The organism is Sphingopyxis terrae subsp. terrae NBRC 15098, assembly GCF_001610975.1.
Classification (GTDB): domain Bacteria; phylum Pseudomonadota; class Alphaproteobacteria; order Sphingomonadales; family Sphingomonadaceae; genus Sphingopyxis; species Sphingopyxis terrae_A.
Map to the genome: position 1 here is coordinate 1,802,672 of NZ_CP013342.1, position 57,671 is coordinate 1,860,342.

48 protein-coding genes and 1 pseudogene (2 of these 49 running past the window's edge) are annotated in these 57,671 nt (G+C 65.1%); 27 read left to right on the top strand and 22 right to left on the bottom strand.

Going from position 1 to position 57,671, the window contains the following annotated elements:
- On the top strand, positions 1–4,203 hold the 3' portion of the coding sequence (locus tag AOA14_RS08720; protein WP_202988448.1) for an autotransporter outer membrane beta-barrel domain-containing protein. It extends 3,045 nt beyond the left edge of the window; the window shows 4,203 of its 7,248 coding nt (coding positions 3,046–7,248); its start codon lies beyond the left edge, outside the window; its stop codon occupies positions 4,201–4,203.
- A 94-nt stretch (positions 4,204–4,297) separates the two neighbouring features.
- On the opposite strand, the gene AOA14_RS19730 is transcribed toward AOA14_RS08720, so the two are convergent.
- On the bottom strand, positions 4,298–4,438 hold the full coding sequence (locus tag AOA14_RS19730) for a hypothetical protein (RefSeq protein ID WP_202988449.1): 141 nt from the start codon (positions 4,436–4,438) through the stop codon (positions 4,298–4,300).
- Between the two features lie 97 nt (positions 4,439–4,535).
- Here AOA14_RS19730 and AOA14_RS08725 point away from each other — a divergent pair, with 97 nt between their 5' ends.
- Positions 4,536–5,807, top strand: a complete 1,272-nt coding sequence (locus AOA14_RS08725) for a serine hydrolase domain-containing protein (protein ID WP_202988450.1) — start codon at positions 4,536–4,538, stop codon at positions 5,805–5,807.
- A 134-nt stretch (positions 5,808–5,941) separates the two neighbouring features.
- Here AOA14_RS08725 and AOA14_RS08730 read toward each other — a convergent pair whose 3' ends face one another.
- Complete coding sequence (locus tag AOA14_RS08730; RefSeq protein ID WP_202988451.1) at positions 5,942–9,130, bottom strand: TonB-dependent receptor plug domain-containing protein; 3,189 nt, start codon at positions 9,128–9,130, stop codon at positions 5,942–5,944.
- Positions 9,131–9,455: 325 nt separating this feature from the next.
- Between AOA14_RS08730 and AOA14_RS20365 the strand changes: the two are divergent.
- The 6 genes and pseudogenes from AOA14_RS20365 to AOA14_RS08755 form a co-directional block, all read left to right on the top strand.
- Positions 9,456–9,575 (top strand): annotated as a pseudogene (locus tag AOA14_RS20365) (transcriptional regulator domain-containing protein); the annotation flags it as partial.
- Positions 9,576–9,648: 73 nt separating this feature from the next.
- Positions 9,649–10,230 (top strand): DUF2285 domain-containing protein, encoded by a 582-nt coding sequence (locus tag AOA14_RS20120; RefSeq protein ID WP_062901504.1) that lies wholly within the window; start codon positions 9,649–9,651, stop codon positions 10,228–10,230.
- 102 nt (positions 10,231–10,332) lie between these two features.
- Positions 10,333–10,575 carry a helix-turn-helix transcriptional regulator gene (locus AOA14_RS08740; RefSeq protein ID WP_062901505.1) on the top strand — a complete coding sequence of 81 codons (243 nt, stop codon included), beginning with the start codon at positions 10,333–10,335 and terminating at the stop codon, positions 10,573–10,575.
- A 65-nt stretch (positions 10,576–10,640) separates the two neighbouring features.
- Positions 10,641–11,300 (top strand): S26 family signal peptidase, encoded by a 660-nt coding sequence (locus AOA14_RS08745; RefSeq protein WP_202988452.1) that lies wholly within the window; start codon positions 10,641–10,643, stop codon positions 11,298–11,300.
- Positions 11,297–12,031, top strand: coding sequence for a lytic transglycosylase domain-containing protein (locus AOA14_RS08750; protein WP_062901506.1), 735 nt, complete (start codon positions 11,297–11,299; stop codon positions 12,029–12,031). The genes AOA14_RS08745 and AOA14_RS08750 overlap by 4 nt, the downstream gene beginning before the upstream one ends.
- A 178-nt stretch (positions 12,032–12,209) precedes the next feature.
- Positions 12,210–14,087: a type IV secretion system DNA-binding domain-containing protein gene (locus AOA14_RS08755; RefSeq protein ID WP_062901507.1), complete on the top strand. Its 1,878-nt coding sequence runs from the start codon at positions 12,210–12,212 to the stop codon at positions 14,085–14,087.
- A gap of 229 nt (positions 14,088–14,316) precedes the next feature.
- Here the strand turns inward: AOA14_RS08755 and AOA14_RS19245 are convergent, their stop codons facing one another.
- The 4 genes from AOA14_RS19245 to AOA14_RS08775 form a co-directional block, all read right to left on the bottom strand.
- On the bottom strand, positions 14,317–15,306 hold the full coding sequence (locus AOA14_RS19245) for a JAB domain-containing protein (RefSeq protein ID WP_186401565.1): 990 nt from the start codon (positions 15,304–15,306) through the stop codon (positions 14,317–14,319).
- Positions 15,255–15,701, bottom strand: coding sequence for a hypothetical protein (locus tag AOA14_RS19735; RefSeq protein WP_062901508.1), 447 nt, complete (start codon positions 15,699–15,701; stop codon positions 15,255–15,257). The genes AOA14_RS19245 and AOA14_RS19735 overlap by 52 nt, the downstream gene beginning before the upstream one ends.
- A 68-nt stretch (positions 15,702–15,769) precedes the next feature.
- On the bottom strand, positions 15,770–16,102 hold the full coding sequence (locus AOA14_RS08770) for a hypothetical protein (protein ID WP_062901509.1): 333 nt from the start codon (positions 16,100–16,102) through the stop codon (positions 15,770–15,772).
- A 57-nt stretch (positions 16,103–16,159) separates the two neighbouring features.
- Positions 16,160–16,675 (bottom strand): LuxR C-terminal-related transcriptional regulator, encoded by a 516-nt coding sequence (locus AOA14_RS08775; RefSeq protein WP_062901510.1) that lies wholly within the window; start codon positions 16,673–16,675, stop codon positions 16,160–16,162.
- A 267-nt stretch (positions 16,676–16,942) separates the two neighbouring features.
- On the opposite strand from AOA14_RS08775, the gene trbB reads away from it, so the two are divergent.
- From trbB to AOA14_RS08830, 11 genes are all read left to right on the top strand, one after another.
- Positions 16,943–17,878, top strand: a complete 936-nt coding sequence (gene trbB / locus AOA14_RS08780; RefSeq protein WP_082820046.1) for a P-type conjugative transfer ATPase TrbB — start codon at positions 16,943–16,945, stop codon at positions 17,876–17,878.
- Entirely contained in the window at positions 17,875–18,207 is a 333-nt protein-coding gene (locus AOA14_RS08785) for a TrbC/VirB2 family type IV secretion system protein (RefSeq protein WP_062901512.1), read from the top strand. The genes trbB and AOA14_RS08785 overlap by 4 nt, the downstream gene beginning before the upstream one ends.
- Positions 18,207–18,476, top strand: coding sequence for a VirB3 family type IV secretion system protein (locus tag AOA14_RS08790; protein ID WP_062901513.1), 270 nt, complete (start codon positions 18,207–18,209; stop codon positions 18,474–18,476). Before AOA14_RS08785 ends, AOA14_RS08790 begins: the two co-directional genes overlap by 1 nt.
- Positions 18,473–20,908 (top strand): conjugal transfer protein TrbE, encoded by a 2,436-nt coding sequence (gene trbE, locus AOA14_RS08795; protein WP_062901514.1) that lies wholly within the window; start codon positions 18,473–18,475, stop codon positions 20,906–20,908. Before AOA14_RS08790 ends, trbE begins: the two co-directional genes overlap by 4 nt.
- A 12-nt stretch (positions 20,909–20,920) precedes the next feature.
- On the top strand, positions 20,921–21,640 hold the full coding sequence (gene trbJ / locus AOA14_RS08800) for a P-type conjugative transfer protein TrbJ (protein ID WP_062901515.1): 720 nt from the start codon (positions 20,921–20,923) through the stop codon (positions 21,638–21,640).
- A gap of 46 nt (positions 21,641–21,686) precedes the next feature.
- Positions 21,687–21,896 (top strand): putative entry exclusion protein TrbK-alt, encoded by a 210-nt coding sequence (gene trbK-alt, locus AOA14_RS08805; RefSeq protein WP_238929776.1) that lies wholly within the window; start codon positions 21,687–21,689, stop codon positions 21,894–21,896.
- The gene (gene trbL / locus AOA14_RS08810; protein WP_062901517.1) at positions 21,893–23,125 is read left to right on the top strand and encodes a P-type conjugative transfer protein TrbL; all 1,233 of its coding nucleotides are present in this window, start codon (positions 21,893–21,895) and stop codon (positions 23,123–23,125) included. Before trbK-alt ends, trbL begins: the two co-directional genes overlap by 4 nt.
- A 6-nt stretch (positions 23,126–23,131) precedes the next feature.
- Positions 23,132–23,815: a conjugal transfer protein TrbF gene (gene trbF, locus AOA14_RS08815; RefSeq protein WP_062901518.1), complete on the top strand. Its 684-nt coding sequence runs from the start codon at positions 23,132–23,134 to the stop codon at positions 23,813–23,815.
- Positions 23,812–24,642, top strand: a complete 831-nt coding sequence (trbG, locus tag AOA14_RS08820; protein ID WP_082819877.1) for a P-type conjugative transfer protein TrbG — start codon at positions 23,812–23,814, stop codon at positions 24,640–24,642. Before trbF ends, trbG begins: the two co-directional genes overlap by 4 nt.
- Entirely contained in the window at positions 24,639–25,814 is a 1,176-nt protein-coding gene (locus AOA14_RS08825; protein ID WP_062901519.1) for a TraB/TrbI/VirB10 family type IV secretion system protein, read from the top strand. The genes trbG and AOA14_RS08825 overlap by 4 nt, the downstream gene beginning before the upstream one ends.
- A gap of 144 nt (positions 25,815–25,958) precedes the next feature.
- Positions 25,959–26,576, top strand: coding sequence for a response regulator (locus AOA14_RS08830; RefSeq protein WP_062901520.1), 618 nt, complete (start codon positions 25,959–25,961; stop codon positions 26,574–26,576).
- Here the strand turns inward: AOA14_RS08830 and AOA14_RS08835 are convergent.
- The 4 genes from AOA14_RS08835 to AOA14_RS08855 all read right to left on the bottom strand — a co-directional run bounded on the left by AOA14_RS08835 (position 26,562) and on the right by AOA14_RS08855 (position 29,887).
- Positions 26,562–28,652 carry a sensor histidine kinase gene (locus AOA14_RS08835; protein ID WP_082819879.1) on the bottom strand — a complete coding sequence of 697 codons (2,091 nt, stop codon included), beginning with the start codon at positions 28,650–28,652 and terminating at the stop codon, positions 26,562–26,564. The genes AOA14_RS08830 and AOA14_RS08835 overlap by 15 nt on opposite strands.
- Positions 28,567–29,333, bottom strand: a protein-coding gene (locus AOA14_RS19250; RefSeq protein WP_202988304.1) for an IS5 family transposase whose coding sequence is annotated in 2 segments (ribosomal slippage) — positions 28,567–29,021 and positions 29,021–29,333 — 768 coding nt in all. Because the reading frame shifts where the segments join, the coding sequence is not laid out codon by codon here. The genes AOA14_RS08835 and AOA14_RS19250 overlap by 86 nt, the downstream gene beginning before the upstream one ends.
- A gap of 45 nt (positions 29,334–29,378) precedes the next feature.
- Positions 29,379–29,582 carry a hypothetical protein gene (locus AOA14_RS08850; protein ID WP_062900746.1) on the bottom strand — a complete coding sequence of 68 codons (204 nt, stop codon included), beginning with the start codon at positions 29,580–29,582 and terminating at the stop codon, positions 29,379–29,381.
- A gap of 47 nt (positions 29,583–29,629) precedes the next feature.
- Positions 29,630–29,887 carry a hypothetical protein gene (locus AOA14_RS08855; protein WP_062901522.1) on the bottom strand — a complete coding sequence of 86 codons (258 nt, stop codon included), beginning with the start codon at positions 29,885–29,887 and terminating at the stop codon, positions 29,630–29,632.
- 299 nt (positions 29,888–30,186) lie between these two features.
- Here AOA14_RS08855 and AOA14_RS08860 point away from each other — a divergent pair, with 299 nt between their 5' ends.
- The gene (locus AOA14_RS08860) at positions 30,187–35,847 is read left to right on the top strand and encodes an autotransporter outer membrane beta-barrel domain-containing protein (protein WP_062901523.1); all 5,661 of its coding nucleotides are present in this window, start codon (positions 30,187–30,189) and stop codon (positions 35,845–35,847) included.
- Positions 35,848–36,927: 1,080 nt separating this feature from the next.
- Here AOA14_RS08860 and AOA14_RS08870 read toward each other — a convergent pair.
- The 6 genes from AOA14_RS08870 to AOA14_RS08895 form a co-directional block, all read right to left on the bottom strand.
- Complete coding sequence (locus AOA14_RS08870) at positions 36,928–37,341, bottom strand: hypothetical protein (protein ID WP_062901525.1); 414 nt, start codon at positions 37,339–37,341, stop codon at positions 36,928–36,930.
- A gap of 138 nt (positions 37,342–37,479) precedes the next feature.
- Positions 37,480–38,388 (bottom strand): hypothetical protein, encoded by a 909-nt coding sequence (locus tag AOA14_RS20125; protein WP_062901526.1) that lies wholly within the window; start codon positions 38,386–38,388, stop codon positions 37,480–37,482.
- A gap of 9 nt (positions 38,389–38,397) precedes the next feature.
- Positions 38,398–40,971 carry a fimbria/pilus outer membrane usher protein gene (locus AOA14_RS08880; RefSeq protein WP_238929761.1) on the bottom strand — a complete coding sequence of 858 codons (2,574 nt, stop codon included), beginning with the start codon at positions 40,969–40,971 and terminating at the stop codon, positions 38,398–38,400.
- A 77-nt stretch (positions 40,972–41,048) separates the two neighbouring features.
- Positions 41,049–41,852, bottom strand: a complete 804-nt coding sequence (locus AOA14_RS08885; RefSeq protein ID WP_062901528.1) for a fimbrial biogenesis chaperone — start codon at positions 41,850–41,852, stop codon at positions 41,049–41,051.
- Between the two features lie 100 nt (positions 41,853–41,952).
- Positions 41,953–42,708 carry a hypothetical protein gene (locus AOA14_RS08890; RefSeq protein ID WP_062901529.1) on the bottom strand — a complete coding sequence of 252 codons (756 nt, stop codon included), beginning with the start codon at positions 42,706–42,708 and terminating at the stop codon, positions 41,953–41,955.
- Between the two features lie 145 nt (positions 42,709–42,853).
- Complete coding sequence (locus tag AOA14_RS08895; RefSeq protein ID WP_062901530.1) at positions 42,854–43,381, bottom strand: hypothetical protein; 528 nt, start codon at positions 43,379–43,381, stop codon at positions 42,854–42,856.
- Between the two features lie 646 nt (positions 43,382–44,027).
- On the opposite strand from AOA14_RS08895, the gene AOA14_RS08900 reads away from it, so the two are divergent.
- On the top strand, positions 44,028–44,732 hold the full coding sequence (locus tag AOA14_RS08900; protein WP_186401580.1) for a helix-turn-helix domain-containing protein: 705 nt from the start codon (positions 44,028–44,030) through the stop codon (positions 44,730–44,732).
- Positions 44,733–44,754: 22 nt separating this feature from the next.
- Here AOA14_RS08900 and AOA14_RS19740 read toward each other — a convergent pair whose 3' ends face one another.
- Together AOA14_RS19740 and AOA14_RS08905 are read right to left on the bottom strand one after the other, a co-directional pair.
- Positions 44,755–44,931, bottom strand: a complete 177-nt coding sequence (locus AOA14_RS19740) for a hypothetical protein (RefSeq protein WP_186401581.1) — start codon at positions 44,929–44,931, stop codon at positions 44,755–44,757.
- A gap of 79 nt (positions 44,932–45,010) precedes the next feature.
- The gene (locus AOA14_RS08905; protein WP_062901532.1) at positions 45,011–45,625 is read right to left on the bottom strand and encodes a TetR/AcrR family transcriptional regulator; all 615 of its coding nucleotides are present in this window, start codon (positions 45,623–45,625) and stop codon (positions 45,011–45,013) included.
- An 89-nt stretch (positions 45,626–45,714) separates the two neighbouring features.
- On the opposite strand from AOA14_RS08905, the gene AOA14_RS08910 reads away from it, so the two are divergent.
- From AOA14_RS08910 to AOA14_RS08935, 6 genes are all read left to right on the top strand, one after another.
- The gene (locus AOA14_RS08910; RefSeq protein ID WP_062901533.1) at positions 45,715–47,145 is read left to right on the top strand and encodes an efflux transporter outer membrane subunit; all 1,431 of its coding nucleotides are present in this window, start codon (positions 45,715–45,717) and stop codon (positions 47,143–47,145) included.
- A complete protein-coding gene (locus tag AOA14_RS08915; RefSeq protein WP_062901534.1) occupies positions 47,142–48,284 on the top strand; it encodes an HlyD family secretion protein in 1,143 nt (380 codons plus the stop codon). The genes AOA14_RS08910 and AOA14_RS08915 overlap by 4 nt, the downstream gene beginning before the upstream one ends.
- Positions 48,285–48,292: 8 nt before the next feature.
- Positions 48,293–49,843, top strand: coding sequence for a DHA2 family efflux MFS transporter permease subunit (locus tag AOA14_RS08920; protein ID WP_062901535.1), 1,551 nt, complete (start codon positions 48,293–48,295; stop codon positions 49,841–49,843).
- Between the two features lie 48 nt (positions 49,844–49,891).
- Positions 49,892–51,775 (top strand): ABC-F family ATP-binding cassette domain-containing protein, encoded by a 1,884-nt coding sequence (locus tag AOA14_RS08925; RefSeq protein ID WP_062901536.1) that lies wholly within the window; start codon positions 49,892–49,894, stop codon positions 51,773–51,775.
- 122 nt (positions 51,776–51,897) lie between these two features.
- Positions 51,898–52,986: a 4-hydroxyphenylpyruvate dioxygenase gene (hppD, locus tag AOA14_RS08930; protein WP_062901537.1), complete on the top strand. Its 1,089-nt coding sequence runs from the start codon at positions 51,898–51,900 to the stop codon at positions 52,984–52,986.
- Positions 52,983–53,528: a VOC family protein gene (locus tag AOA14_RS08935; protein ID WP_062901538.1), complete on the top strand. Its 546-nt coding sequence runs from the start codon at positions 52,983–52,985 to the stop codon at positions 53,526–53,528. The genes hppD and AOA14_RS08935 overlap by 4 nt, the downstream gene beginning before the upstream one ends.
- A 58-nt stretch (positions 53,529–53,586) precedes the next feature.
- On the opposite strand, the gene AOA14_RS08940 is transcribed toward AOA14_RS08935, so the two are convergent.
- The 4 genes from AOA14_RS08940 to AOA14_RS08955 form a co-directional block, all read right to left on the bottom strand.
- Positions 53,587–54,237: a YqaA family protein gene (locus AOA14_RS08940; protein WP_062903086.1), complete on the bottom strand. Its 651-nt coding sequence runs from the start codon at positions 54,235–54,237 to the stop codon at positions 53,587–53,589.
- Positions 54,238–54,400: 163 nt separating this feature from the next.
- Complete coding sequence (purH, locus tag AOA14_RS08945; protein ID WP_062901539.1) at positions 54,401–55,993, bottom strand: bifunctional phosphoribosylaminoimidazolecarboxamide formyltransferase/IMP cyclohydrolase; 1,593 nt, start codon at positions 55,991–55,993, stop codon at positions 54,401–54,403.
- A gap of 154 nt (positions 55,994–56,147) precedes the next feature.
- Positions 56,148–57,182 (bottom strand): phytase, encoded by a 1,035-nt coding sequence (locus AOA14_RS08950; protein ID WP_062901540.1) that lies wholly within the window; start codon positions 57,180–57,182, stop codon positions 56,148–56,150.
- A protein-coding gene (locus tag AOA14_RS08955; RefSeq protein ID WP_238929762.1) for a purple acid phosphatase family protein crosses the window boundary here: on the bottom strand, positions 57,179–57,671 show its final stretch. It continues 980 nt past the right edge of the window; the window shows 493 of its 1,473 coding nt (coding positions 981–1,473); its start codon lies off the right edge, out of view — the gene reads right to left on this strand; the stop codon is at positions 57,179–57,181. Before AOA14_RS08955 ends, AOA14_RS08950 begins: the two co-directional genes overlap by 4 nt.

Sequence of the window (57,671 nt, forward strand, 5' to 3'; positions counted from 1 at the left end):
GGGGCGGGTGACGACGTCGTCACCAATTCGGGCCGGATCGAGGGGAATGTGAACCTCGGCGACGGCGACGATCGCTATATCGCATCGGGCGGCGGGATCGTGACCGGCGACATCGACGGCGGCGCCGGCAACAACACCTTCGTCTTCCGCTTGGAAGGAAGCGAGGGAGAAATTCCGGGATCGGTCCTGAACTTCAGCTCGTTCGGCGCCTATGGTCCGGGCACGCTGACGGTCAACCTCGACAAGGGACAGAGCTATACCAATCTCGAACTGCTCGAAGGGGCGGATCTGGTCCTCACGGGTTCGAACGGCTCGGTCGAAAATGTCATCGGCGATGACAGCGCCCAGAATGTGACGATCGACGGCGCGTTGACCGGCGGCGTTTCACTAGGCGGCGGCGACGATGTTCTGACGCTGAACCTGGGCGGTGAGCTGTCGGGCGCGCTCGATGGCGGGGCCGGCACCGACACGCTCAATCTCAAGCTGACTGCGGCCTCGACGGTCAACGACCTGTTCAATTTCGAAGTGGTCAATGTCGCCGGCAGCGCGTCGTTGACGCTCGCGGGCACGCTGGGTGCGGGCCAGTCGATCAATTTCGACGAGGCGGACAATCTTTTCATCGTCGATACGGAGGCGACCTTCAACGGACGCGCTGATGGCGGTGCCGGCACCGATACGATCGAAATCAACACCGGCGCCGAGAGCAACCGCACGATCATCGCGGGGCAGCTGGTCTCGTTCGAGCGTCTGATCACCGGCGGCGACGGCACGCTGGCCCTGAACGGCGAGAGCTACAGCTTCGAGTCGGTCGACATCGCCGGCAACCTCAGCATCGGCGACGGCGCGTCGCTGTCATCGGCCAGCGGCGTCAATTTCAGCGAAGGCAATAACAAGCTGACGCTCGAAGGCACAGGCAATGTGAGCAGCCTTGTCGACGGCGGCGACGGCACCGACACGCTGGCGTTCAAACTGGCGCAGGGTCAGACGCGCAATCTGAGCTCGACCGGCAATGTCACCGGCTTCGAACAGCTTGCCGCCGAAGGCGCGGGCATGCTCAACATCGACCAGAGCACCGACGGCTATCGGCGGTTGCTGCTCGGCGACGGCGCGACGGTGTCGCTGGCCAACGAAGATGGCGGTAACGCCAGCATTGCCGAAGGCGTCACCTTCAGCGGCGATATCGGCGGCAACAATGGCGCGAACACGCTGACGCTCAAGGCCGGCGCCACGGTCGACGGCAGCGTCTATATGAACGGCGGCAACGACGTCGTCACCAACGCGGGCACGATCGATGGCGATCTCGATCTTGGCGATGGCGACGATCGCTATATCGCACGCGGCGGCGGCACCGTGACCGGAACGATCGACGGCGGCGCGGGGAACAACACCTTCGTGTTCAATCTCGACGGCGGCAACGGCTCGATCCCCGGCTCGGTGGTCAACTTCGACTCGTTCGGCGCTTATGGCCCGGGTACGCTGACGGTGAATCTCGACGCCGGGCAGACCTATAACAATCTCGAACTGCTCGAAAATGCCAATCTGGTGCTCACCGGCAGCAATGGTTCGGTTCGCAACGTGATCGGCGACGACAGCGCGCAATCCGTGACCATCGAGGGCGCGCTGACGGGCGGCGTTTCGCTTGGCGGCGGCGACGACACGCTGACGATGCAGCTTTCGGGACTGCTTGAAGGCGCGCTCGATGGCGGGGCAGGCACCGACACGCTCAACCTCAACCTGACTGGTGCATCGTCGATCGCGGGCATGTACGGCTTTGAAATCGCGAATGTGTCGGGCGCATCGCCGCTTACCCTGACTGGCGATCTGGGTGCGGGCCAGCAGGTCAACTTCACCGGCGATATCGATAATGAGCTGATCATCGGCGAAGGCGTGAATTTCGAAGGCATTGTCAACGGCGGCGCGGGTCGCGACCTGCTCCGCGTCCAGTCGGGCGCGGCCGATAGCCGCACCGTGGTCGCGTCGCAGATCATCTCGTTCGAGGATCTGGTGTCCGAAGGCGAGGGGACGCTGGCGCTAACGGGGGGCAATTACAGCTTTGAAACGGTGAATGTGAAGGGCGGGCATTTCGAACTTGGCGAGGACACCCACCTTACCGCGTCGGGCGTGATCTTCGACGATGCCGACAACCGCTTCACCCTGGGCAGCGGCGCGACCGTCGCGGGCGTTGTGGCCGGCGGCGAAGGCAATGACACGCTGGCGCTGATCCAGAATGCCGGCACGACACGCCTGCTCAGCAGCCTGCAGCAGAGCGGGTTCGAGCGGCTGGAAGCGTCCGGTGCGGGCGAGCTGCGCATCGACGAGGACGCCGCCCACACCGGCGGCGTGTTCCTGAACAACGGCACCGTCAATATACTGGCGGGCAAGCAATTGATCGCTGATGTTACGGGCGGCGCGGGGGCGGACACGCTGATCGTCGCCGGGTCGATCGAGGGCAATGTCGATCTGGGCGACGGCGACGACACGCTCACCCTGACCGGTCTCGACGGCATCTCGGGCACCGTCACGGGCGGCGCCGGCACCGATCGCCTGCGTTTCGACACCAGCGGTACCTATGCCTCGCCGACCGCGTTCGACGGATCTAACTATAGCAGCTTCGAAAAGTTCGACGTCGCGGGCGGCGTGGTCTCGATCGCGGGCACCAGCAGCTGGGACAATGTCAGCATCACCGGCGGACGCCTGATCGGTCAGGCCGGCAGCGTCATCTCCTCAAGCAGCGCGATCGAGGTGGCCCATGGCGCGACCTTTGGCTCGGCGGGTATCGTGAACGCCGACATCAATGTGGCGGGCACGCTCTCGCCGGGCGCATCGCCGGGGACGATGACCGTCAACGGCAATGTCAACTTCGCGGCGGGTTCCAACCTGCTCATCGAAGTCTCGCCGACAGTCAGCGACCTGCTCAACATCTCGGGCAAGCTGACCATCGCGAACGGCGCCGCGATCGATATCACCGGCGTACTGCAAGGGACGCCGGGCAACACGCTCGACCTTGTCGTGGCGCAGGGCGGCATCACCGGCCGCTTCACGACGATCAACAAATCGGCGGACGTCTTCGGCTTCGTCGTCCAGAATGGCAACAAGCTCCAGATTCAGAGCGAGTTTCTCAACGACGATGCCTATCCGACCAACATCCACGCCAGTGTCGATTATGCCAACGAGGTGCTGCGCGGCGGTTATGGCGTGCAAGCCTTCACGGCCGGGCTGCCGGTGCTCGTCGACGCGCAAGGCGTCGTCAACCAGGCGGCGTTCCGCCAGCTCACGCCCGAAGCCTATGGCTCGGCGCTGCAACTCGGGATCGAGAACAGCCTGTCGCTGGTCGATGGGGCTCAAAGCGCCAAGGCGGCCAAGGCTGGGCATAGCGGGCTGTACAGCTTTGGCCAGTTCCTCACCGGAAGTGCCGACGTCAATGCCACCGGCGGCAACACTGGCGCCTCGCACAGCCATCTGACCCGCACCGGCTTCTTCGGCGGCGTCGGCTACGGCTTCGGGGAAGATGCGCAGGTCGGCCTGTTCTTCGGCGGCCTGAACAGCGATCAGACGATCCGTGGCCTGGGTGCGAAGACCGATATGGATGCGCTGGCTGGCGGTGTCTTTGCCGACGCGGCGCTGGGCGGCTTTGGCGTCCATGGGCTGCTGGCGGTCAGCGGCGGCAAGGCCGAGACCCATCGCCGGCTGTTGGTGACCGACAGCGAGGCGAAGGCGAAATACGACCTTAATAGCTGGGTGGTCGATCTGGGCGTCGACTATCAGGTGCAGCTGGGTTCGTGGTCGATCGCACCCAAATTGGGCGTGACCTATGTCCGCACCAGCCGCGGCGCGGCGGTCGAGCAGGGGGCCGGTGATTTCGGTCTTACCATCGACAAGGGCAGCAAGAGCAGCCTCTTCGGTGAGGCGGCTGTCAATGTGTCGGGCCGCTTCCAGACCGGGGGCATCGGCATCACGCCCTATGCCCAGCTGGGCGTGCGCCAGATGCTGAGCGATGGCGACGTCCTGGTCTCGGGCCAATTCACCGGCGCCGACAGCGCGATCGTGGTGAACGGCATCGAGCGCGAGAAGACCGCGATGCGCGTCGCCGTCGGCCTTGGTCTCGACCTCACCGACAGTGTCCGCGTCCAGGCCGGATATGCCGGGGAATTCGCGGGCACGAAGCGCAATAGCGTCATGGGAGGCCTCACGGTCCGCTTCTGACGTCTCTCCCCTTGGGGATTAGTCCCACCCCAAGCGGGTACGATAGCACGGTCTGGATGAAAATCCGGACCGTGCCATTGGCGTTTGAGCGGGTTCATTCATCAAGGTTGCTGATCGCGATGTCGTCCTTACCATAGCGGGCGTCGCGGCAGGAACCGACCAAAGACCAGAGGATATGCGCGATGCGGATTTCGGGCAGCACGAGCCGGCGTAAGAGCAAAAGGGTGCCGCGCACGCTCGCGCTCCTCCTTGCAGCCGCCGTCGGCACCTGGGCCACCCCAGCGCTTTCCGCGCCCCGTCCCGATCCGATAGACTTGATCGTCGACCGGCAAATGGAATTGAACCACATTCCCGGCGTGGCGGTCGCGGTCGTCGAGCAGGGGCGGATCGTGAAGATCGCGGCCTATGGCACCGCCAATCTTGAATGGGATGCGCCGGTCGGGCTCGACACGCGGTTCCAGCTCGCTTCGGCAACCAAGATGTTTACCGGCATGCTGCTGATGCGGCTCGCCGAACAGGGCAAGCTCGGTCTCGACGACCCCGTGACGCGCTGGCTTCCGGACGCGCCTGCCAGTTGGTCAGCCATCCGCGTCAGGCAATTGGCCGATCACACATCGGGGCTGGCTGAGCAACGCGGCGCGACGCGCGATGCGACGCTTGAGAGCATTCTCACCACCACGATGGCCGCGCCGCTCGCTTATGTCCCGGGGAGCGAGGCGCGATATGGATTTACAGATTTTACGGTACTGCGCGTCATATTGGAGAAAGCGGGCGGCGACAGCTTGCCGCGACTTTTGCACAAGCAGCTGTTCGAGCCGCTGGATATGCGCGCAACGGCATTCGCCAATGCGAGCGACGACGGCACCGTGCGCATCGGCGACCTGCTGCCGCGACGCGCCCAGATCTATGGTCTGCGCGACGACAGGCTGACGACGAGCGATTTCTTCTTTGCACCGCAAGGATATGGCGCGGGCGGCCTCTATTCTTCAATCGAAGACCTCTCCAAGCTGTTCGCAGGTCTCGATGCTGGGCGCGTGCTGAAACCGGAAAGCATCCGTGAGCTCGAGAAAGCGGCGACGTTGACCAACGGCCGCCGCGCGCCTTTCGGCCTGGGCTGGATCGCGCGCCCCTATCGCGGCGTCACGCTGGCGGGGCATAGCGGTGGGCCGGCGCTTGCCGACATCTGGCGCATCGAGGATCGCAAGCTGACGGTCATCGTGCTGACGAACCAGCAGGTCCTGCACCCGCTGATCGCAGAGGCGATCATCGACACCTTGTTGCCGCCATTGGCGCCGGAACCCGTAATCGCGGATGATCGCCCGGCGATCGCGGCAAATATTCGCGTCGCGGTGACAAAGGCCGCAGCGGGCGATACCGGCGCGGCGGCGGCGTTCGCTCCGACCGGGCAGGATGCCGCATCGAGTATCGTCTCGCCATTCGCGCGCGCGATGCTGCGCGGCATGGGCCCGCTGCGAACGGTGGAATTGCTGGAGGTCAAAGCGGACGGTGAGCGGCGGTACAGGCTCGCGTTCCAATATAAGGCGGTCGTCTGGACCGCATCCGCCGCTGCCGATGGAAGGCTGACGCGCTTTCGGCCCGAATAGACTGGCGAATTTATCTGCGCACCCGGCGATTGATCAGAAAGACGTCGTTCCGGGCAAGACTATCGCCGCTAATTACGTGCAAAAAAAGGGGGGAGGCGATAAACGCCGCCCCCCAGCTGCTGGGTACCGAACTCCTAGAAGTCGAGTTTGGCGCCGATGCGGAAGTAGCGGCCCATGATGTTCGGGCCCGCCCACGCCGGGTTGTAACCGTAAATGCCATAGGCCGCGTTCGGATCGAACGGCGCCTTGGTGTCGAACAGATTCAGGACATTGGCATAGAGCGTGAATTTGTCGTTCACTTTTTGCGACGCGGTCAGATCGACGTTCCAGATCGCCTTCGACTTGCACATCACCGGGCTTCCGTCGGGATAGGCCGCTGCACCCGCGTCTACCGCGCTTGCGCAATCGCCCGGCGTTGCGCCGAAATCGACTTGCGAGACGTGATAGCCGGCGGTGTAGTAGGCCGTTACCGAAACCGTCGTATTGCCGGACGCCAGCGTGTTCTGCCACGTGGCGCGCCACTTGGGCGAACCTGAGCAGGACGTCGTGTTGCAGGGGCTGAGCGTCCCCTCGAACTTTTGCGGATCCTGGGCTTCGCCCGTCAGCGGATCGACCAGCGTCAGATGGTTCCTGTCGAGATAAGACGCCTCGAACGCGCTTGTCAGGCGCAGATTGTCGGTCAGGTCGAACCGTGCGTTGACGCCAAGATCGACACCCTGAAGTTCCTGCCGGTTGGCATTGGCATAAGAGGCAAGGATGGTGCCGATGTGCGGCAGCGCGCTGGGGTTTGCTTGGTCGACAACGCCGGGAGTCACGGTGAAGCCCGGAATATTCACTACCCCGTTGTTGGCGTAATAGGCAGCGATGACCGGGCCGATGTTGCTGACGCCGACGATCTGGTCGCGGACCTTGATCCGCCACAAATCGATCGTGAAACTCAGGTTCGGAATCGGCTCGAAAATTGCGCCAAGGGTGATATTCTCGGACCGTTCCGGGGACAGTTTCGGATTGCCGACGTTGGTCAGGCCCACCGAAAACGGCGAGGTGGCATAGGCGTTGTTGCCATGCGCGGCGCAGAATGCCGCATAGGTCGCACAGAAGGTGCCGCCGCCCTGCGATACGAAGCCGGTGGTCGGAGTACCGAAGGATTCGTTGAAGCTCGGAATGCGGAAGCCCTTTGACCAGGTGCCGCGCAGAGCGATCTGCGGGATCGGCGTGACCTTGACGCCCACCTTCGGCGAGAAATTGCTCTGTCCGGTAGAATAGCTGTCGTAGCGTCCCGACAGATTGACTTCGAGCTGATCGAGGATCGGCGCATTGATTTCCCCGAAGCCGGAGAAGACGTTGCGGCTGCCCGATGTGCCGACGGCATTGATCACATAATAGCGATCATAGGGATGGGCGTCGTTCTGCGGATTGGCGCTGGGCGCATCGATCGATTCGTGACGATAGGCCAAGCCCAAAGCAGCTTCGAGCGTGCCGCCCGGCAATTCGAACAGCGAACGGGTGAGGTTGGCGGTGGCCTGCCACAGGTTCGATTCCGATCGCGTGATGTTCGTCGGCATGACATAATCCCACACCGCCTGCGAATTGGCTTCGGGATTGGCAAAGTTGAATGTCCCGCGCGCAACGACGTCCATGATCCGCTGCGGAATCGCATAGCCGTTCTGGACGCGGGTGAGCTGTACGTTAGACGCCGTGAATTCTGCCGAATAGCGCCAGCTGTCCCCGAAGGAACCCGACAGGCCGATCGCACCGCGCAGAGAACGCCCGGACGTTTCGTCGGTTGTTGGACGATCCGGCATGAACTGGATCTGGGCAGTCTGCCCCGCGCCCGCATAGGGGTTGTAAGGATTGAGCACACCATTGGCGGCGTTGCACCCGGTTCCCACGCCGTTGAGCGTACCGACGCCCGTGGGGCAGACATAGACGGGCGCGATCACATTATAGACAACCGCGCCGCTGCGTGGAACGGTCGGACGATCGGTCCAGCTGCGCGGTGCCGACGATGAGAAGGTATTGGTCTGATAGAAATTGCCCTGCGCGTAAAGCTGATGATCCTCGCCGAGGTTCGCTGTAAAGCGCGCTGTGAATCCATAGCGTTCAATATCGGGCTGCAGCATCGAATATTGGCCCGTCGGATTATAGGTGCAGACACGGCCGTCGGCCGGCGCCGTCACCGCTTCGTCGACCTGCGCGGGTGTCACCTGGATGGTGTCCCAACGTCCGCATCCCGCCGCCGGATTCAGATAGGCGAAGCGGCCGGAGCCGATGCTTGCCCCGTCGGTCGTCACGGGACGAACGGCGGCTACGCCCGGAACGGCCGAGAAGCCGTTGAAGTAGCCGTCGGGACTTACGCCATTCGGATTGAGGTTGGGCAGGCAGGAGCCCGCCGCGTTGCAGATTCTGCTCCAGTCGGAGGTGTTGTAGGGATAGCCGCGGTCGCGGGCCCATAGCGCATCCTGCTTCAGATATTCGCCGCTGACATAGACGTTGAAGCCCTGATCAGCGAGGCTGCCATAGCCATAGGTCGCGTCGAACCGGACCTCGCTCGCGTCGCCGCGCTGCGAAACACCGGCCGATCCATTGGCATGCAGGCCCTCGATCTGCTTTTTGGTGATGACGTTGATGACGCCGGCGACCGCGTCAGCGCCATAGGTCGATGACGCGCCGTCGCGCAGGACTTCTATGCGCTCGATGACGGCGTTCGGAATCGTGTTGAGATCGACGAAATTGCGCTGGCCGTCGTCCGCGAGCGGATAAGGCGCCATTCGCAGTCCGTCGAACACACTGAGCGTCGATTGGACGGTCAGTCCGCGGAGCGCTACGGCATTGGCCCCGGCGGCAAAATTGTTCCCCGAGTTCCAGCCCTGCGTCATCGTGCCCGCATTGCCTGCGGTGACGCGCTGAAGGGCTTCGGCGACGGTGTTGAAACCGCGCTGCTCGAGCGTTGTCGACGAGAGCACTGTAACCGGCGAGGGTGTTTCGGTGTTGGCGCGGCGAAACAGTGAACCCGTGACGACGATTTCTTCGCCCGTCTCTGCCGCCTCGCCGACGCCGACAAGCTGCTCGGTTTGGGGCGATGGTGTATCGGCCGCCGGCTGGCTCTGGGCATAGGCTGGCGCCACAAAAAGCAAGCTGCTCGCCGGCAACAGAACGCAAGCAGCGCTTGAGCTGCCCAGCAAGCTGGCCATCATCATATTTCGTTTTTTCATAAGTTGCCCTTTTTCCCCGCCCTCCACCTGCGCACCTCTGAGCGTCGAGTGTTGGCGGGCCTCCTGAGTTGATGGCGCGGAAGGGGGCAGGGAGCATCGACAACCCAACCCCGGGCAGCTTGGCGCAATCGCCTTGCCGTACCGCGCCCGTTTGCGGCAGGCCGCAGCGCGATTGGTAGGTCACGCCCGGCGAGGCACTCTATGAAAGCGACGGAAGTCGCCCGCGGTGCGACGGAGCCGTCTTTTGGGGCTCTGAGTTAAAGTCGGCAGTCGCGCGGCGGATTGAACGCCCTGGCGAGGCGCGGCGACTGAGCCGCTCTCACGCCCGGCCTGGCCGGGCGGGATACCCACTAATGGGCATATATATGCCCCTGGCATGGAATTGGCCTTTGCCGCTCCAGCCCCGAATCTGCTGGCTTGCGGGGAGGCGGTCATGGCAGCGGCGAAAGAGGAAACGCATCGGCGACCGCGCCTCGACTTTCCCGGCTATGCCCAGGAATTTCTTCGTCGCAGCCCGGATTATTGCAGTCAGTACGCCCGCCTGATCGCGCAGCGCGACGCGCGGCCCGGGTCGCAGGAGGTGATGGCCCGGCGATGGGGACTTAGCTTTCCCGCTCGACCCCCGCGTGCCGGCCGTCGACGCGCCGGCCTTCTGGGACGCGGCGCTCTGCCCCTATGTCGTCATCCTCGGTGCGGCGCCTCCCGGTATCCCGGCCACGTCGCGCTTCGATCCGGCCTGCTGGCCGCAACCGGCGCACCGGTATAGCGGGCCCGAAGGGACGCACCTGGTCCTTGGCGGCGGTGCATCATTTTACCGGGTCTGGCTGCGCGGCGCTCGGCGGGATGGGCCGCTCGCCGCTATCGTCCCCTTCGATGCGATGACCGCGACGCGCCTCGCCGCTCTTAGCGATTTCGACCGGTGGCGGCGCGGCGCATCCGCGCCTGCCGCGGTCCCGCGTCCGACCGCTTACCAGGCGCAGCGGCTCGACCTTCTCCTCTCGATCCTCGACCTGCGGCAGGCCGCCAGGGCCACGAGCCACGCCATCGCCAGTCGGCTCGTTTACCCTCGGCTGGCTACCGGCCGCGGCGCGGTATGGAAGGCATCGCCCGAGCGCCGACGCACCCAGCGCCTGATCCGCGAGGCTGAGGCGCTCGCAGCCGGCGGCTACCGCGCTCTGCTTTCGGGCCGTGCGGTGCGACAAAAATAGCCGCAGAATTCAGCCGCTCCCCCCAGCCTCATGCTTCACGCCATGAGCCGACACCGCCCGCCGGCCAGCGCTCTTCGATCCGGCGTCTGAAAGGAGCTTACCATGGCAACCCGCCACCCGCCGCGCTTTCTCACGACCCCCGAAGCCGCAAAACGCGTCGGCCTTTCGAATCGCACGATGGAGAAGCACCGCTGCTACGGAACCGGACCGGTCTTCCGCAAGGTTGGGGGGCGTGTGCTCTATGTGATCGAAGAACTCGACGCCTGGGTCGACCTTGGCCGCCGCACATCGACCTTCGATCCCGGCATCAGCACGGTATATCCCGCGCGGAAGCGATCGCGCTGATGTGCGGGCCTCCTTCTTTTCCATGTTCGATCCTGCTGTCGGACCGGAGGCGCGCGAACCGCGCGATGCTTGGCTCGAGCGCCGCGGCGGCGACGCTGTTCGGCGCGCTCTTTACCGCCATTTGCTGGCTGGAACCGGCGCCGCGTCTCCTCTGGAATGCAAGCGCCAGTGCCGCGGTAGGCCTCTACTGGATCCATGTCGGCGCAGCGCCCGAAACCGGCGACCTTGTCGCGATCGTGCCGCCGCCCGAGCTTGCGCGCTTCCTCGGCGCGCGCGGATATCTGCCGTCTGATGTGCCGCTTCTCAAGCGCGTCGCCGGACGCCCCGGCGCGCTCGTCTGCCGATCGGGCACCTTCGTGACGATCGACGGGGTGGGCGTCGCCCGCGCGCTGGCGCGCGACCGGGCGAACCGGCCGCTTCCCATCTGGACCGGATGCCGCACCGTCGCCCATGGCGAGATATTCCTGATCAACGCAGCGCGCGACAGTCTCGACAGCCGCTATTTCGGGCCGATCCCCGTCTCCGGGCTGATCGGCACGGCGCAGCCGCTCTTCACCCGCGGTGCATCGAGCGACCCGCGCGCAGGCGCTCCTCGCGACTCCATCCCGCCCATCTTCCAATTTGGGGAAGCAATATCGAGCAGCTTCGAGCCATTTGGCCGCCGGCGCGACGCGAGCAAGGCCGCCGCGCATCCCTCGCTTGCGCGCGGCGCCGCCGATCGATGACCGGCTCCACGGATCTTCGCGGCATCATTCTTGCGCGCGTCTTGGGCCGCGCCGCTCACGCGGGTGCCGCCGCAGCCGCGCTTGCCGCGCCAGTGCCGAGCATCGCGGCGGCAGCCGAAGCGCCGCTGCCTGTGCATCCTTACGCGGCCTCGGTGTCCGATGCGGCGCGGCGCTTCGGCATCCCCGAGGAATGGATCTGGCGCGTCATGCATGCCGAAAGCCGCGGCAACCCACGCGCCGTCTCGCGAGCGGGCGCGAGGGGCCTGATGCAGATCATGCCCGCGACATGGGCGATGCTGACGGAAAGGCATCGTCTCGGGCCCGACCCCTTCGACGCCCGCGCCAATATCCACGCCGGCACGGCTTATCTGCGCGCGATGTGGGATCGCTATCACGACCTTCGGTTGATGCTCGCCGCCTATAATGCGGGTCCCGGGCGCGTCGACGCCTATGTCGCCGGGCGCCGGCAATTGCCCGCCGAAACCCTCGTCTATGTCGCAGCGATTGCGCCCGACCTCGAAGCCGGCTCGCCCGGTCGCCGCGCCGAAGCTCAGCTCCCCCCAGCGCCCGGTTGGCGCGGCGCCGATATTTTCGCTGTCCTCACGAGGGGCTTGGAGAATGACCCCGGCGCTGCATCGTCGCCCGGTTCGGACGCGCCGGGGGACGATGGCCGCGCGCCTGGCGCCGGTCCCGATCGGCTTTTCCCGCTGCGGTCACGAAAGGCTCGGTGATGGCCGATCGCGCAATCCACTCGCATTCGCGCGCGTCAATTCACCCGGTATTGGCGCGGCGCTCCTGCCGCCCTGGCGCTGCCCGGCGCAGCGCGCAGGGCGGCAAGACCGACGAAGCCATAGCCGCCGAGATCTATGGGGCCGATGACCGGCAACGGGCGGCAGCAAGGGAGCGGTCATGAGCGAGCCCTACGACCGGCGGCTCCATGCCGAGACGCTACGCCGTCATCTTCGCTTCAGCCAGGCGCGGCGTTTCAAACGGCACATCGCCATCATGCTTTCGTCGATCGCGCTTGGCGGCCTGGCCGCGCCCTATCTGATGCTCGATCCGCATATCGTGCAGGATACCGGCACCCATTATCATGCGAAAATCTTGTCATGGTTTGCCGGCAGCCGAGGCGACCCCGGGATCGTGATCCATTACGAAGGGAGAGACTATCTGACCCCGGCTCGCACCGTCGCGGCCGACCCCTATTTTGTCCGACGGGCCAGTATCACCAAATCTTTCATCCTGCGCGGCAGCCTGCTCGGCTTTCTCGCATGGCTGGCGGGCCTCTCTCTCCTTCGTGACATCGCGGCGCGGCGCCGCGAGGGGGCGCTTCGGGATCATGTGCTTGGCGGCACCAAGGTCGCCAGCGAGACAGAGCTTGCGAAACAGGCGCGGGCCGAAGCCGGCACGCGTCCGCTGGCTATCGGTCGCATCCCCTTTCCCCGCCGCCTCGAAACCCGGCACATGGCGATGGTCGGCACGACCGGCAGCGGCAAGACGACGGTGCTGCGCCAGCTGCTTGACGGGATCGCGGCGCGCGGCGAAGCGGCGCTGGTCTATGATACCAGCGGCGAGTTCATTGCCCATTATTACCGCCCCGAGTGCGGCGACATCATTCTCAACCCGTTCGATGCCCGCTGCGCCTATTGGTCGCCCTTCGCCGAGATCGCGCACCCCGCCGACGCCGATCGCATCGCGCACCAGCTCATCGCCGAGGCCAGTGACAAGGCCAAGGACGTCTGGCTTGAAACCAGCCGCATCCTCGTCGCCAACATGATCCGCGAACTGTGGAAAGAGGAAAGATGCACCCTCCTCGATCTTCTCGAAGCACTGAAGACGCTCGACAAGGACGACCTCAAGAGCTGGCTGAAGGAAACTTCGTCGGCCCGCACCTTCTCCGACGACGCCGACCGAGCCACCGGTAGCGTGCTTTTCATGCTTACCAAGGCCGCGAACCTGATCCAGTTCCTGCGCATGCCCGAGGAGGGCGAGGCGCCCTTCGCCTTTCGCGAATTCATCGCTGGCCTTGACGATCGGAAGGGCGCGAAGCCCTGGATCTTCGTGCCCCGGAAGGAGGAACATTTTTCGGCGCTGAAGCCCTTGCTCGCCTGCTGGCTCGAATGCGCCGCGAGCGCCATGCTCGCGCTGCCTCCGTCGCCGGTTCGCCGTGTCTGGTTCCTGCTCGATGAGCTGGCCGACCTGCCGCGCGTCGATAATCTCACGCGCCTGCTGCCCGAAGGGCGCAAGTTCGGGGCGGCGGTCGTGCTGACCTTCCAGGCTATCGGGCAGATGCGTCATCGCTACGGCGACGATCTTGCCGAATCCATGCTCGGCTGTTGCAACACCAAGCTTTTCCTCCAGGTGACCGACGGCGCGTCCCGGCGCTGGGCGAGCGAGACGATCGGCACCTGCGAGGTCGAGGTTCGCACCATGACAAATGCGCTGGGCGACGGCGATGACAAGCCGCGGATGACGCTTGGCCGGCAGCGCCAGACCCGGCCCGCGGTCTTCGAAAGCGAACTCCGCCTTGCGCGCCATCAGGGCTATTTGCTGTTCCCCGATGGCTTCCCCGTCGCGCGCATCGGGCTTACCGCCGATCATATCGCGAAGCGCGGCAAGCCGCGCCAACCGGCGTTCGTCGAGGCCCATGCGCAGGCCACGCTTTGGCATCAATCGCTGGAGAAGGCGCCTGCCGAACAGTCCGGCAGGGGCGAGCCCGCACCGGCCGAGAAGGCGAAGCCTGCAAGGAAGCTGCCGCCGCCCGCCGCAAGTCATGGACCACTCTGATAGCGACGCCGGTATCGGCGCTAACCAGCTCGGCGCAGGCGAGCAGCTCTCATGAAGTCGGTGCGGGGTTCCCAAATGGGGGCGTGGCTGGCGCCGGTTGCGGCGGCTCCTGCGGGCGGTCGATACGATGCCCGCGCCGCCGCATTGGATCGGCGCGGCGACCGTCTGCAAGGTAAGGATCAAGCTCGGGACGGTCGTCACTAGAGCAACAGCTACGGGGCGCCTCCTATCAATCTTCGCCACCCGCAAAATAGGCCACCAGCCGGTTTCCGAGGTCGGGTGCCAGCCGGATGAAGTTACGCCTTCCGTCGGCCTGGTCAGGCTCGCGCGTCACCAGTCCCATATCGCAAAGTCGCTGAAGCAGCCTCAGCGCGCTGCTCATCGGCAGCCCCGAGCCGATACAGAGCGAACTGGTCGACACGGGCTTTCCCTCCGCCTCATGAATGAACAGGTCGATGAGCATGTCCCATGCCGGTTCGCCGAAGAGCTCCCGCGCCCCCACCAGCTGGCGCCGTAGCAGCCGGCGCCGCGATGTCCGCTGGGCATTGGCGAGCGCCCGGCCCGCATCGGGGGCGCTCGACCAGTCGCCGCCCTCGTCACGGAGGATGATCTTGGGTGAAAGCCGCGCGCCTGCGGACGAGCCGCCTGCCAGGATCATCCGGTGGTCGCTCGCGGTGACGACGATATGCTCGAGAAGTTCGACATCGAGCAGGCTGCCGATCTCCGCCAGCCGCTCGGTAGCCGCAACATCGCATTCGCTCGGCGCGGAATTTCCGCTCGGATGGTTGTGGACGAGAATGATCGCGGCGGCACCGAGTTCGAATGCCCGATAAAATATGGTGCGCGGATAGAAGGCAAGCTGCCGGACCGTTCCATGATGCAATTGTTCATCGGCGATCAGATGGCGCGATGCATCGAGGAACAAGACGCGTAGCGTCTCGTCGGCCAGCGCCCCCATCGATACGCGCAGATATTGCAGCAGATGCGGGTCGACCGGATCGATCGCACGGCGGGCAAAATCACTGCGCATGGCCTCCAGCGAAAGCGCACGCGCGGCGACGAACATCGCCGTGACCTGGCTGTTCTCCCCCAGCGTGCGCGCCAGCGCTTCGGGAGGGCGCGCTAGCAGCCGCGCGAGCGAGCCATGCTTTGTCAGCAGCTTTTCGGCTAGGGCGGCGCTGTTGTCGGGGTCGACGGCCGCGATGAACTCAGCCAGCATGGCTCGCTGATGCCGCGTGCCAGCCGACGCTGGTGCCGCCAGGTTGCGAGGATGAGGATGGCCGGTACCGGCCATGAGGTCGCCACCTGCATCGCGAGATATGCCGCCGGATGCATCCCCGCGCTCAACAGGCGGCTCGTATGGGCCAGCAGCGGCATCAGATGCAAAACGGCGATGCAGAGCGGCCAGAAACGATGCGCCAGGAGCGCAAGTGCGACCGTGGAGCCGGCTCCAAAAAGGTCGATGACGAGATGACCTGTGTCGAGCGACACGAAATTCGGCGGAATGAAAAGGTGGAGTAGTTTGTCCAAGCCCACCATTGTCAGTGCGATCGCTGCCATCACCCGTTCCGGCCCCCCGCCTTTCCAGACGGCATAACCGGCGGCAATGGCCAAGAAAGCTAGAAACAGGGCGACACGCACGCTGCAAAACTTTCATGGCCATTGCTCGAGGTCAACCGGGGTCAGGCCGCAGCGCCCTGCACCCTGGTTCCGGCCTGTGCCACCGACGGGCATTCATGCAGATCATAGCCCGCGGTCTCGCGCCCGATCTCGGCGAGCGCGCCATGAACCCGCAGGATGTCGCCGCTGGCGTCGACCAGAGCGATCTGCGCCTTCAACAGTCGCCGGATCGTCGCCTGACCCTTCGTCGCCGGGACGCCAACGACATCCCGGCGGGCGGCCACCGCGCTCGTCATCAGCGTCGACACCGCGATGAGTGCCTCGTCGAGCCTGAGCTCGGCCGCTGGCACGTCGCGCGCCAGGCGCGCGGCCGAAATTGCAATTTCGTTGGACATGACTTCTCCTCAGCCGGAAGCATGAACCCCGGCGCCTTGCTGTACGGGATGAAAGAATCAGCCGGAGATCAGCCGTGTCAGCGTTTCGCCGATCGTCACGCCCGCCAATATGAGCAGGACCAGAGCAACAAACATTGCCGCCATGATCCAGGCCCTGCTCAGGCGGGGGTGATCGTGCCTCCAGAGACCCTTGGTCGGAGCATCGGCAACATCAGCCCGCTCGGTGAGCGATGCGCTGTGTGCCAGCGCCAATGCAGCCGACTCTCCGTCCGGAAAATCGGATGGCAGCAGTTCGGCCTGCGGGGCTAGTATGACCGCGTCACATGATATTCGATCATAGGTCTGTTTGAGGCGCGCATAGCGAACCGCCGCCGCAGCCCGGCTGTCTGCTCCCATGATGCGCCGCGCGGTCGTGAGCCTCAAATCGACGGCCTGCTTCGAGATATTGAGGTGCCGCGCTATCTGCTTCGAGGTCTGATGCGCAAGCAGCAGATCGAGACAAGCACGCTGCTTGTCCGTGAGCCGCGCCCAGCACGCGGCATCGTCGGACGGATGCGACCCCGAATCAGTCATAATTACACTCTTGTCAAAATGGAGCGCGGCACAAGCCCCACGCCGCGATTCGGCGGCTGCTGGCGGCCGCTTCGCTTCGGGGCGCCTACGCCAGCGCCTGTCTTTCTACGCCACAGTACGCCGCGCGCATTGCGCTGTTGATTTTGCGCCTTTCATGCGTCTCTTACTCGACCCCGCCGCGCCGGGCGCCCTTGTCCGGCCAGCTGGAACGGGGTTGCAATGGGCACAGATTCTGCCGGGCTCGAAGCACAGCAACGCAGCGCGCGCATGCTGCGCACCGCGATGGGCGCAGCGATTGCCGAATGGCTTGGCGACCCTGAGGTTGCCGAAATCATGCTCAATCCCGATGGCCGGCTCTGGGTCGACCGGCTCGGCCAGGGAATCGGCGACAGCGGCGAACGGCTGAGCTTCGCCGATGGCGAGCGCATCATCCGTCTCGTCGCGCATCATGTCGGCGCCGAGGTGCACGGCGCGGCGCCCCGTGTCTCGGCCGAGCTTCCCGACGGCGGCGAGCGCTTCGAGGGATTGCTGCCGCCGGTCGTCACGGCGCCCGCATTTGCGATCCGCAAGCCGGCGGTCGCGGTCTTCACGCTCGGCGACTATGTCGCCTCGGGCATCATGCCCGCAGATGCGGCGGATGTCCTGCGCACCGCGGTGCGCGGCCGGCTCAACATATTGGTCGCAGGCGGCACCGGCACTGGCAAGACCACGCTCACCAACGCGCTGCTTGCCGAGATTTCAGGCAGCAATGACCGGATCGTCCTGATCGAGGACACGCGCGAGCTGCAATGCAACGCGCCGAACCTCGTCGCGATGAGGACGAAGGACGGAGCCGCGTCGCTTTCCGACCTTGTCCGTTCGTCGCTGCGCCTTCGCCCTGACCGTATCCCCATCGGCGAGGTGCGCGGGGCCGAGGCGCTCGATCTCCTCAAGGCCTGGGGAACCGGACATCCCGGCGGCATCGGCACGATCCATGCCGGGAGCGCGCTCGGCGCGCTGCGCCGCATGGAGCAGCTCATCCTGGAGGCGGTGGTTACGGTGCCGCGGGCCCTGCTGTCCGAGACGATCAACCTTGTCGCCGTCCTCACGCGAGACGGCAGCGGCCGCCGCCTATCCGAGCTCGCGCGCGTCGACGGGATCGATGCCGCGTCCGGCGATTACCGCCTCATCCCGCTTGTCACTCACGAAGGAGAATCCCGATGACCCATGCCCTTCGGCATGGCGCGCGCTGCGCCATGCTTGGTTCAGCCGCGCTGTTTGTCTCGCTTGCCATGTCCGCACCGGCCTGGGCGGGCGGTTCGTCGATGCCCTGGGAAGCACCGCTGCAGTCGATCCTCGAGAGCATCGAGGGACCGGTCGCCAAGATCATCGCGGTCATCATCATCATCGTGACCGGGCTCAGCCTCGCCTTCGGCGACACCTCGGGCGGCTTCCGCCGGCTCGTCCAGATCGTGTTCGGTCTGTCGATCGCCTTCGCGGCATCGAGTTTCTTCCTCTCCTTCTTCTCCTTTGGCGGCGGGGCGCTCGTCTGATGGGCCGGGAAGGAGAGGTGCCCGGATATTTCGCGCCCGTTCACCGGGCGCTGGCCGAGCCCATCCTGCTCGGCGGCGCCCCGCGCAGCCTGGCGATCGTCAACGGCACGCTCGCGGGTGCCGTGGGCCTCGGGCTGCGGCTCTGGGTCGTCGGCCTCGCGATCTGGGCGGTCGGGCACGGCCTCGCGGTCTGGACCGCGCGCCGCGACCCCCAATTCGTCGACGTCGCCCGTCGTCATCTCAAATATCCCGTCTGGATGCGCCCATGATGAACCTTGCCGAATATCGATCGAAATCCGCCCGCCTCGCCGATTTTCTCCCTTGGGTCTGCCTGGTGGCGGAGGGCGTGGTGCTGAACAAGGACGGCGCCTTCCAGCGCACGGCGCGCTTTCGCGGGCCCGACCTCGACAGCGCCACGCCCGCCGAACTCGTCGCGGTCACTGCGCGGCTCAACGGCGCGCTGCGGCGACTGGGCTCGGGCTGGGCGGTGTTTATCGAGGCGCAGCGCGTCCCGGCCCTGTCCTATCCGGTGTCCGAGTTTCCCGATGCTGTATCCGAGCTGGTCGATGCCGAGCGCCGCGAACAATTTCGCGAGGAAGGGGCGCATTTTGAAAGCTTCTATTATCTGACCCTCTTGTGGATGCCGCCCGCCGAGGAGGCGGCGCGGGCCGAGGCCTGGCTTTACGAGGGGCGTGCCAAGTCCGGGGTCGATCCCAAGGAACTGCTCGCAAGCTTCATCGATCGCACGTCGCGCATCCTCCATCTCGCCGAGACCTTCATGCCCGCGGCCGAATGGCTCGATGACGGCGAGACGCTGACCTATCTGCACAGCTGCGTTTCGACCAAGGTCCAGCGCGTCCGCGTTCCCGAAACCCCGGCCTATCTCGATGCACTGCTTGCCGACGAAGCGCTTGTCGGCGGGCTCGAGCCACGGCTCGGCGATCATCACCTGCGCACGCTCACCATCACCGGCTTGCCGAGCGTCACCTTTCCCGGGCTGCTCGACGAACTCAACCGCCAGGCCTTCGGCTATCGCTGGTCGTCGCGCGCGATCATGCTCGACAAGAGCGATGCGACCAAATTGCTGACCAGGATCCGGCGGCAATGGTTCGCGAAGCGCAAATCGGTCGCTGCGATCCTCAAGGAGGTGATGACCAACGAGGCCTCGGTGCTGATGGACAGCGATGCCTCGAACAAGGCGGCCGACGCCGACATGGCGTTGCAGGAACTTGGCGCCGACGAAGCGGGCATCGCCTATGTCACCGCGACGATCACCGTCTGGGACCGCGATCCCGCGCTCGCTGCCGAAAAGCTGCGGCTGGTCGAGAAGATCGTCCAGAGCCGCGATTTCACCTGCACGGTCGAAGGCGTGAACGCGCTCGAGGCCTGGTTCGGGAGCCTCCCCGGCCATGTCTATGCCAATGTCCGCCAGCCCCCGATCTCCACTCTCAATCTCGCGCACCTGATCCCGCTTTCCGCCGTGTGGGCGGGGGCGGAACGGGACGAGCATTTCGGGGACGCCCCCTTGCTTTACGCCAAGACGGAAGGCTCGACGCCGTTCCGTTTTTCGCTGCACGTCGGCGACGTCGGCCACTGCCTCGTCGTCGGCCCCACGGGCGCCGGCAAGTCGGTGCTCCTCGCGCTGATGGCGCTGCAGTTCCGGCGTTATAAAGGCAGCCAGATCTTCGCCTTCGATTATGGCGGCTCGATCCGCGCCGCCGCGCTCGCAATGGGCGGTGACTGGCAGGATCTTGGCGGCGCGCTCCACGACGCCGACAGCAGCGGGGCTATCGCGCTCCAGCCGCTGGCGCGGATCGACGAGGCAGCCGAGCGCGCCTGGGCCGCCGGGTGGCTCGCGGCGCTGCTCGTGGGCGAAGGCGTGAAAGTCGATCCTTCGGCCAAGGCGCATATCTGGTCGGCGCTGACGTCGCTCGCCACGGCGCCTGCCTGCGAACGGACCCTCACCGGCCTTGCGGTGCTGCTCCAGTCGCAGGAGCTCAAGCTCGCGCTCGCGCCCTATCTCGTCGGAGGGCCCTGGGGCCAGCTGCTCGACGCCGAGGCCGAGCATCTGGGGAATGCGCGCGTGCAGGCGCTCGAAACCGAAGGCCTGGTCGGCGCCTCTTCTGCGGCGACGGTGCTCTCCTATCTCTTTCACCGCATCGAGGGGAAACTCGACGGCTCGCCGACGCTGATCATCATCGATGAGGGCTGGCTCATTCTCGATCAAACGGCCTTCGCGGCGCAGCTGCGCGAATGGCTCAAGACGCTGCGCAAGAAGAATGCGAGCGTGATCTTCGCAACGCAGAGCCTCGCCGACATCGAAGGGTCGAGCATTGCGCCGGCGATCATCGAAAGCTGCCCCACACGCATCTTCCTGCCGAATGATCGCGCCGCCGAACCGCAGATCGCGCGGGTCTATGAGCGCTTCGGGCTCAACGACCGGCAGATCGAGATTTTGAGCCGGGCGACGCCGAAGCGCGACTATTATTGCCAGTCGCGTCGCGGCAACCGGCTGTTCGAGCTCGGCCTTGGCGAGGTCGCGCTCGCCTTCACCGCCGCCTCCTCGAAGTCCGACCAGGTCCGCATCGGCGAACTCATCGCCGCGCACGGCCGGCAGCAGTTCGCGGCGGCGTGGCTGCGCCGCCGCGGCCTCCCATGGGCCGCCGATCTTCTCGGCAACCTCGAAATCGCAGCCCCCTGAAGGAGAGATCTGATGACGATGTCTATCTATCGCAGCGCGGCATTTGCGGGCCTGCTCGCGATTGTCATCTTGCCAGCGGGGTCGGTCATTGCGCCGGCGAGCGCGCAGATCGGCGGGATCGTTCATGACCCGCGCAATTATGCCCAGAATATCCTGATCGCAGCCCGCACGCTCGAGCAGATCAACAACCAGATCAAGCAGCTCCAGAACCAGGCAACCTCGCTCTTCAACGAGGCGCGCAATCTTCAAAGCCTGCCGACATCGACGCTGCGGGAGCTGCAGGACCAGGTCGATCGCACCCGCGCGCTACTCGGCGAAGCTGAGCGCATCGCCTTCGATGTCGGCGATATCCAGAACGCTTTCGGCGCGCGCTACAAGGGCTCGGCGCTTTCAGGACCGCAGGCGGCGATGGTCGCCAATGCGGAGGCTCGCTGGGCCGACAGCGTCGCCGCCTTCCAGGATGCGATGAAAGTGCAGGCGGGCGTCGTCACCAATATGGGCGCCGCGCGCCAGTCGATCGGGACCCTGGTCACCGCGAGCCAGTCGGCGACCGGTGCGCTCCAGGCGGCGCAAGCGGGCAACCAGCTGCTCGCGCTCCAGTCGCAGCAGCTCGGCGATCTCGCCGCCGCAATCGCGGCACAGGGGCGCGCCGAAATGCTGGATGCCGCGCGCGCTGCGGCCGCGGAGGCCGAAGGCCGCGAACGCTTCCGCCGCTTTCGCAAGGGCCATTGAGATGGGCCGGGCGGGCAGGCTCATCGCCGGAGCAATCGCCGGCGGCATGGCGCTGGGGCTCGCGCTTCTGGCTGCGCTCGGTCCACCCGCGCCCCGTGCGTCCGTTCCCCCGCAGATCTCCGCAGCGGACGCACGGCCGGGTCTTGGCGTGACGCTGCGCCGCTGCCGCACCGTCACGGTCGCCGACGACGCATGCGAGGCAGCATGGGAAGCCAAGCGGCGCCACTTCTTCGGCCAGGAAAGGCGTGCGCGATGAACGATACCGGGGTCATCGACCAGTTTCTGTCGGTCTTTTCCACTTACATCGACAGCGGCTTCGGCCTGCTGGGCGGCGAGGTCGGCTTCCTCTCCTCGACACTGATCGTCATCGATGTGACGATCGCCGCGCTGTTCTGGGCATGGGGCGCCGACGAGGATGTCCTCCAGCGCCTCGTCAAGAAGACGCTCTACATCGGCGTCTTCGCTTTCATCATCGGCAACTTCCAGAGCCTGGCGACGATCATGCTCGAAAGCTTTGCAGGCCTTGGTCTCAAGGCGAGCGGCGGGGCGATGGCGATCGGCGACTTCATGCGCCCCGGCGTCGTCGCTGCCACGGGGCTCGACGCGGCCCAGCCCTTGCTCGACGCAACCGCCGATCTTCTGGGACCGGTCGGGCTCTTCACCAATTTCGTCCAGATCATGATCCTGCTCGTCGCTTGGGTGATCGTCGTTCTCGCCTTCTTCATTCTCGCGGTGCAGGTCTTCGTCACCATATTGGAATTCAAGCTCGTCTCCCTCGCGGGCTTCGTGCTCATCCCCTTCGCCTTCTTCGGGCGCACCGCCTTCATGGCCGAGCGGGTGCTCGGACATATCATTTCCTCGGGGATCAAGGTGCTCGTGCTTGCGGTGATCACCGGCATCGGGACGAAGCTATTCGATCGTTTCCTCAACGCAGGCATCGGGCCCGAGCCCGACATCGAGCAGGCGATGGCGCTCGCGCTCGGGGCGCTGACGCTCCTCGGGCTCGGCATTTTCGGCCCCGGCATTGCCAATGGCATCGTCGCAGGCGGACCGCAGCTCGGCGCCGGCGCAGCGGCAGCGACCACCGTCGGGGCGGGCGCGACCCTTGCCGCGGGTGCTGCCGGCGCGACGCTGGCGGGCGGCGCAGCCGCAGCGGCGGCGCGGAGTGCGGCTGCTGCGGGCGCTCGAGGTGCCGGAAGCGCCTCGGTCGCCTATGCGGCGGGAACGGAAGGAAAGCGCGGGGCGAGGGCAATCGGGTCCGGCCTTGCCAATGTTGCCGGCACCGCCGCGAGCCGCGCCAGCTCGCCGCGACCCGGCACGTCGGACAAGACCAGCGCGAGCGGCGCCGACGCACCGCCTGCATGGGCGGCCGCGATGCGCCGCCGCCAGATGGTGGCGCAGGGCGCCACCCTCGCGGCGCACAGTCTGAAGGGCGGGGACAGCCACGGCGGCGGCGCGGTCCCCGACATCAGCGAAAAGGACTGATCGATCATGTTCAAGAGACCGCATAATCATTACGGCCGCGCCCCCGAGCCGGTCACCCCCTACCAGCGCGCGGCGCAGGTCTGGGACGAGAGGATCGGCTCGGCGCGCGTCCAGGCGAAAAATTGGCGGCTGGCCTTCTTTGGCTGTCTCGCCTTGTCGGGCGGCCTTGCCGCAGGACTTGTCTGGCAGTCGGCGCGCGGGACGGTCACCCCCTGGGTGGTCGAGGTGGACAAGTTTGGCGAAGCGAGGGCGATTGCCCCAGCCGACGCCGACTGGACGCCGGCGGACTCGCAGATCGCCTTTCACCTCGCGCGCTTCATCGAGCATGTGCGCAGCATTCCCGCCGATCCGGTGGTTCTGCGCAAACACTGGCTTTCCGCTTATGATTTCACGAGTGCGACCGGGGCGCAGGCACTCAATGATTACGCCCGCAACAATGATCCGTTCGCCGAGGTCGGCAAGCTCCAGGTCTCGGTCGATGTCTCGAGCGTGATCCGCGCGTCGAAGAACAGCTTCCGCATCGCCTGGTCCGAACGCCGCTATCAGGACGGCAGCCTCGTCGAGACCTCGCGATGGTCAGCGATCCTGACCGTGACCCTGACGCCCCCGCGCACGCCAGAGGCGCTGCGCCGCAACCCCGTCGGAGTCTTCGTGTCCGCTATTTCATGGTCCAAGGAGCTTGATCAATGATCAGAATTTCCGCCATTTCGCTGGCTCTCGCGCTGGCGATCCCGACCGCTTGGGCGAGCGAGCCCGCCGACCCCCGGCAGCAGGTCGGGCGCGCCAACGCGAACGCGCGCGTGGAGCCCGACCGGCAGGCTTTCCGAAACGCGATCCAGCAATATGCATGGACCGATGGCGCGCTCTACCAGGTCTATGCCGCGCCGGGGCAGATCACCGATATCGTGCTGCAGGAAGGCGAGCAGCTGGTCGGACCCGGGCCGGTCGCCGCGGGCGATACGGTGCGCTGGATCATCGGCGACACGGTGAGCGGCACCGGCGCGAGGCGCCGCGTTCATTTGCTCGTGAAGCCAGTGCGCTCCGACATCACGACCAACATGATCATCAACACCGACCGGCGGACCTACCATGTCGAGCTGCGCGCGACGCCGTCCGCCTATATGGCGTCGGTCTCATGGACCTATCCTGCCGACGAACTGCTGGCGGTGAAGCGCGCCGAAGCGGAGGCGGCTCGGTCTGCGCCGGTTGCTGCCGGCATCGCGCTGCCGTCGCTCAGCTTCGCCTATAAATTGTCGGGTGATCGCGTGCCGTGGCGCCCGGTACGCGTCTTCGATGACGGCCGGCAGACATTCGTCGAGTTCGGCGAGAGCATTGCGGCGGGTGACATGCCGCCGCTCTTCATCCTGGACGAAAAGGATCAGGCGGAGCTCGTCAACTACCGGGTCGAAGGCCGCTATATCGTCGTCGATCGCCTGTTCGAGCGCGCCGAGCTGCGGCTCGGCGCTGGGCGGGCCGCTAAATCCGTTCGCATCAAGCGCGGACGGAGCGCGTCATGACCGGCAGCCAGCGGCAGATCCCGGCGGCGGACTTGCCAGATCCAGACCCCGCTGCCGCCGAACCCTTTCGGCTTGCCGCCGACCCGCCGCGCGTCATGCGCCTGTCGCGAAAGGCGCTGGTGATCGCGGGCGGCGCGGCGGGCGTCGCGATTGGCGGCGCGCTTCTCTACGCGCTTAGGCCGACCGCACATGAGACGCCGGAAAATCTTTACGATGCGGCGGCCAGCAGCCGCTCCGAGACCGTAACCGGGGCGCCGAAGGATTATACTGTCATGCCGAAGCTCGGGCCTCATCTGTCCGGCGATCTCGGGCGGCCGATCATATCGGCGCAGCGCGATGGAAAGTCGCTACCCGAGCCGGCGACCGGACCGGTAGAGCCGCCTCCCGATGCAGGTCAGCAGGCGCTTCAGCGGGCACAGCAAGAACGAGAGACGGCGCGGTCGAGTCGTCTTTTCGGCGCTGCGACGGGGACTTCGGCTCCCGTGCGTGGATCGACGGGGCGCGCGGAACCGGACGTTCCATCCATGGCGTCCGCGGGAAGAACCGGGTTCCTTGCGCCGCGCGCGGAACATGCCGAAAGTGCTGAGCGGATCCGCACCCCGGCTTCGCCTTATATATTGCAGGCGGGCAGCATCATTCCGGCCGCATTGATCACCGGCATCCATTCGGATCTGCCGGGTCAGATCACCGCGCAGGTTACCCAGAACATCTTCGATAGCCCGACGGGACGCCATCTGCTCATCCCGCAGGGGGCGAGGCTAATCGGCACCTATGACACCGAGGTCGCGCCCGGCCAGAGCCGGGTCCTTCTCGCATGGGATCGGCTGATCCTTCCGGGCGGGCGCTCGATCATGCTCGATCGCCAGCCGGGCGCCGACGCGGCCGGGATGTCGGGGCTCGCCGATCGAACCGACCATCATTGGGGCAGGATGCTGCGCGCCGCCTTCGTTTCGACCTTGCTGGGGGCTGGTGCCGAACTTGGATCGGGCCGAGATGATGAACTGGTCCGGGCGGTCCGCGAGGGCGCACAGGACAGCTTCGGCCAGACCGGGCGCAGGCTCGTCGAGCGCGAGCTCGCAATCGCGCCGACCATCCGGATACGGCCGGGCTTTGGCTTCCGCGTGATCGTGACCCGCGATCTTATGTTCGAGCCAATGGAGGAGGGTCGATGAGGCGGCTGCGGCTCGGCTCCGTCGCCGCGGAAAGGCCGTTGAGGCTTTCGGATCTGCAGTCGGCCCGATCCAAAATTAATTTGAGTGTGAAAAATCGCCTGTTTCGGGCATCGACGATGCGATCGAGGCTTCGGAATGGGCGGGATGGCTGGCGAACAAAAGATTCTGATCGTTGACGATCACCAGATCACGCAGGCCGGTTTGAGGATGCTATTTCAGGCCTATCCCGAATATATCGTCGTGGGTGCCCTCGATCGCGGCGCTACGGTGGCGGCCTTCGTCCAGTCGCAGCCAGTCGATCTGGTCATCCTGGACCTCAACATACCCGATGTGAAAGGCATCAACATCCTTGCTGAGATCGTTGGTTCGCGCGACATGACGGTGATCATCCTGACGGGCGAAAGTGCTTATGGCGAGGTAGAATATGCGCTGAAACTCGGCGCTCGGGCCGTGGTGAGCAAAGCGGATCCGGCCGAAGAAGTCATCGCTGCTTGCGAGGCGGCGCTCGCAGGCGAGCTCTATATTTCTCCGCACATGCGGGACGCGCTCGGTCGCTATCGCCAGCCCCCCGTCACCCTTTCTTCACGGCAAATGGCGATTCTTCACTACCTGGCCCAGGGCGAGAGCAACAAGGAAATTGCCTACCGACTGTCAATCGCGCAGCCGACTGTCTCTTTTCACATCGCCGAACTCCGGCGCAAGCTCGAGGTGGCCAACAACCGCAAGATCGTCGAACGCGCGCAGGAGCTAAACATTCTCTGATCTCGCTGCAAAAACGGGGTGGCCAAGCAACTCGCGGCAAATTGGCTTGATGATCATCAAGCCGACCTGATTTCTCAGCCGGCTGCGCGTGACCGTTGTGTCGTCATAGCTCAAGGCGATTATCTGCCGCTTCGCGACGGTCGAGCCGGCCAGTCCGGTTTCGAACGCTGCGCGCTGGTCAAAGTCGAGAAGTTGCCAGTCTGGAAGGCCTGCCTGGATCGTCTCTGCGTCGCACGGCGTCACCTCCGGCCAAGCGCAGGGCAGAAGAATTCGGATAAGGGTTCCGCTCGAATCCGAAGACAGGATTTCCAGCGAACCCGACAGACGTTCGATGAGCCGCTTGGCGGACCGAAATCCCGAGCCGGTGCCGCCCACATCTGCATGCCCGCGCAGCCGCCCCGTGTCGTCGCCGTTCAGCGCGTGCATGATCGCCGGGGACATGCCCCGGCCGCTGTCGCGGATATGGATTGCCGCGCCGCTCGCTCCCGTACCGATAGTCAGGCTGGCGCCACCGCGCTCGGTATAATGATAGCAATTGCTGAGCAGGTTTGCCAGCGCGCGCATCAGCAGAGGCTTGTCGGACACTAGGGTCACCTCTCCTTCGACTTGAACGGTCAGTGTCAGCTTTTTGCCCGCGAAGGGGGTGCGGAACATCATGGCCAGCGGCTCGACGAGCGCCTGCGCCCGAAAGCTTGACAGCGCGAGGAAGTCGGTGTCGTCCCCGACGATATTGGCGCCCGAGATCGTCGTCGAGACGATCTCGTTCAGATAGTCGGCAGAGCTTTGCAGCATGGCCGTCAATTCGCCATGCGCACTCGCGCCATCGCCGCGCTTCAGCACGCCGATCGCGCTGTTGAGCGCGAGGATTACCTGGCGGCTGTCATGCCCCGAGGCGTGCAAAAGAGCGTTCTGGCTGTTGACCGTCTCAAGCGCGAAGGCTTTTTCCTTGGCCAGTCGCGCCGCTTGCTCGCTAATCGCCACGCGTTCTTCCATCGAGCGAGCATAGTTGGAGTCAGCCTCTAGCTTGTCGCCTTGAATCTTCTTGAGATTGAGCCCGAGAGCAAGTGTTACCATCAGCGATTCGAAGAGCCCCACGGGCCCCGAAAGATGCCAGTTGATCGGTAGCCACGAGAAAATCCCCATCGAAGCCACGGCGGCATAGATGATGAAAGCGGCAAGGCTGCCCCAGCCGACAAACAGCGGCCAGAGCTGACGCCCCAGTTGCTTCATGGCGGCAAAACCAATGAAGGGCAGGAACAACGCCACCGCAACCGCGACAAACCAGCCGCCGATGTGGAGAGCACTGCGCAGGCCCGGTGGATAGAGCCAAAGCCCGGGCTGGAGCAGCATGATCGCAAGCGCCGCGCCGATCAGGGTGCGAAGCACAAGATCGCGCTTCGGAAAGCGTTGCCGGGTGCCGACGAAGCTGCGGCCGAACTGAGCCATGGCGGCAGCGAAGCCGCATTTGAAGATCTCCTCGATGGCGACCCCGAGGAGCGGGGCGTCGGCGAGGAAGAAGATGGTGAAATAGCCCTCCGAATGGACGGTGTTGAGGGCGAAAAAGGCCTGCGCGATCGCGAGCCAGATGAATTCGCGGTGACCGGTGATCGAGAAGAAGAGAAAATTGAGCAGGATCAGCACGACAACCGCTATCACGACGCCCGACACCATTGCGATATTTTCGCGTCTCGCCTTGAAGAAGCTGCCGTAGGTTTCGATCCTCAGCGGCATGTAGGTCGAGTTTTCGGACAGAAAGTCGATGACGAGGATTTTCTCCTGGCCCGGATCGAGCACCAATTCGCTGCTGAACGCCTGATAGGTTCGCAGGTTGCGGCTCGCTGAAGCGGCGTCGGCACCATCGACAGTCAGATCGAAGCGTCCGTCCTGAACCTCGTAGAGCCGAAAATATTTGAGCGAACCGCGCCCGGTCGTGAATATCCATGCCGCACTCTTGTCCCCGGCATTACGCACGCGAAGAAGGGCCGTAGTCTTAGGCCGTAGACTCATAAACGCGGAGCCAAAGCCGCATTGACGCAAGTTGGACCATGGCCAGGAAGTTTTCGGCGAGCTTGTCATATCGGGTGGCCACCCTACGGAAGTGCTTCAGCTTGGAGAAGAAGCGCTCGATCAGGTTGCGCTCGCGGTACAGCCATGTGCTGAAGTACGGTTTCGACCTCCGGTTTGCCTTGGGCGGGATATTGGCGAACGCTCCTTTTCCGTGGAGAGACGCCCGAATGCGATCGGCATCATATGCCTTGTCCGCCAGCACGATCGTTCCGGCGCTGACATGATTGAGTAGTTCGTCAGCAGCTTGGCCGTCATGGCTTTGCCCGGCGGTCAGACTCAGCCGGATCGGGAGGCCTTGCCCATCGACGACCGCGTGGATTTTGGTCGTGAGGCCGCCTCGGGAGCGACCGAGACAATGATCTCGATCCCCCTTTTTGCCGTCGCAGCCTGCTGGTGCGCCCGGATGGAAGTGCTGTCGATCATTTGAATGTCGCCATCATGCGCGGCGGTGATGGCGTCCATCATCCGATCCCACACGCCAGCTTTCCGCCATCGTATGAAGCGGTTGTAGCAAGTGGTGCGTGGACCATAGCGTTCGGGCAAGTCTCGCCACGGCGCACCGGATCGCAGCACCCAGAAGATGCCGTTCAGCACCCGCCGGTCATCAACGCGTGGCACGCCCCTGGGTTTGTTGGGCAGCAGCGGCTCGATCACGCGCCACTCGAAGTCGGTCAGGTCATATCGGCTCATGCCGACGCTGAATCAGAGAAACTCCCTGAGGGAAAGATCTTCCGTTCAAAAACCGTAGGCCTTTGGGTTGGCGAGTACGGTGTCGACCGTAAAATGCGGATCAGTAACTTCCACTTGCTCCAGCAGCGCGAGCATCTCCTGCCGATCTCGCCGCCTCACCGCAGCATCCCACTGACCGAGAATGCCACCATGAAATAGCCGCTCATTGACCGTCATACCCATCAAGCTGGGATCGTGCTGCTCATCCATAAATGCAGGGTGGCACAGCCGAGCCCCAACGCCAACGTTTTATGGGTTCACGGCCTAGTTCCCGGCGGGCCGAAATGGGTCGCCTGTCCGCGGATCGGCACGAGCGGCGAGCCGAGCAGACGGTCAAGGCCGATTGCCGCCGGATCGCCGAGATTCCTGGCATAGCGGACATATGGGGTGAGCGATGGCGCGTCCTTTTCCGCCTGCAAATCGAGAAGCGGGAGCTCGGCTGCGCGCGCTTCGGTAAACCCGAAAGCGGCAAGCAGCGCGAGCAGGTGGAGGATGGCGCGAAATCGGTGTGGCATGATTGACGTTCGTCGCCATCTGTTAAGTCAAAGTCAAATTTCATTGAAATCAATGTGGTGGCGTGTCGCCGCGGTTTTCCGAGCCTGGCAAGACGAACGTCCCTCACGAAACCGGCGACCCTAAAAAACATTGGGTAGACGCTCGCTCCCGCGGTCCCCTAGCTGGCCTCGTAAAGGTCGAAGGCGAGGCGTCATTCGGCCATGCGGGGCGCATGAACATGGTGGAGGGTTATACACGGTGACGCTGCGCGTCCGCCGGCACCCCTTCGCGCACTATGGTGAACCAAGGGGAATTCCAGATGATATCGAATAATTCAAAATCGCGCCTGCTCGCGACGAGCGCGATCGCCGGACTTTCGATCCTGCAACTGGGCGCTGCCGCCCATGCGCAGGAACAGACCCCCGCTTTCGGCGTACATGTGGACCAACCCGGGACGGTCGAGATCAATGTCGGCGAGGACGAGGAAATCGTTGGTAACGACATCGGTATCTACGCGGATAATGGCACAGTCATCGTCGACAATGCCGGGACGATCCGCGGCAACGGCTTTTCGCCTGCGGGGCTGAACAGCCGGCCAGCCGGTGGCATCGTCATCGCGCAGCCGGGGGCGTCGATCACCAACGGCGGGACGATCAGCGGTGCGGCAAACGGGATCGCCACGTCCTATTTCTTCAGCGAGGATGAAAATGGCGACAATCTGCCGCCGGCGGCGCTCGCCGCCGACACGGTCGTCGTCAACAGCGGTCTGATTAGCGGGGAAGGCGGAGCGGGCGTGTCGCTCGTCGGCGGCGGCAGCGTCACCAACGATGGCACCATCCGCGGCGCCAATGGCGCGCCGGGCAGCGGGATCAACGGCATCGGCGTCGCGATCGCCGAATTTCCCGACCGGATCGCCGAGGGGGTTGCGGGCGTCGGATCGATCGTCAACAACAGCGACGGCGTGATCGAGGGGCAGACGTTCGGGGTGGTCCTGTCGGGCGGCGGAACGATCGAAAACAGCGGCATCATCCGCACCACGGGGCAGTTTAATCCGGCCATTCCGGGTGCCCAGACGCCGATCGCCATCGTGATGGGAGCGACGCCGGCCCAGGAAGGCCGCAGCGCGACGTTGACCAACACGGGTCTGGTGCAGGGTTTCCTTGGCATCGTCGCGACGGGGTCGCTCGAAACCGTAACGATCGAAAACAGCGGCACCATCAACGGACAGGTACTGGGTATCCTGGGCTCATCGGCCGGGGCGCTTGTCATCGACAATACCGAGGACGGCCAGATTCTGGCCGGGGGCAATGCGGTTACGGCCGGAACCAGTACGCTGACCCTCACCAACGTCGGGCTGATCCAGAGCCAGAGCCAGATCGGCGTCAACATCCAGAGCGCCGATGCCGTCATCAACAACAGCGGCACGATCAGCGGCAAGACCTTTGGAATTACGACGAACGCGCTTCAGACCGCGCCGGGCGTGTCGGTGCATGATGCCGTCAATACCGCGGTAACCAACAGCGGGCTTATCCGCGGCGAGACCGACGATGGTGTCCGCCTGATCGGTGGCGGCAGCGTCACCAACAGCGGCACGATCGAAGGCGTCGCCAGCACGCCCTCGACGCTCGCCGACGGCGTGTCGATGTTCAGTTTTGCCGGGCAGGATCTGTCGGGGGTCACGGCCATCGGTACGATCGCGAATAGCGAGGACGGCACGATCCGGGGCGATCGCTTCGGCGCGATCATTTCGGGCGGGGGCGTCGTCGAGAATGAAGGGCTGATCAACGGCAATACGGGCGGCCTCTATATTCAGACTAATACCGTGGAGGAAACGGGCAAAACCGCGTCGGTGACGAACAGCGGGACGATTTCGGGTGGCAATGCCATCACCTTCGGCGGCAACCTCGAATCGTCCGAACTCGTTAACAGCGGCAGTCTCGTGGGGACGACGGGTTATGCTGTCGCCAACGGCTCGTACGGCCGCCTCTCGATAGTCAATTCCGAAGACGGAGTGATCGAGGGTGCAACGATCGGCGTCCACGACGACGAAGGAGGCATTGATCTGGTCAACGCGGGTACGATCCGCGGCAATGGCAATTACGACGGCTTCGACGCGTCGCCCCATGCCGGCGTCACCCTCGCGGGGGCTCCATCGACGATCGACAACAGCGGCACCATCTCGGGCGCCGGCGCCGGTATCACCACGGCCTATTATTTCAACCCCGAAACCGGACAGCTTGAGGGTCGCGCGATCGATACCGAGATCGTCAACAGCGGCACGATCGCAGGCGAGAGCAACGACGGCGTCCGCCTGATCGGCGGCGGCAGCGTGACCAATTCGGGCACGATCAGCGGCGCCGGCCGCGTCGACGCCGACGGCGTCTCGATGTATGGCTATGCCGACCAGGCGAACGAGGATTATGCGGCTAGCGTGACCAATCAGGACGGCGGCTCGATCGCCGGGCAGCGCTTCGGCATCATCCTGTCGGGCGGCGGTTCGGTCGATAACGCGGGCGAGATCGTCGGCGTCGTCGGCGGCATGTTCATCCAGGGGACCGCACTCAACAGCGCGCCGGGCGAGGATCGCAGCGGGCTGACGGCCAGCGTCGTCAACAGCGGGCTGATCCACGGCACGGGAGACCTGGGCGGCAGCGGCGGCGACGGCTATGGCGTGGGCTTTGGCAGCGACATGTCGAGCGCCACGCTCGAAAACAGCGGCACGATCCTCAGCGACTTCGGTGCCGCGGTTTCGCAAGGATCGCGTGCCGACGCCATCGTTACCAATCTGGAAGGCGGAACGATCGAGGGCGCGACGTCGGGCATCTATTCCAATGCGACCGGGACGCTCGCGGTGGACAATGCCGGGACGATCCGCGGCAACGGCAGCTACGACGGCTTCGCCGCCGCGCCCGACGCCGGGATCACGATCACGACCGCAGCGTCGAGCGTGAAGAACAGCGGCACCATCTCGGGCGCGGGCGCAGGGATCACCACCGCCTATCAATTCGATGACGATATTGGCGATCTGGTCGGCATCGCGATCGGAACCACGGTCGAGAACAGCGGCACGATCAGCGGCGAATCGAACGATGGCGTCCGTCTGATCGGCGGCGGCACCGTAACCAACAGCGGCACCATTACCGGTGCGGGGGCTTCCTTTGCCGATGGCGTGTCGATGTACGCCTATGACGGACAGGATGGCGAGAGCTTTGCGGCCAATGTCGTCAACAGCGCGAGCGGAACGATCGGTGGCGACCGGTTCGGTATCATCCTGTCGGGCGGCGGCACCGTCGACAATGCGGGCACGATCACCGGCACCACCGGCGGCGTCCTCATTCAGAGCGACCTTGCCGATACGCCCGGCCTGCTCGGCAATTTCATCAACAGCGGGACGATCACCAGCACCGATGGCGCGCCGATCATTGCCCATGTCCAGTCGAACGTCACCAATGCGGGCACGCTGAGCGGCGGAAATGGCGTCGCAATCCAGCTCGATGCGTATGACGATGTGGTGACGCTGAACACCGGGAGCGCCGTCGATGGCCTGATCGATGCCGGGGCGGGCGAAGACAATCTGGTGCTCGATGGCGACATCCTTGAACTGACCGAGGCGCAGCAACTGACTGCGGTATCGGGTTTTGAAGCGCTGACGGTCGCCGCGGGCTATTGGTCGACCAGCGGCATGGTCGGCGAATTCGGCAACGTCGTGATCGATGAAGGCGCTGCGTTGCAGGTCAATGAAGTGGTTGGCGAAGACGGCGCGGAATCGCCCATCCTTACCCCGGCGGTGACGACCAACGGCTTGCTCGTGCTCAACTTCGGCGACGATGAGACCGTCTCGAACCTTGACGAACTGACGATCAGCGGCAGCGGCAAGCTGCAGTTGATCGGCGATGCGGTCTTTACCGTCGATACCGATACGGTGGCGCACACCGGCGGGACGATCGTGTCGAACGGCGGCCTTGTCCTCACCGGCCTGCTTCAGGGCGATGTGAAGACCGAGGGCGACGGCTTTTTCGAACTCGGCGCGGGCGGCACCGAAGGCAGCTTCGCCGGCGACATCGTCAACGACGGGCGTTTCGTTTTCAACCGTTCGGACGACTACGACTTCCTCGGCGCCTTTTCGGGTAGCGGTACGCTCGACAAGCTGGGTGATGGCACGCTGACCTTCATGGGTGACTATGGCTTCCAGGGCGTGACCAACATCTTCGGAGGCGCGGTGCGGATCGGCGGGACGATCGACCCCGGTACCGACTTCAATCTGGGTGAAGGCGGGTCGCTCGACATCACCGGAAAGGACCAGACGATCGGCGGCCTTGCTGGCGAGAGCGGCGCCCAAGTCGTACTCGGCGACAATCAACTGACCGTCGATCAGGACGACAACAGCGAATTTGCCGGCACCATTTCGGGAAGCGGCGGCTTCGTCAAATCGGGCGACGGCACGCTCAACCTGTCGGGCGACAGCGATTATACCGGCCCGACGACCGTCGATGGCGGCAAGCTTGCCGTCAACGGTTCGATCGTCTCCGACGTCACCGTCAATGCGGGCGGCGCGCTGGGCGGCAACGGCAGCGTCGGCACGACGACGATCAATGGCGACGGCAAGTTGACGCCGGGCAATTCGATCGGGCGCCTTACCGTCAACGGCGATCTCAATTTCGCAGCCGGTTCGGTCTATGAGGTGGAGGTCAATGCCGCGGGTGCGGGTGACCGCGTCGATGCGACGGGCCTCGTCACCATCGACAGCGATGCGAGCGTGGCCGTGCTTGCAGAGGACGGCGACTATAACGGCCGCACCGACTATGTGATCCTGACGGGTGCGGGCGGGATCGACGGCACCTTCGGTTCGGTGACCAGCGACCTGGCCTTCCTCGATCCGCTGCTGCGTTACGGCGCCAATTCGGTGACGCTGTCGCTCTATCGAAACGACGTCGATTTCGCCGACGTGGCGATCGGCTTCAACCAGGCCAGCGTTGCCGCGGCGGTCCAGTCGCGCGGCATCGACGATCCGCTGTTCGAAGCGGTGGTCAACCAGAATGCCGCCGGCGCGCAGGCCGCCTTTGGTGATCTCTCAGGTGAAATTCTTGCCAGCACGCTCAGCGGGCTGACCGACGATAGCCGGCACCTGCGCAATGCGTTGTACAGCATGTCGGGTCCGGCCGAGGCCGGCCTCTTCCTCTGGGGTTCGGCCTTCGGCGGCTGGGGCGATTTCGATGCCAAGGGTGGACGCTTTGGCATGGATACCGACCACAAGGGCTTCGTTACCGGCTTCGGCTATGGCGGCAACGGCTTCGCGGCGGCAATCTCAGCAGGGATCGGCGACAGCGATTTCCGTCTCGGCGGCCGCAACGACCATGCACAGGCGGACAGCAAATATCTGGCCGCGCATGTCAGCTATGGCACGGGTGAGGGCGCTCGCGCCGCCGCCGGCCTTGCCTATGGTTGGCACGATATCGACACCAGTCGTTCGATCAGCGTCGCGACGCTGGCGCAGACGCTGACGTCGAAGCGCGATGCGGACACGATGCAGATCTTCGGCGAACTTGGTTATGACGTGCGGATGGGCAACCTTGCACTGACGCCCTTCTTCCGTCTCGCCCATGTCCGCACCAAGAGCGACGCCTTTGCCGAAGCCGGCGGCAATGCCGCGCTTTCGATCGCGGCGGCGAAGCAGGAAACGACCTTCGTCAGCCTGGGCGGCCGCGCACGGTTCAACATCGGTGAGGGCTTCCAGCCCTATGTGTCGGCCGCGTGGAACCGGGCTTCGGGCGACCGCGGTGCGCCGGTGGCCGCGGCCTTCACCACCGGGGGCGGCAGCTTCGCCCTGATCGGCACGCCGATCCCGAAGAATTCGGCCGAGATCGAAGCGGGCTTCGATTACAGCGCGGGCAATTTCCGGATCGGCGCCGCCTATAGCGGCACGCTGGCCGGCGATCGCAACACCCATGGCGCACGCGTGACCGCGCGGATCGCCTTCTGATCATTCTACCCCGATCAAAGGCAACATGCAGCTGGGGCCGGAGCAGGGTCAAAATGCTCCGGCCCCGATTGACAATAGACGATATTCGAAGCTCGTCGCGACCCCGAGCGGAGAATGGGTTCACGGCAGTGATTGTCGGGAATCCGAAAGGGCTCGCCCTCGGGCGAGCCCTTTCTTTGTTGAAAGGAGCTGGGTCTGGTGCCGCCTAGCGCGAAACAGCATGTCGCCGGCGAGCCGTTACGCTGGACAAATCCTACCGGCGGATCCGGTCGCCATGACGGCGAAGCGGTTTCTGTGCAGCGCTCAAAGCCGCCTGGCCGCAAATCTCCAACTCGAGCCGAATAGCAGCGGGACGGCAACGCTCCCGATTTCGGTCGTTCAGCTGCTCCATCAATGATGCCAGAACCCGCCGTTGGCTCGCTAGAACCGGGCAATATGATGACTGGAACCAGCTTGGCCATTGGTGGTCGAAACCTGCGCTAAAGGCCCGGTTTCACGCTGGCATTGCCATAACCTCATGCCTTCAGGCAAAAATATCGTGTCGCCAGGGAACCGGGCGGCGGACATCGGGGTATTCCCGGCGAGCTTCAAAACGATAAGGGTTTGAGTGCTTTCCACCGGGCCGCGCTCTCGCGCGGTCCGGACTATCTTCGGCAATTCTTGCGTTAAAGTTGGCGTCGTCCGACGTCCGCATCGACCGGCGCGAGCGGTTTTATATTCGCATCGCAGAAGGCTCCGAGATCGTCGGTGCGGCGGCTTGTGATGGTCATTCCCTGATCGACCCGGCGTAGGCGATATCCGTCCGAACAGAGGTAGCTTGTCCTGCATTTGGCTTTGCGAGACCCGCTTTTCACGAGCGGCCGCCCGGATACCGAAAGGCAGTGGTCGGCCGCCGGGATTGGTGGCTCGAATAGGACCGCGACTGTCTTATCTGGAGCGGGTTCGATTACTGCCTCGATGCCGGCGAAGGCGTCGACGATCGCCTTCGCATGCGCCAAAGCCGATCGGTGAGGCTCGACGACAAAAGAAAAGGGGCCGGTTTGCACCGGCCCCCTTCGTATTTCCGCATCGCCGCCGCGATCAACTCGGGATGATCTGGAGGTCCAGATGGTCCGAATCGAAGCCGTTCTCGCCCGGAACCGCGGCGATCGGCCGTTCGCGGATTCGCGGGCCGGTTGCGCGGCTCAGCACTGCCTGGCCTGAACCGTTGAGCAGGATTTCGTCGCTGCCGGCGATGATGCGCGTCCCGACGAGAGTGCCCGGTGCATAGCTGACGATCAGCTCATAGCCCGTGGGCGCGTTGCAATATTCGCGGAACGAGCCGAGCGACACCGCGTCGCCCTCGATCGCGCCGAAGCCGGTCAGTTGATGATTGACGGTGCAATTGACCGCCACCGTCGCAAACAGGTTAAAGCCGTACGAGGCGGCCAGCGCCGTCGTCGGTACTGCCACGAGCGCGGCGCCCGCGAGAGCAATCGAAAGTTTCCGTTTCATTCGCCACCCTTTCCGCCCGAATTGGCCGACGTGTTGGATGGTGATTAGCCGCTCACATCTAATATTCAGTTAAGTGCCCACGCGAACAGGCGCCGGGAACCGGCGCTTTCTGCGCATGAAGATCGGAAATTTAAGTGCTTAGCGCGCGGTGACGGAGATCGAGATCACGTCGCTGTAGGTCCCGGCGCGGCGATCGCTGACATCGCCAATGATGAACTGGATCGGCAGCGAATCGCGGCGGTAGCCATTGCCGGTCGGCCCCGACAGGCGGCTGGTGCCGGCCAGATTCACCGCGGTTCCGCCCACCGCGATCGTATAGGGCACCGTCCAGTCGCTGGCGCCGAGGCGCAGCTTGCCCGAATTGGCCGATGTCACCTGCAGATCATATTGGCCGGTGCTGCTGACGCGCAGCTGCAGCGGCACGGGCGCCACCCCGGTACGCAGATCGCCCAGGTCGACGACGGCGTGGCCGTCGCTCATCGAATAGGCGCCCGACAGGCCCATGCGCGCCGACGGCAGCACCTCGAGGCCGAGAACGACCTGCGTCCCGCCGAGCGACCGGAAGCTGCGGTCCTGCGCCTCGATGCTGACGTCCTGGGTGAAGGTGCCCGAATCGCGGACGTCTTCGGGATTGGCGACGAGCTTGTAGAGAAGCGTCTTCGATTCATTGGGGGCCAGCACCAGCTCGCGCTGCGAAGGCGTGCGCAGCGAGCGGCCGGCGCGCGGCGTCACATCCTGCGAATCGGTGAGGTTGACGAGCGCATAGCCGATGCGCTTGCCCGTCCCCTTCGACAGGCCGAACGGCGGCTGCGACAGGTCGAACAGCGGCGCAAAGCGGCATTCGGACCCGCCGTCATTGATATAGGTGACGCTGAACGTCCCTTCGGGCAGCGAGCCGCCATAGGGATCGTAGCCGGAGATCATCCAGCTCGTCGGCGCGGCGTTCATCCGCACCATGCAATCGGTCGGACGCGCCGAATTGGCCGACTGGGCAAAGGCGGGAGCGGCCATCAGCGTGGCGGCGAGCAAAAGCGATGCGCGAAGCATGGAAGCCTCCTATTTGAACGAGCCCGACTTCACGGTACCGAGATTGACGAGACCGGTCGTATCGGCCGGAACGGTAAATTCGAATGCCCTGTCGACCGTGCCGTTGGGGCCATAGGTTTCGACAAGATAGCGGCGGCCGGGCAGCAGGTTCGATACCGCAAAGCGCCCGACCGAGTTGGTGAAGAAGGGCGTCGGCTGCGGATTGTCGCCTTCCTTGACGTCGAGCAGCGTGACGCGCCCGCCGACCAGCGACACCGGCTTTTCGGGGGTGAGCATCAGCGTGCCGATCGCGCTCGCAAAGGCGTCGGTGCCGATGCGCGCAGCATAGCCGCTTTTGTAAGGCGGATGGACGCGGAACACGCCCGGGCCGGTGTCATATCCCGGCGGCGGGTCCTGGACGTCATACTGCACCGACTGGGTGGTGTAGGAGCCGAGGAAATTATGCACCGCCGCACCGAGCGAACCGCTCCGCGCGATATAGTCGTTCTGCGCGAGCGACTGGCCGACGACCACGTCGCGCTTGCCCAGATTTTCATGCACCTTGAGCAGCATGAAGCTGTCGTTGATGCGGCGCCCGATGCCGAACATGCCGTCGGCATAGGCCAGCGTCGTGCCGACGCGCAGCGTCGTCACATTGACGTTGGCGAAGTTCGAAATGTTCGGGCCGAAGGCGGCGTGGCTGATCGCGGCGTCGAAGCGGTTGGCCGTATAGGTCGCATAGCCGGCGGCCTGCGCGGAATTGTCCTGGCGCGTCAGGACGCCGCCGAAGCCGATGCTATTGAGCTGGTTGAGGCCGCTCTGGTTGTAGGAAAGCTCGGCCAGATTGTCGCGGCTTTCGTAGCGCGCTTCGGCGCGGCGGCGATAATCGGGCTGGAAGACCAGGCCGGCGACGACACTGAAGCCATTGTTGCGCGAAAAGGAGGCCGGATATTTCGCATATTCAACGCCTGCGCGGAACGTCCATTCGCGATCGAATCGGTAATAGCCAGTGGTGCCGATGCGATAGCTGTCGCCCAATGTGCCGCGCCCCTTGATGTAGGATGCGGTTGAGGTCGTCAGGAATTTCTGGCTGAACTGGTGCGTATATTGCGCCGACGCGGTCACCGAAGTCGTGTTGATGCCAAGGAGGTTGCCGAGCGTTGCGAAATGCGGCGACGTGTAATCGACGCGCAGCGTCATGCTGTCGGACAAACCGCCGCGATCGAAGAAATGTTCGTAGCTGACGCCCGCGGCAAAGCCGGTGCCGACATCCTTCGAATGGCTGCCCGCCGCATCGAGCAGCAGGCGGCCACCGTTGCCGAGCACGAACTGCGTCTGGCCGGTCAGCGTCTGGACATCCTTGCTCGCCTGCAGGCCGACGCCGATGGCGGGGGCGTTGACGAACGCTTTGCGGAAAAAGCCGGTAAAGGCGACCGGACCCTTATAATCGGGGGCATAGCCGAAGTTTCTGCTCGTCGGCCCCAGGAAGGCGCCATATTCATAATCGCCCGGGTCGAGGTCGATCGGGTCGAGATATTGCTGATACGACAGATCCTGGACCGCGCCCGTATTATCGGTGACCTGGATCTGGATGTCGTTGCTGCCCGCGACGAGCGGCAGCGAGCTGAAGTCATAGCGGCCCGGCTGCAAGCGCAATTCGCGATAGAGCGAGCCGTTGCGCAGGAAGCGGACGGTCGATTCGCGCTGCAGGATCAGTTGGCGGTTGGCCTGGAGAATCGCCGAGCGAAAGGCGTTGAAGCGCCGCTGCTGACGCAGCACGCCGACGCCGCCCATCTGGACATAGGCCTGTTGCCCGCGAATTTCGGGGTCGAGATCGCCGATGAACCAGCGGCGATAATCCTCGGGCTGGTCGTAGACGAGGCGCGCATAGTTGCGGTGGAATTTATAGCTGTCGCCCCCCGACAGGCTGATCTGCTGGCCGATCTGCGCATCGCCTTCGAAGACGAAGTCACCGACGCGCATCGCACCGTCGAAATTGATCGTCGGCGGATCGGTGTTGTTGCTGCCTTCCCAGAGGTAGGACTGGATGAGGTTGAGGTTGAGATAGGCCGAAAATCCCGCCGGTTGCAGCGAGATATCGTCCATATCCTCCTTGGGCGGCGCGAAGAGGTCAACCGTCGATCGCTGATCTGCCGATACCTGAACGACCACCACCGCGAGCGTGCTGGGGTCATAAGTCAGCGCGACGCCGGTTTCGGCAAGGTCGTCGGGGCCGAATTGCGTCTTGCCCGCCAGATGCGCGGCCAGCTTGGCGTGCGCCTCGTCATTGAGGATGGGTTTCAGCAGCTTGAGAAAGGTTTCAGTGTCGAGCTGGAAGCGGTCGTCTGCGGTCAGCCGCATCGGAATGTCGCCGAGGCTGCGGCTGAGAAAGGTCAGCGGCACCGTCATTTCGATGTCGCGGTCGTAGGGATTGATGTCGGGCCGGCCGTAGGGGCCCATCGGCACCTGCGGCATTCCGAGATCGGGCTCGGTCGGCGTCGGGGCAGGCGTCGGCGTGCCGGGCAGCGGGATGCTGGTCGGCGGCGGGCTCGGCGCTGGTGCCGGCGCAGGCGTCGGTTGAGCTGTCCCCGGCCGCTGGGGCAAGGGAATAGAAACCTGCGCGGCGGCGGTGCTGGCCCAAAGGGCCGGCAAAGCGACCGAGCAGACGGCCGCCCGCAGCCTCATTTCGCGAAGGTCAGCTTGATCGGGCCGGGGCCGAAGCCCGGGACCGGCAGGTTGAAGGTGCGCTCACCCTGCGCCGGGACATAGCCGGTGCCGACGACGCGCGCCAATTCTTCGGGCGATACATCGACGCGCAGGAATTTGCCTTCGCGGTCGGTGCCCTCGAGGTGCCAAGAAAAATTTGCCATCATTGCATGGCGGCGGCCGTCGTTGCGCAGCGTTACCGCGACCCCGTCCTGCAGCGGCGGTTGTTCGGTCGCGCCGGGCAGCGCGGGCGGCTGGTAATTGACCTGGTGCGCCGATGCTGCCTTGACGTCAGGCTTGGCACCCGGCGGGGCGACAACGACGAGTGCGCGCATCGTATAGAGCACCTGCACCTGCGCAGAGGCAGCGTCCTTGCTCCCGGGCTCGAACGGCACGGGAAGCTGTTCGACGGAGACATAATAAGCCTGCGACGTCGGAATTTCGGGGTCGCCTACCCATTGCAGGCGGATCACCTGGCGTCCGCCGGGGGGCAGCGCGCCCTGCGGCGGGAAGACAAGGAATTTGTCGTCGGCCGGCGTTTCGGTAATCTTGCCGTCCTTGTCGATTTCCATGCGAAAGACGCGCGTCTGGAAAGCGAGCTTGCCGGCGTTGATATTCTGGACTTCGACACGGGCGACGGTGTTGCTGCCGTTCGATTCCATTTCGACGACCATCGGCGAAACGCGCATGGCGTATGCCGCGGGGACAAGAATGAACAGCGCGGCAATCGCCGCCAGCAGCGCCTTCGACTGGCGCTTCAGCACGGACAAGATAGCCATGATTCCCCTTCCCCCCTGCATTTCCCGGAATAATTGCATTAATTCATGAAGAAAGGGGAAAGATTGCTCTTCCCCCTTTCCCTGTGGTTACGCCACGAGCTTAGAGCGCGCTGAGGACCAGCGTGGTCGAACCCGCGTAGTTGCCGGCGACCAGACCCTTGTTCGTGATCGCCGGGGCGTTGAAGTTGATCGTCATGTTCGAACGCCACGCACCCTGCTGGATGGTGTTGCCGAGCTGCGACGTCGAAACGGCGAGCGACTGGCCCGTGCCGCTGGTGACGGTGTTCACCGGAACGCCGGTCCAGGCAGCCGTGACGCTGTACGGAATGTTCGCCTGGAATTCGTCGGTGTCATAGCCGCCGGCAGCGCTGTTCACGAGACCGTTGACGTTGTTCTTCGTGATCGAAACTTCGTTGTTGAAGTTGCAACCAGCGGTCAGCGTTTCGATGTTGGCGAACGCCGGGCCGACCATTTCGAAAGCCGAGTTGACGTTTTCGTTGTTGCCGGTGCGGACACCGATCACGCCGAAGTCGATGTTCGTCGCGCTGGCGTTGTTGCCGGCATAGAACGAGCAGTCCTTGTTCACCGAACCCGTGAGGTTGAACGTCGTGGTGACGGTCGGGGTCGCGCTTTCGCTGTCGCTCGGCGCATCGGCGACGGCGGTGTAGCGGGTGCCAACGCCAAGAGCGAGGCCGACTTCGAGACCGAAGGTCGCAAACGGGCCGGGGTTCGTCGAGGTGTACGGAATGCCCGCAACGACGCCAGCATAGTGACGCTGATTGGTCTGCGCAGCGGCCGGCGAAGCGATGCCGACAAGAGCGATGGCGGCAACGGCGCCGGTAAGAATCTTTTTCATAACCTTCTTCCCTCATTTTTGAACCGCGCCCCCGTCGCGGGGAGGCGGCTGTTCATATGCACCGGCTGGTCGGAGAACCCAGGGGGTCGGTGCCACCCCAAGGGCCTGATCCGTCCGCGAAGTCGCCCCTCGCGAAGGAATTTCGTCAGGTCGGAGAAACGGTGATCGTGATCGTCTCCGAATATTCGCCTGCCAGCAGCATCCCGGCCTCACCCGTAGGCTGACCCAGTTCGACCGCCAGCGTCATGCCGTCGGTGGCGATGCCGCCGTTGCTGGAAATCACGCCGCCGGCCTGAAGCTGGGCGCTGCTGAAACTTTTGCTGATCGTCTGCGACGACGGGAACCGCACCGGCATCTGCACCGCCAGATTATAAGGCAGCTTGCCGCCATAGGGGCCCTGGCCGTTCGGCATGGTGGAGTGCGTCAGTGCGCCGCTGGCGCCCTTGATCGTCATCGTAAAGGGGACGTTGCAGTCAAAGGCTACGCGCGTCTGGATGCCCAGCCCGCGGCGTTCGATATTGCCGAAGTCCATGTCACCGATGCTGCCGATGCCGCAATGTTCGCGAATCGACCCGCTGACCGCGATGTCGATCGACCGGGCGTTCTCGATTTCGCCCGCGAGGGCGGGCGAAGCGAATGCAAACGCAGCAAGCGCGATAAGCAGCGGACGCATGGCTCTCCCCTCAAAAAACCTAGAACGGCTTTCGACCGGCTCAGTGGCGGTCTCGGGCACTGGATGCCCGGGGAAGTCGCGACCCGACTAACCCCCCTTTCCGTTAAGAGGGATTTAATACGATGGTTCAGTTAGATGTGAACCCTCAAAATTGCATCTTGGCAAGATTCGACACTGCCGATGCCATTGGAAGGATTGATAATTACCGGATTCGCGGGGGTTTCGAGGGTTAATCCGAAAATCGGCTCCGCGGATCACCTTTGCGGCCGTCCTGATATGAAACAGCGGCGGTTAACTTCTTAACGGAAAAGTGAACGACATTTGACGCCGTATCGGCGCTCTTCTGCGCCGCGGCGGGGCAAGCGTGCGGTGAGTCGCGGCAACAAAGCGCGGCTTTCGGGCGTTTCTGTCGGTCGCCATTCCGGTTTGCGGGGTGCAAGAACAGCAAGAACAGAAAGTCGCCATGTCCAGCCTGCCCCGGCGTGCATCCGCGCCCCGAAGTCCCGCGGGACCGTCCGCCGGCTCCTTCGCCTGCGTCCCCGGCTCGCCCCAGCTGCCGCACGAATCGGATGAGACGAGCGTGCGCATTAACCCCTCGCTTACCCTGCGCTGCGACAAGCAGCCGCCTATGGTCATTCACGGAACGATGGTTGAGCCCCCCGCGGGCGAAGGGCAGCAACGGGCGGATCGCCTGCGTCTCAATCTTGCGGTGGCGGGCGCGGTGGCGCCCGGTCAGGGCACGGAGGTTATCGTCCACAATCTGTCTGTCAGCGGCGTGCTGATCGAAACCGCCGCCGATCTTACGATGGGACAGGATATAACGATCGCCTTGCCCGAGGCCGGCGACGTCGTCGCCGCGGTCGTTTGGCAGAGCGAGCGGCTCTATGGCTGCCGCTTTCGCCAGCCGCTGCCGCGCGCAGCGCTCAGCGCGGCGCGGCTGCGCAATCCGCTCCCCTCCGATTTCGATCCCGCCGACCGGGCTGAAGCCGATGCCGCTGCCGATGCTGAGGAGACGCTCGGCGCGCGGCTGCGGCGGCTGCGGCAGGCGCGCGGGCTGAGCCTCGCGGGGCTCGCCCAGGCGGCCGGTCTCAGCAAGCCGAGTATCTGGGCGTGGGAAAATGGCACCACCGCGCCGCGCCGCACGAGCCTGCTCGCGCTGGCGCGTGCGCTCGACGTTCCCGAGCAGCAGCTGAGCGGTGTCGCCGCGATGGTCGGCCTGCGCGCCTCGGCGCGTGCCGAGGCGGATGCCGAGAGCGACATGCTGAAAATGGAAATTGCCGCGGCACGCCGCCGCATCGCGCTCGCCGCGGGTGTCGATGCCGACAGCGTGCGGATCATGATCGAACTGTAACGCTGCCGCGGGCGGCTCAGGCTTACGCATCGGGTGCCCCGCCCTCTTCCTCGCGGCGTAACCGGCGCGCCAGCCGCTCGTTGCGGATCGCCGCCTCGCGCAGCCGCCGCGCCAGAAACGGGTCGTCGCTCGCGTCGGCCTTAAGCCGCGCGACCCGGGCGAGTTGCTCGTAATAAATGGCGTCGCGAATCGGTTCCACGCCGCCTCGTTAGCATGATCGCCGCCCGCGCCAGCAGCGACCGCCCTCGTAACTGTCGCCTTTTGGGACAGGGATGGATTTAGGCTGCCGTGTCGGGGCGCCAGCCGCGATAGAAGGTTTCGACCGCGGCCTCGACGTCGGCCTGCAGCCGCTCGACATCGTCGGGGTCGGTCATGCCTAGGATCGCGAACTGATAGAGTCCCGACTGGCAGAGGCCCGAAAAATGCTGGACGGCGCGCATCGGATCGCCGGGGCGCAGTTCGCCGCGCGCCATCTTCGCCGCCACCCAGTCGGCGGCGCGCGCCTTGCCCCTGCGCGGCCCGCGATCATAGAATGTCTTAGACAGGTGCGGAAAACGCTCGGCCTCGCCGACGACCAGGCGAAACAGCGACAGTAGGGGCGTCGCGGTCAATTTGGTCATCAGCACATTGCCGAACCGGCGCAGCACGTCGGGCACCGGCTCGTCGAGCGGCAGGTCGATGGCCAGCGCGTCGCCATAGCGTTCGACAATATCGTCGACCACGGCTTCGAACAAATCCTCCTTCGACGGAAAATAGGTCCACAGCGTGGTTTTCGAGCCGCCGACCTTGCTGGCGATCGAGGACATGGTGGTGCCGGCATAGCCATTGGCAAAGAAGAGTTCGCGCGCGGCATCGACGAACGCCTTGCGGCGCGCGGTCGCGGCGTCATCCATCACAACCGTACTGTCTGGTATCATTTCCGTTGACAAGCCATCCTCCGAAGTCCAATGGCGCATGATACCAGCTAGTATCGTTGGAAGCCATGCCCCGATCATTTTTCCTCTCCACCGTGGTTTTCGGCCTGTTGGCGGGCTGTGCGAGCGTCCCCGATCTTGGGCAGAAGCCCGCGCCGGTCGCCGCCGCGGCGCTCGATTCGCAGGCGACACTTGCCGATCAGGCGGGCGCCTGGCCGGTCGAGGGGTGGTGGCAGCGCTTCGGCGACCCGCAGCTCGATGCGCTGATCGATGAAGGACTGGCGGGATCGCCCGACATTGCGGCGGCGGCAGCGCGGGTCCGCGCCGCCGAGGCGCTGGCGCAGCAGGCGGGGGCGGCGTTGCTCCCGCGCGCCGGCATCCAGGGCAGCGCAGGAGGCGTCCAGCAGAGCAAGAATATGGGAATCCCGCCGGCTTTCGTGCCCGACGGTATTCAGGATACCGGCAGCATTGCCGCGACCTTCGGCTTCGATCTCGACCTCTGGGGCAAGAACCGCGCGGCGCTGGCGGCGGCCACGTCCGAAGCCGAAGCGGCGCGCGTCGATGCTGCGCAGGCGCGGCTGATGCTGACGACCGGGATTGCCACCGCCTACGCTGATCTGGCGGGCTATTATGCCGATCTCGACGTCGCGCAGGACGCGATCCGTATCCGCGGCGCGAGCGCCGACCTGTCGGTGAAGCGCACCGCCGCCGGGCTCGACAATCAGGCGACGCAGCGGCAGGCCGAAAGCCGCGCCGCCTCGGCGCGCGGCGATGTCGCCGCGATCGAGGAGGCGATCGCGCTCACCCGCAACCGCCTTGCCGCCCTGCTCGGCGCCGGACCCGATCGCGGCCGGAGCATCGCGCGTCCGGCGCTCGCCGCGCCGTCGCTCGCACTGCCGCCGCAGGCGGGGATCGACCTGGTCGGCCGCCGGCCCGACATCGTCGCGGCCCGGCTGCGGGCCGAGGCGGCGGCGAAGCGCATCGACGTCGCGCGTGCCGCCTTTTATCCGAACATCAACCTGTCGGCGCTCGTCGGGCTCCAGTCGCTCGGGCTGTCAAACCTGTTCAAGACCGGGTCCGAATATGGCAATGGCGGCGCCGCGATCAGCCTGCCGATCTTCGAGGGCGGGCGGCTGCAGGGCCAGTATCGCGGGGCGCGGGCCGATTATGACGGCGCCGTCGCCAACTACGACCGCACGCTCGTCGCCGCGCTGCGCGATGTCGCCGACATCGTCGCCAGCCGTGACGCCATAGCGCGCCAACTTGCCGACCGGCGCGACGCGCTGAAGGCCGCGGCCGACGCCGCCAACCTTGCCGGGATGCGCTACCGTGCCGGCCTTTCCAACCAGCTTGCGCAGCTCACCGCGGAGGACAGCCAGGTCGCGCTCGCGCGCGCGGTCGCCGACCTCGAAGCGCGCCGGCTTTCGCTCGACATTGCCCTGATCCGTGCCCTGGGCGGCGGATTTACGGCCGCATCGCCAACAGGAGACAAGCAATGACCGATACTCCCGCGGTCGACAGCGAAACCCCCGCCGCCGCCGAGGGGCGCCCGGCGACGCGCCGCAAGGCGCTGCGCATACTTGCGCTCGTCGTGGTGACGATCGCGGCGCTGTGGGGCATCTGGTATTTCCTGACGCAGGCCGGGCGCGTGTCGACCGACAACGCCTATGTCGGCGCCGATTCGGCCGCGGTTACCGCGCTCGTCTCCGGCCCGGTCAAAGAGGTGCGCGTCAGCGGTACCCAGGCGGTGAAGAAGGGCGATATCCTCGTCATCCTCGACGATGCCGATCAGCGCATCGCGCTTGCCGATGCCGAAGCCGCGCTGCGGCAGGCGCGCCAGCGCTATGGCCAGGCGAGCGCCAATGCCGATGCCGCGCGAGCGCGCGTTTCGGCGCGCGGCGCCGATATCGCGCAGGCCCGCGCGCGGCTGCGCGACGCCGATGCGGCGGTGGCGAAAGCGCGTGCCGAACTCGCGCGCCGCGAAGGCCTTGCCGGAACGGGTGCGGTGTCGGGCGAAGAATTGACCGCGGCGCGCACCGCCTTTGCATCCGCCAGCGCGACGCGTGATCTTGCTGCGGCGGCGATCGCTTCGGCCGAAGCGACGCGCGGTTCGGCGAGCGGCGATCTTGGTGCCGCCGAAGCGGTGGTGCGCGGCACGACGATCGAGACCGCCCCCGATGTTGCCGCGGCGCAGGCGCGGCTCGAGAAGGCGCAACTCGATCTTGAGCGCACGATCATCCGCGCGCCCGTCGCCGGCATCGTCACCAATCGTCAGGTCCAGGTCGGCCAGCGGATCGCGGCTGGCGCACCGATCATGGTGATCGTTCCGATCGCCACCGCCTATGTCGACGCCAATTACAAGGAAAGCCAGTTCCGCAAGATCCGCATCGGCCAGCCGGTCGAGCTCACCTCTGACTATTATGGCGGCGATGTCGTCTATCACGGCAAGGTGATCGGGATTGCGGGCGGCACGGGCGCCGCCTTTTCGCTGATCCCCGCCCAGAATGCGACGGGCAATTGGGTGAAGGTTGTGCAGCGCCTGCCGGTGCGCATCGCGCTCGATCCCAAAGAATTGCAGGCCCATCCGCTTCGCGTCGGCCTGTCGATGGAAGCGACGATCGACACGCGCGGAAAGTGAGCTGAACGATGGCCAGCGCCGCCGCATCCGCTGCATCGACACCGGCCGGGCCGCAGCCGCTGAGCGGCGTCAAGCTGCTCGCCGCGGCCTTCGCGCTTGCGCTCGCCAATTTCGTCGTCGTGCTCGATTCGACGATCGCCAATGTGTCGGTTCCCCACATCGCGGGCGGCCTTGCCGTATCGCCGACCCAGGGAACCTGGGTGATCACCAGCTACGCCGTCGCCGACGCGATCAGCGTCCCGCTCACCGGCTGGCTCGCCGCGCGGTTCGGCACGGTGCGCTGGTTCATCGTGTCGATCGTCGGCTTCGGCATCTTCTCCTTCCTGTGCGGCATTTCGCGCACGCTCGACGCGCTGATCCTGTTCCGCGTCCTGCAGGGGCTCGCGGGCGGGCCGCTGATGCCGCTGTCGCAGATATTGCTGCTGCGCATCTTTCCGAAGGAAAAGGCCGGTGTCGGGCTCGCGATCTGGTCGATGACGACAACGACGGCCCCGATTCTGGGGCCGATTCTGGGCGGACTGATCAGCGACAATTGGAGCTGGCCCTGGATTTTCTTCATCAACCTGCCCGTCGTCGCGGTCTGTGCCTTCGGCGTCGGCAGCATGCTCGGCGCGTTCGAGACGAAGAAGGCGAAGATGCGGATCGACATCGTCGGCCTCATCCTGCTCGTCCTGTCGGTCGGGTCGTTCCAGATCATGCTCGACACCGGGCGCGAGCACGACTGGTTCGGATCGGCATGGATCGTCATGCTGGCGATCGTCGCCGCGATCAGCTTCGCCGCCTTTCTGATCTGGGAGCTGACCGACGCCAATCCGGTGGTCAATGTCCGGGTCTTCCGCTTTCGCGGCTTCAGCTTCGCGACCGTTGCCATTTCGCTAGGCTTCGGGGCCTTTTTCTCGCAGGTCGTGCTGACGCCGCTATGGTTGCAGCAGGTGGCGGGTTACACCGCGACCGAAACCGGCTTCATCGTCGCGTGGATCGGCTGTTTCGCGGTGCTCTTCTCGCCGTTGGCGGCGGGGCTGCTGACCAAGATCGACGTGCGGATCACCGTCTGCGCGGGCATCTTGTGGATGGCGCTGATGTCGATCCTGCGCGCGCGCTGGAATACCGACGTCGATTATTGGAGCCTCGCGTTGCCGCATCTGCTGCAGGGGATGGGCATGCCCTTCTTCTTCGTCGGGCTGACCGCGCTGGCGCTGAGCTCGGTACCGGCGAAGGATCAGACCTCGGCGGCCGGCCTGATGAGCTTCCTGCGCACGCTGAGCGGCGCGATCGGCACAGCCATCGCGACAACGGCGTGGGACGATGCAAGCCGCGTATCGCGCGCCGAACTGGTGCCCGCGCTCAACGGCGCGGCCGAGACGATGGACAAGATGCAGAATGCCGGGCTGACGACCGAACAGGCGCGCGCCGCGCTCGACCGGATCGTCGATGTCCAGGCCTCGACGCTCGGTGTGCTGCATATCTTCCTCGCAGCGGGGACGGTCTTCGTCATCGCAGCAGCGGCGGTGTGGCTGATCCCGCGGCCCAAGACGATCTCGATGGGCGCTTCGCACTAGCTCCGATCGGGCTTCGCACCGGCGGACAGCCGTGCTAGGCGCGCGCCCATGCTGACGATCAACAATCTGACCGTGCGACTGGGCGGCCGCACCATTCTTGACCGCGCGAGCGCCAGCCTGCCGCCGAAAAGCCGCACCGGGCTGATCGGTCGCAACGGTGCGGGCAAGTCGACGCTGATGAAAGTGATGATTGGCGAACTCGAAGCCGACGACGGCGGGATCGAAATGCCGCGCAAGACGCGTCTCGGCTATATCGCGCAGGAAGCGCCGAGCGGCAGCGCGACGCCGTTCGAAACCGTGCTCGCCGCCGATACCGAACGCGCCGACCTGCTCGAACGATCAGAGATCGAATCCGACCCCGACCGGCTCGCCGACATTCACGAGCGACTGATCGCGATCGACGCCTATACCGCGCCAGCGCGCGCCGCGCGCATCCTGATCGGTCTCGGCTTCGACGAGGATATGCAGGGGCGCCCGCTCGACAGCTTTTCGGGCGGGTGGAAAATGCGCGTCGCGCTTGCCGCGCTGCTCTTTTCGAACCCCGACCTGCTGCTGCTCGACGAACCGTCGAACCACCTCGACCTCGAAGCGACGATGTGGCTCGAAAGCTTCCTGCGCGCCTATCCGGGGCAACTTGTCGTGATCAGCCATGAACGCGACCTGCTCAATAATGTCGTCGACCATATTCTGCATCTGGAAGGCGGGAAGGTGACGCTCTACGCCGGCGGCTATGACGCGTTCGAGCGCCAGCGCGCCGAACGCGCGGCGCAGCTTGCGGCGGCGAAGGCGGCGCAGGACGCGCAGCGCGCCAAATTGCAGGACTATATCGCCCGCAACAGCGCGCGCGCCTCGACCGCGAAGCAGGCGCAGTCGCGCGCCAAGCAACTCGCCCGTATGCAGCCGATTGCGGCGATTGCCGACGATCCGAGCCTGGTGTTCGATTTCCCGAGCCCCGGCGACGAACTCAAGCCGCCGCTGATCACGCTCGACCTTGCCAGCGTCGGCTATACGCCCGGCGCGCCGGTGTTGCGCCGCCTGAACCTGCGTATCGATCCCGACGACCGCATCGCGCTGCTCGGCCGCAACGGCAACGGCAAGACGACGCTGGCGCGCCTGCTCGCGGCTCAGTTGAAGCCCGAAGAGGGCGGCATGGCGGTCGCCGGCAAGATGCGCGTCGGCTATTTCACCCAATATCAGGTCGAGGAACTCGACGGCGCCGATACCCCGCTCGGTCATATGACGCGCGTGATGGCGGGCAAGACCCCCGGCGCAGTGCGCGCGCAACTGGGACGCTTCGGCTTTTCGGGTAACAGGGCGACGACCGAGGTCGGCAAGCTGTCGGGCGGCGAGCGGGCGCGGCTCGCGCTCGCGCTGATCACGCGCGAGGCGCCGCACCTGTTGATCCTCGACGAACCGACCAACCACCTCGACGTCGATGCGCGCGAGGCGCTGGTGCAGGCGCTGAACGGCTTCGAGGGCGCGGTGCTGATCGTCAGCCACGACCGCCATATGCTCGAACTCTCGGCCGACCGGCTGGTCCTCGTTGATGACGGAACGGCGCGCGATTTCGACGGCAGCATGGACGATTATGTCGCGTTCATTCTCGGCAAGTCGCCGTCGGGCGACGATGCGAAGGCCGCGCCCGCGAAGCCGAAGGATGCAAAGGCGGCGCGGCAGGAAGCGGCAAAAGCCCGCGAAGCCCAGGCGGCATTACGCAAGACCGCCAAGGATCATGAGGCGCGCGCGGCCAAGCTCGCGCAGCAGGTCAGCGCGATTGACCGCGCAATGTTCGACCCCGCGAGCGCCGAGCCGGCGCTTGCCAAGCTGACGATGGGTGATCTCGCGCAGCGCCGCGGCAAGCTCGCATCCGAGCTGGAACGCGTCGAGGCGGCATGGATGAGCGCGCTCGAGGCGATTGAGGAAGCGGCGTAGTCGCTGCGACGAGAAGCGTCGCCCGAGCGCAGGCGACGGTCTATCTGAAGCGCCCCGGCATTGACTCGCGGTCCGCGATCCATCATAATAGTTTCAATTGAAACCACATTAAGGGACTGACCATGGCCGACCTGTTCGACAATCCGCTGGGCCTCGACGGCTTCGAATTCGTCGAATTTTCGGCGCCCGAAAAGGGCATGCTCGAACCGGTGTTCGAGCGCATGGGTTTCACGCGCATCGCGCGGCACCGCTCGAAGGATGTGGCGCTTTGGCGGCAGGGCGACATCAACCTGATTGCCAATTACGAACCCAAATCGCCCGCGGCCTATTTCGCCGCCGAGCATGGCCCGTCGGCGTGCGGCATGGGCTGGCGTTGCCGCGACGCGGCGAAAGCCTATGCCGAGGCGATTGCGCGCGGGGCCGAGCCGGTCGAGGTCAAGACCGGCCCGATGGAACTGCGCCTGCCCGCGATCCGCGGCATCGGCGGCTCGATCATCTATCTGATCGACCGCTATGGCGACGGGCTGAACATCTATGACATCGACTTCGTCTATGAAGATGGCGTCGACCGCTATCCCGAAGGGGCGGGGCTGAAGGTGATCGATCACCTGACGCACAATGTCTATGGCGGGCGCATGGCGCATTGGGCGGCCTTTTACGAACGCATCGCGGGCTTCCGCGAAATCCGCTATTTCGACATCAAGGGCGAATATACCGGTCTGACCTCGAAGGCGATGACCGCCCCCGACGGCAAGATCCGCATTCCGCTGAACGAAGAAGGCGCGGGCGGTGGCGGCCAGATCGAGGAATATCTGCGCGCCTATAATGGCGAGGGCATCCAGCATATCGCCTTCAGCTGCGACGATCTCTACGCGTCGTGGGACAAGCTCAAGGCGCTCGGCAATCCCTTCGCGCCGTCGCCGCCCGCAACCTATTACGAGATGCTCGCCGACCGCTTGCCCGGCCATGGCGAGCCGGTTGATGACCTCAAATCGCGCGGTATCCTGCTCGACGGATCGACGACCGAGGGCGATCCCCGCCTGCTGCTCCAGATTTTCGGGCAGACCGTGATCGGCCCCGTTTTCTTCGAGTTCATCCAGCGCAAGAAGGATGAAGGCTTCGGCGAGGGCAATTTCACCGCGCTGTTCAAGTCGATGGAACTGGACCAGATCCGCCGCGGCGCGCTCAATGTCGAGGAGCCCGCCGAATGACGAGTCCGATCAAATTGGGCGGCGTCCACCACGCCGCCTATCGCTGCAAGGACGCGAAGGAGACGGTCGAATGGTATGAGGCCATGCTCGGCATGACCTATACCACCGCCTTTGCCGAGGATCATGTGCCCTCAACCGGCGAATATGATCCGTACATGCACGTCTTTCTCGACGCGGGGAACGGCAATATCCTTGCATTTTTTGAGCTGCCGAACCAGCCCGACATGGGCCGCGACGAAAATACGCCCAAGTGGGTCCAGCACCTCGCCTTCAAGGTCGGCAGTTATGACGAGCTGGTCGGCGCCAAGGCGCATCTCCAAGCGAATGGCGTCGATGTGCTCGGTCCGACGCATCACGGCATCTTCAAGTCGATCTATTTCTTCGACCCCAATGGCCACCGCGTCGAACTGGCGTGCGACATCGGCACCGACGAACAATATGCCGAACTCGCGCGCGTCGCGCCGCTGATGCTCGAAGAATGGAGCCGGACGAAAAAGGCCCCGCGCCACGCCGACTGGCTGCATCAGGCCGCGAACGAGTAGTCTAATCTAAAAGGGCCCGTCATTGCTTCGCTTTGCTCGCAATGACGAAGATATTTGATTACTCCCGACCCAGCCCCATGCTTTCCAGCGTCGCATGGCTGCATTTGTCGGCGGTCTTGCTGCCGCCGCCCGACAGCGCGCTCGCGGCGATGAAGCCACCGACAACGAGGATGATGAAGCCGCCCGCGACCCAGGCGAGATATCTGTCGATGAACGCCTTGATCGGCGCCCCGAACAGGCGGAACAACAGGCCCACCAGCATGAAGGAAAAGGCGCGGCTCGCGAGGCTTGCCCACAGGAAGGTGACGAAGTTCATGTGGATGAAGCCGGCGGTGATCGTCAGCAGCTTGAAGGGAATCGGCGTCGCCCCCTTCACCAGGATGATCTCGGCGCCATAGTCGCGCAGATAGCAGGCAGCGGCAGGAAAGCTCTCGGTCAGATGGAGCACGCCGAGCAGCCACAGTCCGACGCTTTCGTACAGGAAGAAGCCAATCCCGTAGCCCAGCATCCCGCCCGCGACCGAGGCGAGCGTGCAGATAAGCGCATAGCGCACGGCCTTCTTGGGCTCGGCGAGGCACATCAGCCCCAGCATCGGATGCGGCGGGATAGGAAAGAAGCTCGCCTCGACGAACGACACCAACGCCAGCCAATATTCGGCGTGCGGATGCGCCGACTTCTCCATCGTCCAACCATAAAGGCGCTGGATCATCGACTTGTTGCGGGGGATGGCGGTCATGCTGGTCCTTGGTTGCGGATCAGGACGATCCCGGCTTCCCTATGCCGTTCGCGGTGCCCGAAGTCGAGACAGGAGCACGCTTCCTTCATCTCTCGTCAATCCGGCCTTCGCCCGGATGACGGTTCGAAAATCAGCGTCAGTGCCGGAAATGCCGCATCCCCGTGAACACCATCGCCAGGCCGGCTTCGTTCGCCGCGGCGATCACCTCGTCGTCGCGGATCGAGCCGCCCGGCTGGATGACGCAGGTGGCGCCTGCTTCGACCGCGGCGAGCAGCCCGTCGGCGAAGGGGAAGAAGGCGTCGCTCGCGACCGCACTGCCGACGGTGCGCGGGCTCGCCCAGCCGTGGCTCTCGGCCGCTTCACGCGCCTTGATCGCGGCGATGCGCGCGCTGTCGCGGCGGTTCATCTGTCCCGCGCCGATGCCAGCGGTCGATCCGCCATTGGCATAGACGATGGCGTTCGACTTCACGTGCTTGGCGACGGTCCAGGCGAAGAGCGCGTCGGCCAGCTCCTCGTCGGTCGGCGCGCGGTCGGTCACGACTTTCAGGTCATCGCGCGTGATGCGGCCATTGTCGCGCGTCTGCGCCAGCCAGCCGCCGGCGATCGCCTTCATCACCAGCCCGCCGCGCGCCGGGTCGGGCAGGTCGCCGGTGAGCAGCAGGCGGAGGTTCTTCTTCTTTGCGAACACCGCGCGCGCGTCGGCTTCGGCATCGGGCGCGCAGACAACTTCGGTGAAGATGCTGCTGATCGCCTCGGCCGTCGCGCCGTCGAGCTTGCGGTTGACCGCGATGATGCCGCCGAAGGCCGAGACGTCGTCGCATTTCAGCGCGGCGTCATAAGCCTCGGTCAGCGTGGCTGCGGTGGCCACCCCACAGGGATTGGCGTGCTTGACGATGACGCAGGTCGGGTCGGCGTCGCGGAATTCGGCGACAAGTTCGAGCGCTGCGTCGGCGTCGTTGAGATTATTGTAGCTAAGCTCCTTGCCCTGCACCTGCTCGGCCTGCGCGACGCCGCGCGCCGACGGACCGACGGGGAGGTAGAGCGCCGCCTTCTGGTGCGGATTTTCGCCATAGCGCAGTTCGCCCGACAGCCTGGTCGTGAGCGGCAGCGTGTCGGGGAAAAGCTTGCCCTGATCGGCAAAGGCGAACCATTGCGCGATCATGCTGTCATAGGTGGCGGTGTGTGCAAAGGCGGTCGCGGCGAGCCGCTTGCGCAAGCCGAGCGTCGTCGCGCCGCCATTGGCGTCCATCTCGGCGATTACCGCCGCATAATCCTCGGGCTCGGTGACGATGCCGACAAAGGCGTGGTTCTTCGCTGACGAGCGCACCATCGCGGGCCCGCCGATGTCGATATTCTCGATGATCGTATCGCGGTCCGCGCCGCTCATCACCGTCTGAAGGAAAGGGTAGAGGTTGACGACGACAAGGTCGATGCCGCCGATGCCATGCGCCTTCATCGATGCGACATGCGCGGCATCGTCGCGTACCGCCAGGATGCCGCCGTGTACCGTCGGATGCAGCGTCTTGACGCGGCCGTCCATCATCTCGGGAAAGCCGGTGAGGTCGGAGACGTCGAGCACGTCATGCCCCGCATCGCGCAGCGCCTTGGCGGTGCCGCCGGTCGAAACCAGCTCGACGCCATGGCGGACGAGCGCCGCGGCAAGATCGGCGAGGCCCGCCTTGTCGCTGACGGAAAGGAGCGCGCGGCGGACGGGAACGAGATCGGTCATGGGAAGGGCGGCCTTTGCAAGACGGGAAAGACGCGGCCCCCCTAGGCGGGTGCGGGCATTTGGGCAAGGGTCGTCGCCCCCGCGAAGGCTGGGGCCGCATGGGGGCCATGCGATATATCGCCAGCGGTCCCCGCCTTCGCGGAAGGGAGGTTTCCTATTGCAGGCCCAGCGCCGCCGCGATCCGGTCCCAGCGCACCAGCTTGAAATTCTGCGCTGCGGGCGCATTGTCGCCGTCCTGCGCCAGGAACAGGCCGCCGGGATAGGCCGCGCCGAAATTGCCCGCGACCGCCTCGATGCCGTCGGTCTCGCTGGTCGCGCCATAGCGTCCCGCCGAAATGGCGAAGCGGCCGACATAGTCCATGTCGGGCAGGCGGAAGACCGCATAGGCGCTGTCGCCCTGGCTCGATGCGATCAGATAGCGCTGCCCCTTGTGGTCGATCGTCGCCAGCCCCTCGACGTCGGCGACGAGCCGCTGGTTGTCGACGGGCGCGACGAGCTTCGCATCGACGCCGCTCGCGTTCGGCGTCAGCCGCCAGATGCCAGCGTCCTCCTCACCGACATACAGCGTGTCGCCGTCGAAGACGCAGCCTTCGGACTGGGTCGGTATCTTATGCTCCCACTGCACGGCGAAGGCGGGTTTGGCCCCCTCGGCGAGCTTCAGCGTGCCGACGCGCACCGTGCCGTCCTTGATAATGAGGGCTGCCGTCACCGGCTCGCCGGGCGCGCTGCGCTTGAGGCAGAGGCCATAGGCTTCGCCGGGGCCGGCCGAGGCGCGGCCGAGGCTGGTCAGCGCGGGCTTGGCACCGTCGAGCGCGAAGACCGCGAGATGCGCGTTCACACCGTCGTTACGGTCGCTCGCGACGACGATATTGCCGGCGACATCGACATTGTTGACGCGTCCGCCTTCCAGAAAGGCGAGGTCGCGGCCGGCAAGGTCATAAAGGTGCAGCCCCGCCTTCTTGTCGGTCGCGATGATCAGCGCGCGGCCGGGATCGGCCGGATCGACCCAGATCGCCGGATCGTCGGCGGCGTCGGCCTTCGCCGTGCCGACGGGGGCGGTTTCGCCGTCGGCGGTGACGGCGACCGGCGGCAGGCCGTGGATCGCCGGCCCCTGCTGCGCGGCGCATCCGGCGAGCAGGGCGGCAAAGCCGATCGAAGCGGCGAGCTGCCGCGGGCGCAAAGACATCATCGAAATTCCCCTGTCATGCCGAACAAGCGGCCCGGTCGTTTGCCGCGCGCGACGCAGGCGCCGCCGTCGGGCCCGACAGGGCCGCTGCACCGCCGCGCCGCGATCGTCGGTTCATCGATTTCGCGCAGGATATTGGCGCCATCGGCGCGGCGTTCGAGCGTGAAACCGTCATAGAGGCGGCCCGACGCGGTGAAGGTCCGGAAGGCAAGCCGCCGCGGTTCGACATCGACGATCTGATAGAGTTCGGTCGCCTCGGCGACCTTGTCGGGTTGCCATGGGGTGCGGTCGTTGAGCGCGTACATCTTCGATCCGGTGACCGAGACCAGATAGACCGGCCCCTGCACGCTGCCGTCGGCGCGCGCCCTGGCGCTGGCCTCGCGACCGGCTTCGGACGTCAGGCGGCTGTAGCAATGGTCGTGTCCCTGCAGGACGAGATCGACCTTGCGCGCGTCGAACACCGGCTTCCAGGCCGCCTTGATTTCCTTGGTG

What these genes read in the sequence shown, in the direction of transcription:
- AOA14_RS08725 (WP_202988450.1), top strand. Translation starts at nt 4,536, where the DNA reads ATGGAATTGAACCACATTCCCGGCGTGGCGGTCGCGGTCGTCGAGCAG.
- AOA14_RS08740 (WP_062901505.1), top strand. Translation starts at nt 10,333, where the DNA reads ATGGCAACCCGCCACCCGCCGCGCTTTCTCACGACCCCCGAAGCCGCA.
- AOA14_RS08745 (WP_202988452.1), top strand. Translation starts at nt 10,641, where the DNA reads ATGCTTGGCTCGAGCGCCGCGGCGGCGACGCTGTTCGGCGCGCTCTTT.
- AOA14_RS08750 (WP_062901506.1), top strand. Translation starts at nt 11,297, where the DNA reads ATGACCGGCTCCACGGATCTTCGCGGCATCATTCTTGCGCGCGTCTTG.
- AOA14_RS08755 (WP_062901507.1), top strand. Translation starts at nt 12,210, where the DNA reads ATGAGCGAGCCCTACGACCGGCGGCTCCATGCCGAGACGCTACGCCGT.
- AOA14_RS19245 (WP_186401565.1), bottom strand. Translation starts at nt 15,306, where the DNA reads ATGCTGGCTGAGTTCATCGCGGCCGTCGACCCCGACAACAGCGCCGCC.
- AOA14_RS08770 (WP_062901509.1), bottom strand. Translation starts at nt 16,102, where the DNA reads ATGTCCAACGAAATTGCAATTTCGGCCGCGCGCCTGGCGCGCGACGTG.
- AOA14_RS08775 (WP_062901510.1), bottom strand. Translation starts at nt 16,675, where the DNA reads ATGACTGATTCGGGGTCGCATCCGTCCGACGATGCCGCGTGCTGGGCG.
- trbB (WP_082820046.1), top strand. Translation starts at nt 16,943, where the DNA reads ATGCTGCGCACCGCGATGGGCGCAGCGATTGCCGAATGGCTTGGCGAC.
- AOA14_RS08785 (WP_062901512.1), top strand. Translation starts at nt 17,875, where the DNA reads ATGACCCATGCCCTTCGGCATGGCGCGCGCTGCGCCATGCTTGGTTCA.
- AOA14_RS08790 (WP_062901513.1), top strand. Translation starts at nt 18,207, where the DNA reads ATGGGCCGGGAAGGAGAGGTGCCCGGATATTTCGCGCCCGTTCACCGG.
- trbE (WP_062901514.1), top strand. Translation starts at nt 18,473, where the DNA reads ATGATGAACCTTGCCGAATATCGATCGAAATCCGCCCGCCTCGCCGAT.
- trbJ (WP_062901515.1), top strand. Translation starts at nt 20,921, where the DNA reads ATGACGATGTCTATCTATCGCAGCGCGGCATTTGCGGGCCTGCTCGCG.
- trbK-alt (WP_238929776.1), top strand. Translation starts at nt 21,687, where the DNA reads ATGGCGCTGGGGCTCGCGCTTCTGGCTGCGCTCGGTCCACCCGCGCCC.
- trbL (WP_062901517.1), top strand. Translation starts at nt 21,893, where the DNA reads ATGAACGATACCGGGGTCATCGACCAGTTTCTGTCGGTCTTTTCCACT.
- trbF (WP_062901518.1), top strand. Translation starts at nt 23,132, where the DNA reads ATGTTCAAGAGACCGCATAATCATTACGGCCGCGCCCCCGAGCCGGTC.
- trbG (WP_082819877.1), top strand. Translation starts at nt 23,812, where the DNA reads ATGATCAGAATTTCCGCCATTTCGCTGGCTCTCGCGCTGGCGATCCCG.
- AOA14_RS08825 (WP_062901519.1), top strand. Translation starts at nt 24,639, where the DNA reads ATGACCGGCAGCCAGCGGCAGATCCCGGCGGCGGACTTGCCAGATCCA.
- AOA14_RS08830 (WP_062901520.1), top strand. Translation starts at nt 25,959, where the DNA reads ATGGCTGGCGAACAAAAGATTCTGATCGTTGACGATCACCAGATCACG.
- AOA14_RS08835 (WP_082819879.1), bottom strand. Translation starts at nt 28,652, where the DNA reads ATGACAAGCTCGCCGAAAACTTCCTGGCCATGGTCCAACTTGCGTCAA.
- AOA14_RS08850 (WP_062900746.1), bottom strand. Translation starts at nt 29,582, where the DNA reads ATGGATGAGCAGCACGATCCCAGCTTGATGGGTATGACGGTCAATGAG.
- AOA14_RS08855 (WP_062901522.1), bottom strand. Translation starts at nt 29,887, where the DNA reads ATGCCACACCGATTTCGCGCCATCCTCCACCTGCTCGCGCTGCTTGCC.
- AOA14_RS08860 (WP_062901523.1), top strand. Translation starts at nt 30,187, where the DNA reads ATGATATCGAATAATTCAAAATCGCGCCTGCTCGCGACGAGCGCGATC.
- AOA14_RS08870 (WP_062901525.1), bottom strand. Translation starts at nt 37,341, where the DNA reads ATGAAACGGAAACTTTCGATTGCTCTCGCGGGCGCCGCGCTCGTGGCA.
- AOA14_RS20125 (WP_062901526.1), bottom strand. Translation starts at nt 38,388, where the DNA reads ATGCTTCGCGCATCGCTTTTGCTCGCCGCCACGCTGATGGCCGCTCCC.
- AOA14_RS08885 (WP_062901528.1), bottom strand. Translation starts at nt 41,852, where the DNA reads ATGGCTATCTTGTCCGTGCTGAAGCGCCAGTCGAAGGCGCTGCTGGCG.
- AOA14_RS08890 (WP_062901529.1), bottom strand. Translation starts at nt 42,708, where the DNA reads ATGAAAAAGATTCTTACCGGCGCCGTTGCCGCCATCGCTCTTGTCGGC.
- AOA14_RS08895 (WP_062901530.1), bottom strand. Translation starts at nt 43,381, where the DNA reads ATGCGTCCGCTGCTTATCGCGCTTGCTGCGTTTGCATTCGCTTCGCCC.
- AOA14_RS08900 (WP_186401580.1), top strand. Translation starts at nt 44,028, where the DNA reads ATGGTTGAGCCCCCCGCGGGCGAAGGGCAGCAACGGGCGGATCGCCTG.
- AOA14_RS08905 (WP_062901532.1), bottom strand. Translation starts at nt 45,625, where the DNA reads ATGGATGACGCCGCGACCGCGCGCCGCAAGGCGTTCGTCGATGCCGCG.
- AOA14_RS08910 (WP_062901533.1), top strand. Translation starts at nt 45,715, where the DNA reads ATGCCCCGATCATTTTTCCTCTCCACCGTGGTTTTCGGCCTGTTGGCG.
- AOA14_RS08915 (WP_062901534.1), top strand. Translation starts at nt 47,142, where the DNA reads ATGACCGATACTCCCGCGGTCGACAGCGAAACCCCCGCCGCCGCCGAG.
- AOA14_RS08920 (WP_062901535.1), top strand. Translation starts at nt 48,293, where the DNA reads ATGGCCAGCGCCGCCGCATCCGCTGCATCGACACCGGCCGGGCCGCAG.
- AOA14_RS08925 (WP_062901536.1), top strand. Translation starts at nt 49,892, where the DNA reads ATGCTGACGATCAACAATCTGACCGTGCGACTGGGCGGCCGCACCATT.
- hppD (WP_062901537.1), top strand. Translation starts at nt 51,898, where the DNA reads ATGGCCGACCTGTTCGACAATCCGCTGGGCCTCGACGGCTTCGAATTC.
- AOA14_RS08935 (WP_062901538.1), top strand. Translation starts at nt 52,983, where the DNA reads ATGACGAGTCCGATCAAATTGGGCGGCGTCCACCACGCCGCCTATCGC.
- AOA14_RS08940 (WP_062903086.1), bottom strand. Translation starts at nt 54,237, where the DNA reads ATGATCCAGCGCCTTTATGGTTGGACGATGGAGAAGTCGGCGCATCCG.
- purH (WP_062901539.1), bottom strand. Translation starts at nt 55,993, where the DNA reads ATGACCGATCTCGTTCCCGTCCGCCGCGCGCTCCTTTCCGTCAGCGAC.
- AOA14_RS08950 (WP_062901540.1), bottom strand. Translation starts at nt 57,182, where the DNA reads ATGATGTCTTTGCGCCCGCGGCAGCTCGCCGCTTCGATCGGCTTTGCC.